This window comes from Xinfangfangia pollutisoli, from assembly GCF_020179405.1.
Classification (GTDB): Bacteria; Pseudomonadota; Alphaproteobacteria; order Rhodobacterales; family Rhodobacteraceae; genus Pseudogemmobacter; species Pseudogemmobacter pollutisoli.
Map to the genome: position 1 here is coordinate 1 of NZ_JAICBZ010000013.1, position 56,518 is coordinate 56,518.

General features: G+C 67.4%; 49 protein-coding genes, 1 tRNA gene and 1 pseudogene (1 of these 51 cut by a window edge). 28 read left to right on the plus strand and 23 right to left on the minus strand.

Going from position 1 to position 56,518, the window contains the following annotated elements:
* The 5 genes and pseudogenes from K1Y73_RS06450 to lptF form a co-directional block, all read right to left on the minus strand.
* Nucleotides 1-249 (minus strand): annotated as a pseudogene (locus K1Y73_RS06450) (4-hydroxythreonine-4-phosphate dehydrogenase PdxA); the annotation flags it as partial.
* Entirely contained in the window at nucleotides 246-1,478 is a 1,233-nt protein-coding gene (locus K1Y73_RS06455) for a peptidylprolyl isomerase (RefSeq protein ID WP_225027308.1), read from the minus strand. The gene K1Y73_RS06455 and the pseudogene K1Y73_RS06450, both read right to left, overlap by 4 nt.
* Nucleotides 1,479-1,608: 130 nt before the next feature.
* Nucleotides 1,609-3,774: an LPS-assembly protein LptD gene (locus K1Y73_RS06460; RefSeq protein WP_225027309.1), complete on the minus strand. Its 2,166-nt coding sequence runs from the start codon at nucleotides 3,772-3,774 to the stop codon at nucleotides 1,609-1,611.
* The gene (lptG, locus tag K1Y73_RS06465) at nucleotides 3,774-4,871 is read right to left on the minus strand and encodes an LPS export ABC transporter permease LptG (protein WP_225027310.1); all 1,098 of its coding nucleotides are present in this window, start codon (nucleotides 4,869-4,871) and stop codon (nucleotides 3,774-3,776) included. Before lptG ends, K1Y73_RS06460 begins: the two co-directional genes overlap by 1 nt.
* Entirely contained in the window at nucleotides 4,868-6,007 is a 1,140-nt protein-coding gene (lptF, locus tag K1Y73_RS06470; protein WP_225027311.1) for an LPS export ABC transporter permease LptF, read from the minus strand. The genes lptG and lptF overlap by 4 nt, the downstream gene beginning before the upstream one ends.
* 166 nt (nucleotides 6,008-6,173) lie before the next feature.
* Here lptF and K1Y73_RS06475 point away from each other — a divergent pair, with 166 nt between their 5' ends.
* The 3 genes from K1Y73_RS06475 (at nucleotide 6,174) to K1Y73_RS06485 (ending at nucleotide 9,047) form a co-directional block, all read left to right on the plus strand.
* Entirely contained in the window at nucleotides 6,174-7,646 is a 1,473-nt protein-coding gene (locus K1Y73_RS06475) for a leucyl aminopeptidase (RefSeq protein ID WP_225027312.1), read from the plus strand.
* A 67-nt stretch (nucleotides 7,647-7,713) separates the two neighbouring features.
* Nucleotides 7,714-8,175 carry a DNA polymerase III subunit chi gene (locus tag K1Y73_RS06480; RefSeq protein WP_225027313.1) on the plus strand — a complete coding sequence of 154 codons (462 nt, stop codon included), beginning with the start codon at nucleotides 7,714-7,716 and terminating at the stop codon, nucleotides 8,173-8,175.
* A gap of 119 nt (nucleotides 8,176-8,294) precedes the next feature.
* Nucleotides 8,295-9,047 carry an SDR family oxidoreductase gene (locus K1Y73_RS06485; RefSeq protein WP_225027314.1) on the plus strand — a complete coding sequence of 251 codons (753 nt, stop codon included), beginning with the start codon at nucleotides 8,295-8,297 and terminating at the stop codon, nucleotides 9,045-9,047.
* A gap of 21 nt (nucleotides 9,048-9,068) precedes the next feature.
* Here the strand turns inward: K1Y73_RS06485 and K1Y73_RS06490 are convergent, their stop codons facing one another.
* From K1Y73_RS06490 to K1Y73_RS06510, 5 genes are all read right to left on the minus strand, one after another.
* Complete coding sequence (locus tag K1Y73_RS06490; RefSeq protein WP_225027316.1) at nucleotides 9,069-9,641, minus strand: retropepsin-like aspartic protease family protein; 573 nt, start codon at nucleotides 9,639-9,641, stop codon at nucleotides 9,069-9,071.
* 55 nt (nucleotides 9,642-9,696) lie between these two features.
* The gene (locus K1Y73_RS06495) at nucleotides 9,697-10,317 is read right to left on the minus strand and encodes a MarC family protein (protein WP_225027318.1); all 621 of its coding nucleotides are present in this window, start codon (nucleotides 10,315-10,317) and stop codon (nucleotides 9,697-9,699) included.
* A 130-nt stretch (nucleotides 10,318-10,447) separates the two neighbouring features.
* Nucleotides 10,448-11,065 carry a nitroreductase family protein gene (locus K1Y73_RS06500; RefSeq protein WP_225027320.1) on the minus strand — a complete coding sequence of 206 codons (618 nt, stop codon included), beginning with the start codon at nucleotides 11,063-11,065 and terminating at the stop codon, nucleotides 10,448-10,450.
* A gap of 167 nt (nucleotides 11,066-11,232) precedes the next feature.
* Nucleotides 11,233-11,691, minus strand: a complete 459-nt coding sequence (locus K1Y73_RS06505; RefSeq protein WP_225027321.1) for a DUF2267 domain-containing protein — start codon at nucleotides 11,689-11,691, stop codon at nucleotides 11,233-11,235.
* The gene (locus tag K1Y73_RS06510) at nucleotides 11,691-13,538 is read right to left on the minus strand and encodes an ABC-F family ATP-binding cassette domain-containing protein (RefSeq protein ID WP_225027323.1); all 1,848 of its coding nucleotides are present in this window, start codon (nucleotides 13,536-13,538) and stop codon (nucleotides 11,691-11,693) included. The genes K1Y73_RS06505 and K1Y73_RS06510 overlap by 1 nt, the downstream gene beginning before the upstream one ends.
* 195 nt (nucleotides 13,539-13,733) lie before the next feature.
* Between K1Y73_RS06510 and ndk the strand changes: the two genes are divergently transcribed.
* A complete protein-coding gene (gene ndk, locus K1Y73_RS06515) occupies nucleotides 13,734-14,156 on the plus strand; it encodes a nucleoside-diphosphate kinase (RefSeq protein ID WP_225027325.1) in 423 nt (140 codons plus the stop codon).
* 80 nt (nucleotides 14,157-14,236) lie between these two features.
* Here the strand turns inward: ndk and K1Y73_RS06520 are convergent, their stop codons facing one another.
* From K1Y73_RS06520 to K1Y73_RS06525, 3 genes are all read right to left on the minus strand, one after another.
* The gene (locus tag K1Y73_RS06520; RefSeq protein WP_225027327.1) at nucleotides 14,237-14,575 is read right to left on the minus strand and encodes a TfoX/Sxy family protein; all 339 of its coding nucleotides are present in this window, start codon (nucleotides 14,573-14,575) and stop codon (nucleotides 14,237-14,239) included.
* Between the two features lie 100 nt (nucleotides 14,576-14,675).
* Nucleotides 14,676-14,810: a hypothetical protein gene (locus K1Y73_RS22000; protein WP_263626539.1), complete on the minus strand. Its 135-nt coding sequence runs from the start codon at nucleotides 14,808-14,810 to the stop codon at nucleotides 14,676-14,678.
* Nucleotides 14,811-14,964: 154 nt separating this feature from the next.
* The gene (locus K1Y73_RS06525; RefSeq protein WP_263626540.1) at nucleotides 14,965-15,156 is read right to left on the minus strand and encodes a heavy-metal-associated domain-containing protein; all 192 of its coding nucleotides are present in this window, start codon (nucleotides 15,154-15,156) and stop codon (nucleotides 14,965-14,967) included.
* Nucleotides 15,157-15,331: 175 nt separating this feature from the next.
* Here K1Y73_RS06525 and K1Y73_RS06530 point away from each other — a divergent pair, with 175 nt between their 5' ends.
* On the plus strand, nucleotides 15,332-17,713 hold the full coding sequence (locus tag K1Y73_RS06530) for a heavy metal translocating P-type ATPase (protein WP_225027328.1): 2,382 nt from the start codon (nucleotides 15,332-15,334) through the stop codon (nucleotides 17,711-17,713).
* A 37-nt stretch (nucleotides 17,714-17,750) separates the two neighbouring features.
* On the opposite strand, the gene K1Y73_RS06535 is transcribed toward K1Y73_RS06530, so the two are convergent.
* Nucleotides 17,751-18,185: an RrF2 family transcriptional regulator gene (locus tag K1Y73_RS06535; RefSeq protein WP_225027331.1), complete on the minus strand. Its 435-nt coding sequence runs from the start codon at nucleotides 18,183-18,185 to the stop codon at nucleotides 17,751-17,753.
* Between the two features lie 292 nt (nucleotides 18,186-18,477).
* On the opposite strand from K1Y73_RS06535, the gene K1Y73_RS06540 reads away from it, so the two are divergent.
* From K1Y73_RS06540 to K1Y73_RS06570, 7 genes are all read left to right on the plus strand, one after another.
* Entirely contained in the window at nucleotides 18,478-20,871 is a 2,394-nt protein-coding gene (locus K1Y73_RS06540) for a glycogen/starch/alpha-glucan phosphorylase (protein WP_225027332.1), read from the plus strand.
* 28 nt (nucleotides 20,872-20,899) lie between these two features.
* On the plus strand, nucleotides 20,900-23,110 hold the full coding sequence (glgB, locus tag K1Y73_RS06545) for a 1,4-alpha-glucan branching protein GlgB (RefSeq protein WP_225027334.1): 2,211 nt from the start codon (nucleotides 20,900-20,902) through the stop codon (nucleotides 23,108-23,110).
* Nucleotides 23,107-24,378, plus strand: coding sequence for a glucose-1-phosphate adenylyltransferase (gene glgC, locus K1Y73_RS06550; RefSeq protein ID WP_225027336.1), 1,272 nt, complete (start codon nucleotides 23,107-23,109; stop codon nucleotides 24,376-24,378). Before glgB ends, glgC begins: the two co-directional genes overlap by 4 nt.
* Before the next feature lie 67 nt (nucleotides 24,379-24,445).
* Complete coding sequence (gene glgA, locus K1Y73_RS06555; RefSeq protein WP_225027338.1) at nucleotides 24,446-25,873, plus strand: glycogen synthase GlgA; 1,428 nt, start codon at nucleotides 24,446-24,448, stop codon at nucleotides 25,871-25,873.
* Complete coding sequence (gene glgX / locus K1Y73_RS06560) at nucleotides 25,870-27,996, plus strand: glycogen debranching protein GlgX (protein WP_318248220.1); 2,127 nt, start codon at nucleotides 25,870-25,872, stop codon at nucleotides 27,994-27,996. The genes glgA and glgX overlap by 4 nt, the downstream gene beginning before the upstream one ends.
* On the plus strand, nucleotides 27,993-29,633 hold the full coding sequence (locus K1Y73_RS06565; RefSeq protein ID WP_225027339.1) for an alpha-D-glucose phosphate-specific phosphoglucomutase: 1,641 nt from the start codon (nucleotides 27,993-27,995) through the stop codon (nucleotides 29,631-29,633). The genes glgX and K1Y73_RS06565 overlap by 4 nt, the downstream gene beginning before the upstream one ends.
* 139 nt (nucleotides 29,634-29,772) lie before the next feature.
* Nucleotides 29,773-31,308 carry a trimethylamine methyltransferase family protein gene (locus K1Y73_RS06570; RefSeq protein WP_225027341.1) on the plus strand — a complete coding sequence of 512 codons (1,536 nt, stop codon included), beginning with the start codon at nucleotides 29,773-29,775 and terminating at the stop codon, nucleotides 31,306-31,308.
* A gap of 24 nt (nucleotides 31,309-31,332) precedes the next feature.
* Here the strand turns inward: K1Y73_RS06570 and K1Y73_RS06575 are convergent, their stop codons facing one another.
* Nucleotides 31,333-31,803, minus strand: a complete 471-nt coding sequence (locus tag K1Y73_RS06575; RefSeq protein ID WP_225027343.1) for a lytic transglycosylase domain-containing protein — start codon at nucleotides 31,801-31,803, stop codon at nucleotides 31,333-31,335.
* Between the two features lie 235 nt (nucleotides 31,804-32,038).
* On the opposite strand from K1Y73_RS06575, the gene K1Y73_RS06580 reads away from it, so the two are divergent.
* From K1Y73_RS06580 to pgi, 12 genes are all read left to right on the plus strand, one after another.
* The gene (locus tag K1Y73_RS06580; RefSeq protein WP_225027345.1) at nucleotides 32,039-32,725 is read left to right on the plus strand and encodes a response regulator; all 687 of its coding nucleotides are present in this window, start codon (nucleotides 32,039-32,041) and stop codon (nucleotides 32,723-32,725) included.
* 94 nt (nucleotides 32,726-32,819) lie between these two features.
* Nucleotides 32,820-33,992, plus strand: coding sequence for an FIST N-terminal domain-containing protein (locus K1Y73_RS06585; protein ID WP_404819065.1), 1,173 nt, complete (start codon nucleotides 32,820-32,822; stop codon nucleotides 33,990-33,992).
* Between the two features lie 5 nt (nucleotides 33,993-33,997).
* On the plus strand, nucleotides 33,998-36,196 hold the full coding sequence (locus K1Y73_RS06590; protein ID WP_225027347.1) for a PAS-domain containing protein: 2,199 nt from the start codon (nucleotides 33,998-34,000) through the stop codon (nucleotides 36,194-36,196).
* 110 nt (nucleotides 36,197-36,306) lie between these two features.
* Entirely contained in the window at nucleotides 36,307-36,831 is a 525-nt protein-coding gene (locus K1Y73_RS06595) for a CoxG family protein (RefSeq protein WP_225027349.1), read from the plus strand.
* 54 nt (nucleotides 36,832-36,885) lie between these two features.
* Nucleotides 36,886-37,368, plus strand: a complete 483-nt coding sequence (locus K1Y73_RS06600; protein WP_225027350.1) for a (2Fe-2S)-binding protein — start codon at nucleotides 36,886-36,888, stop codon at nucleotides 37,366-37,368.
* 60 nt (nucleotides 37,369-37,428) lie between these two features.
* Entirely contained in the window at nucleotides 37,429-39,801 is a 2,373-nt protein-coding gene (locus K1Y73_RS06605) for a xanthine dehydrogenase family protein molybdopterin-binding subunit (protein WP_225027352.1), read from the plus strand.
* A gap of 15 nt (nucleotides 39,802-39,816) precedes the next feature.
* Entirely contained in the window at nucleotides 39,817-40,602 is a 786-nt protein-coding gene (locus K1Y73_RS06610; RefSeq protein ID WP_225027354.1) for an FAD binding domain-containing protein, read from the plus strand.
* A gap of 255 nt (nucleotides 40,603-40,857) precedes the next feature.
* The gene (locus tag K1Y73_RS06615) at nucleotides 40,858-41,442 is read left to right on the plus strand and encodes an HNH endonuclease (protein WP_225027356.1); all 585 of its coding nucleotides are present in this window, start codon (nucleotides 40,858-40,860) and stop codon (nucleotides 41,440-41,442) included.
* A gap of 94 nt (nucleotides 41,443-41,536) precedes the next feature.
* Entirely contained in the window at nucleotides 41,537-42,235 is a 699-nt protein-coding gene (locus tag K1Y73_RS06620; RefSeq protein ID WP_225027358.1) for an MgtC/SapB family protein, read from the plus strand.
* A gap of 114 nt (nucleotides 42,236-42,349) precedes the next feature.
* Nucleotides 42,350-43,801, plus strand: a complete 1,452-nt coding sequence (zwf, locus tag K1Y73_RS06625) for a glucose-6-phosphate dehydrogenase (RefSeq protein WP_225027359.1) — start codon at nucleotides 42,350-42,352, stop codon at nucleotides 43,799-43,801.
* Nucleotides 43,801-44,475 carry a 6-phosphogluconolactonase gene (gene pgl / locus K1Y73_RS06630; RefSeq protein WP_225027360.1) on the plus strand — a complete coding sequence of 225 codons (675 nt, stop codon included), beginning with the start codon at nucleotides 43,801-43,803 and terminating at the stop codon, nucleotides 44,473-44,475. Before zwf ends, pgl begins: the two co-directional genes overlap by 1 nt.
* Nucleotides 44,476-44,494: 19 nt before the next feature.
* Nucleotides 44,495-46,096, plus strand: a complete 1,602-nt coding sequence (pgi, locus tag K1Y73_RS06635) for a glucose-6-phosphate isomerase (RefSeq protein ID WP_225027361.1) — start codon at nucleotides 44,495-44,497, stop codon at nucleotides 46,094-46,096.
* A gap of 111 nt (nucleotides 46,097-46,207) precedes the next feature.
* On the opposite strand, the gene K1Y73_RS06640 is transcribed toward pgi, so the two are convergent.
* The 6 genes from K1Y73_RS06640 to K1Y73_RS06665 all read right to left on the minus strand — a co-directional run bounded on the left by K1Y73_RS06640 (nucleotide 46,208) and on the right by K1Y73_RS06665 (nucleotide 49,013).
* The gene (locus K1Y73_RS06640; RefSeq protein WP_225027362.1) at nucleotides 46,208-46,561 is read right to left on the minus strand and encodes a RidA family protein; all 354 of its coding nucleotides are present in this window, start codon (nucleotides 46,559-46,561) and stop codon (nucleotides 46,208-46,210) included.
* 63 nt (nucleotides 46,562-46,624) lie between these two features.
* Nucleotides 46,625-46,942: a hypothetical protein gene (locus K1Y73_RS06645; RefSeq protein WP_225027363.1), complete on the minus strand. Its 318-nt coding sequence runs from the start codon at nucleotides 46,940-46,942 to the stop codon at nucleotides 46,625-46,627.
* 22 nt (nucleotides 46,943-46,964) lie between these two features.
* Nucleotides 46,965-47,038, minus strand: a tRNA-Gly gene (locus tag K1Y73_RS06650).
* Nucleotides 47,039-47,164: 126 nt separating this feature from the next.
* Complete coding sequence (locus tag K1Y73_RS06655) at nucleotides 47,165-47,707, minus strand: fasciclin domain-containing protein (RefSeq protein ID WP_225027364.1); 543 nt, start codon at nucleotides 47,705-47,707, stop codon at nucleotides 47,165-47,167.
* A 119-nt stretch (nucleotides 47,708-47,826) separates the two neighbouring features.
* Nucleotides 47,827-48,480 (minus strand): anti-sigma factor, encoded by a 654-nt coding sequence (locus K1Y73_RS06660; protein ID WP_225027366.1) that lies wholly within the window; start codon nucleotides 48,478-48,480, stop codon nucleotides 47,827-47,829.
* Entirely contained in the window at nucleotides 48,477-49,013 is a 537-nt protein-coding gene (locus K1Y73_RS06665) for a sigma-70 family RNA polymerase sigma factor (RefSeq protein ID WP_225027367.1), read from the minus strand. Before K1Y73_RS06665 ends, K1Y73_RS06660 begins: the two co-directional genes overlap by 4 nt.
* A gap of 153 nt (nucleotides 49,014-49,166) precedes the next feature.
* Here K1Y73_RS06665 and K1Y73_RS06670 point away from each other — a divergent pair, with 153 nt between their 5' ends.
* Nucleotides 49,167-49,688, plus strand: coding sequence for a ClbS/DfsB family four-helix bundle protein (locus K1Y73_RS06670; protein ID WP_225027368.1), 522 nt, complete (start codon nucleotides 49,167-49,169; stop codon nucleotides 49,686-49,688).
* Here the strand turns inward: K1Y73_RS06670 and K1Y73_RS06675 are convergent.
* Complete coding sequence (locus K1Y73_RS06675) at nucleotides 49,685-51,724, minus strand: ASKHA domain-containing protein (RefSeq protein WP_225027369.1); 2,040 nt, start codon at nucleotides 51,722-51,724, stop codon at nucleotides 49,685-49,687. The two genes, K1Y73_RS06670 and K1Y73_RS06675, sit on opposite strands and share 4 nt — an antisense overlap.
* A 73-nt stretch (nucleotides 51,725-51,797) precedes the next feature.
* On the minus strand, nucleotides 51,798-52,934 hold the full coding sequence (locus K1Y73_RS06680) for a low temperature requirement protein A (protein WP_225027370.1): 1,137 nt from the start codon (nucleotides 52,932-52,934) through the stop codon (nucleotides 51,798-51,800).
* Nucleotides 52,935-53,129: 195 nt separating this feature from the next.
* Here K1Y73_RS06680 and K1Y73_RS06685 point away from each other — a divergent pair, with 195 nt between their 5' ends.
* The 3 genes from K1Y73_RS06685 to cysS all read left to right on the plus strand — a co-directional run.
* Nucleotides 53,130-54,947 (plus strand): ABC-F family ATP-binding cassette domain-containing protein, encoded by a 1,818-nt coding sequence (locus tag K1Y73_RS06685; protein WP_225027371.1) that lies wholly within the window; start codon nucleotides 53,130-53,132, stop codon nucleotides 54,945-54,947.
* A 263-nt stretch (nucleotides 54,948-55,210) separates the two neighbouring features.
* A complete protein-coding gene (locus tag K1Y73_RS06690; RefSeq protein ID WP_225027372.1) occupies nucleotides 55,211-55,813 on the plus strand; it encodes an outer membrane protein in 603 nt (200 codons plus the stop codon).
* 267 nt (nucleotides 55,814-56,080) lie between these two features.
* Nucleotides 56,081-56,518: the start of a cysteine--tRNA ligase gene (cysS, locus tag K1Y73_RS06695; protein ID WP_225027374.1), read on the plus strand. The gene runs 1,026 nt beyond the window's last position; only the first 438 of its 1,464 coding nucleotides appear in the window; it begins with the start codon at nucleotides 56,081-56,083; its stop codon lies beyond the right edge, outside the window.

The window sequence follows — 56,518 nt, forward strand, 5'->3', positions numbered from 1 at the left end:
GGGCGGGGCGGGGGCGGCAAAGGCCTGCACCAGCACCGGCAGCCGGTCGGCCGGCACGGCCAGGGCCTGGGCCGGATCCGCGATTTCCGTCACCGCACTGCCGGCGGGCAGATGGCGCGGATCGCCGATCCAGAAGAAGGGCAGGTCCGCCCCCAGCGCCGCGCGCGCCTTGACCGCCAGTTCAGGGCCGATGCCGGAGGGATCGCCCGCGGTCAGGGCGATCGGCGCCGTCGGACCTGGCCGGGTCACGGTTCGCGAATGATCGCGGCGGCGCGCAATTCCTCAAGATAGCCATTGGCCAGCGATTCCAGCTTCTGGTTCAGCAGCTGCTCGCGGATATTGCTGCGCGAGGGCGGCGTTTCCAGCACCGGCTCGCGCTTGCACAGCATGATCAGCCGCTTGAAGCTGCCGCGGCTCAGCGCGGTCGAGATCTCGCCCGGATCCAGCTTGGCCAGTTCCAGCCCGACATCCTTCGGCACTTCGCCCATGGTGGCGGTGGTCATGGTCATGTAATCGGCGGGCAGACCCTTGGCCTGGCCATACAGGTCATTGCACTGGTCGACCGCCGCCTTCACCGAAGCCAGCCGCGCCGGATCGTCGGCCGGCACCAGCAACTCGGCCCAGGTCACATTCACCTTGATCGGCTCTGCGGTTTCGTCCGGCGCGACCGAGCGCAGCAGGAACAGCACGACCGCGCCGGGCACTGCAACCGGGGCCGACACGTCGCCCGGCCCCAGGGCCAGGATCTGGCCGGCAATCTGGCCGGGCAGGTTCGACAGCGGCAGCCAGTCCAGCCGGCCGCCATTCGGCGCGGTGGGCGAGGCGGAATATTGCCGCGCGGCTTCGGCGAAGGCCGCTTCGGAATGGATGCTGCGCGCCAGATCCTGCGCCTGGGCGAAGACCGCGTCTTCCTGCCCGGGCTCGGCCGGGATCACCAGTTCCGAGACCAGAACCTTCAGCGCCTTGGGCCGCGCCGCCGCGGCAAGCGCCTTGTCGATATCGGCCTCGGGCACCGGCACCTGGCCGACATAGCGCTGCCGCACCGCCTTGCGCCACAAAAGCCCGGCCGAGACGAAATCGCGGAAGGTTTCGGCGGCGATGCCGATCTTCTGCAATTCGACGATCAGCTGATCGGCGGTCAGGTTCGCGCGCGCGGCGAATTCGTTCATCCCCTCGGTCAGCTCTTTCTCGGACAGGGTGATCTTCAGCCGCTTCGCCTCGGTCAGGCGCAGCTTGTCCTCGATCAGGCCCTTCAGCGCCTGCTCTTCGGGGTTGCCCGGCGCACGCAGCAGCTTGAGGAACAGGATGCGCTGTTCAACCTCGTAGCGGGTGATCACCCGGTCGCCCACATACATGCGCGGCGCGAACATGTCTTGCGCCAGGGCCGGGGTCGGGGCCAACGCCAAGGGGGCAAAGGCCCCGGGCAAGGGGGCCAGCGCCAGTGCCGAAGCGAGGCCCAGCGTCGCAGCCCTGCGCATCCTAGGTTTCGCCTGCCGTGTCATCGAAGTCCTGCCGCCTGTCATTCGCTTCCGGTGTCCGTTTGTTTCCGGTATCCGCCTGTTTCCGGTCTTTTCCCCGGGTCTGCCCGGTTGGCCGGGGCGCGGGTTCCTAATTGTAGCAGCGCCGCGACGGGCCTGCCGTCTTGCCGCTGCCGAAGCCGATCAGATCGACCGAAAGGCCGAAACTGGTGGTCGGGGTCACACTAGTCGAGGACGTGAAGCGACGCGAGACCGAAAAATCGACCAACACGCAATCGTTGCGATATTCCACGCCCATTCCGGCCAGGGTGCCGCGGTCGGTCTGAAAGTCGTAGCGCCCCGACATTTTCGCCATCAGCGCCGGCGTCGCCTGCCAGCGCGCATCGAAGGCGAATTCGCGCGTCGGATCGGGCCGGTTTTCCTGCGGATCGGCCACCGCCCAGATTGCCGAGGTCGACAGCGCCACTTTCTCGCGGTTCAGCGCCAGGCGCAATTCGCCCTTGGTCAGCGCGAAGTCGTCGTCCAGGATCACCCGGCCGGTGGCGGCAAAGCCGTTCTGCCAGTCGACGGTCAGCGCCGCCAGCCAGTCGGATTGCCCGGTGTTCAGCCCCGAGGCCACGCCGAACTGGTCGCGATCGCGGTCGCGCACCACCCGGCCCACGGTCATGCCCAGGCTCCATCCCGCCGGATCGTAGCGGGTCCAGCTGACACCGATATTGGCGCGCTTGCCCTCTTCCACCGCATCGGCGCCGGGGAAGCGGTCAAGCGACCAGATATTGCCCTCGTCGAATTCCACCAGGGCGGAATCCTCGTTCGGGATCCGCGCGCCGTTCTGGCCGGCCCAGATCAGCTGCACCACCGGCTCGATCACATGGGTCGCGCCGGTTTCGGCGACGTGTTTCACCCAGGGCCAGCGCAGTTCCACCCCCGCCGCGGCATGGCTGCGGGCATGGTCGCCGCCATAGATCCCGTCCTGGCCGATCGTATAGGCATCGGCCGAAGCCTCGCCCAGGATCGTGGCCTCGATCCCGCCCGCCAGAATGAAGCTGCGCCGCCAGTCGATCCGCGCCGAGATCCGGCTGACATCGCGGCCATCGGCGATGTCGTCGGGATCGGGCCCGTCCAGCGGGTTGTTCGAGGTGCGCAGATGCGAATGGGTCTGCAGCCGGAACCCGCCTTCGCCGCCCAGCGTCCACAGTGAGAAGCGGCGGTGGAAGGTCACATCGGTGATCAGCGAAGGCAGGGTGTTGTTGTCTTCGTCATCGCGCAGCGACTGGAACGACACCACCCGCGCCGAGAAGAACCCGTTGCGGCGGGTGCGCGAGATCTCGACCCGGCTGTCGAGCATATCGGTATCGGAATAGCCGTAATCCAGCAGATAGGCATTGTCCGAGGCGGCCTGCAGCCGGAAGGTCAGCTTGAAATCGTCGGGCAGGTCGAATTCGCCATTGGCGAAGATGAAGCCGCGATCTTCGCCGGGCAGCAGCCGGTCGCGGGTCAGCGCGCCGGTGACCTCGATCTTTCCGGTGCGGAAGGCCTGGCGATAGCGCAACTCCAGGGTGCGGCTGTGGCGCGCGGTCAGATAGGGGGTGACCGTCAGGTCCTTGTCTTCGCCAAGCGCCACGAAATAGGGCAGTTTCAGCCCGAAGCCCAGATCCGAGGTGGTGCGCACGACCGGCATCAGGAAGCCGGTGGTGCGGTCCAGCGTCGGGTCGGGCATGCGCAGCCGCGGGATGTAGAAGATCGGCAGGCCGGCCACGCGGAACTGGGCCTGATCGAAATACAGCTGCCGCGCCTCCTGGTCATGCACCACCCGCGCGGCGCGGATTTCCCACAGCGGCACGGGGCTGTTTTCGCAGATCTTGCAGGACGAGGCGACGACCTGATCCAGCTCGGTATAGCGCCCGCCGATCCGCATCGCGCGGTTCGCTGCGATCTGCAGCTGCTGGTTCAGCACCAGCCGGGCCGAGGTCAGGATGCCTTCCGTCATGTCGGCCGACAAGTCGGCGGCGCTGGCAAACAGCGTCGTATTGCCGCCTGCATCGGTCAGGATGATCGGTCCCTCGATCTGCAGCCGGTCGCTGGCCTTGTCATAGACCAGCCGCGCCGCGCGCAGCCGGTTGCCCTGATAGAAGATCTCGACCGCGCCGCTGGCCACAAGCTGGTTGTCGCCGGTGATTTCCAGCCGGTCCGAGACCAGCGTGGCGCGATCCTGGGCCTGGGCCTGGGCGCGCGCCGGCAGGGCCAGCGTCAGGGCCAGGGTCAGAAGAAGGGCAAGGCGGCACAGCGCAGTCATCAGCCGTCCTCAAGATGCAACAACAGGCCAAGCGCCAGCATGATTGCCGCGACCGGCGGCGTCCAGGCGGCCAGAAGGACCGGGATCTGCCCGTTCTCGCCCAGGGCCTGGGCGAAATTCCGCAGGAAGAACAAGGCGAAGCCCGAAAGCATTGCGTAAAGCACCATCTGGCCGATCCGGCCGAAGCGGACATGCCGCATCGTGAAGCCGGCTGCAACCAGAACCATCGCGGTCAGGAACAGCGGCTGCGCCAGTTCCATCTGGAACCACAGCTCATAGCTGCGCGCCGAGAAGCCGGCGGTTTCCAGCTCGTCGATATACGAGGGCAATTTCCAGATCGGCACCGAAGCGGGCGTGCCGAAACTGTCGCGGATCCGCTCGGGCGTCAGGTCCGAGGGCAGGCGGGTGCCGTCGGGCCAGGTGGCGGCGCTCAGTTCCGGATTGGGCGCGGTCAGATCCCACATCTTTCCATCGTCAATCAGCCAGGCCCCCGCGGTCAGCCGGGCCGAGCTGGCCTCGACCCGCGTCGCGGGCGTGCCATCGGTGCCGAAGGTCAGGAAGGACACGCCGAACAGCTCGGTCCCATCGGGATTGGCGCGGCTGGCCTGGATCACGGTCTGGCCATATTCGCCGCCCTGGCGCAGCCACAGCCCGGAATCCGACACGGACAGCACCGATCCGTCGGGGCCCTGATAGCGCGCCTTCAGATCGTCATAGGCCTTGGTCGTCGCCGCAACCAGCGGGTTCAGCACCGCAACCGCCAGAAGCCCGATCGCCAGCGTGGCCAGTACCGGCGTGACCAGAAAGCGCAGCCCCGACCGACCGGCCGCCCGCACCACCACCAGTTCCGACGACCGTGCCAGGCCCAGGAAGACCGCGATCGAGCCCATGATCACGATCAGCGGCAGGATGCGGTACAGGGTCTCGGGCACGTTGACCAGCGACAGGCGGAAGGAATCCATGATCCCCGCGCCCTGGCCGGAAAACTGGCGCAGCTGCTCGATCATGTCGACCAGCATCAAGACGCCGAAGAACACCAGGAAGACCTGGAACACCGTCCAGAGAAAGCGGCGCGCGATGTAGAAGGACAGGGTCATGCCGCAGCCTCCGCCACCGCTGCGGGGGCAGGGCGCAGCCGGCGCGGGCGCTGCGCCAGCCACAGAAGCAGCACCGACAGCACGCAGCCCAGCAGCGGCGCGGCATAGGTCAGCGGCCAAAGCCCGTCTTCGCGCAAAAGCGCCCCGGTCGCGGCGGTGTTCACCAGTTGCAGCCCGATCAGCAGCACGATCGCCACCGCGATCTGCCGCCACAGGCCAAAGCGCGAATAGCCCCCCAGCATCAGCGCGGCAAAGCCCAGAAGGGGCGCGGCCAGCCCCAGGAAGGCGCCGGCGATCCGGCTGTGGATCTCGGCGCGGAAGCGTTCGGGCGTTTCGCCCGCGGCCTCGATCTGCGCCGGATCGGCCTGGATCAGATCCAGCGTGGTCAATTCGCGCATCCGCCGCGCCCGGCCTTCCGAGGGGGCGACGATGCCCGACAGATCCATCGCGAAGGTCGAAAACCGCGTCAGCGCGATGCGGCGGCTGTCATCGCGGCTTAGACTTTGGGCCGCCCCGTCCAGCATCACCAGCCGCGGCGCGGTGTCGCCGCGCACGATCAGCGCCTTGCGGGCGGTATAAACCACCCGCTCGGCCGGGTTGCGTTCGTCGGACAGGAACAGGTCGTTCAACTCTCCCAAGGGCGAGATCTCGCGGATATACAGGGTCACGCCCTTGGCCGGATGCATGAAACGCCCCTCGTTCAGGAAGCGGCCGGTGACGTTCTCCGACACCTCGGCGCTGCGATCGGCCAGCCGCGCCTGGCTGAGCGGCACCAGATGGTTCAGCAGCACCAGCTGCATGGCGACGACGATCAGCCCGAAATACAGCACCGGCCGCGCCAGGCGGAAGGCGGAAAAGCCGGTGGCCTGCATCACCACCAGTTCCGATTCCTGCATCAGCCGGTTCACCGCATAGACACAGGCCGCGAAGGCCGAGACCGGCAGCACCAGCCGGATGACATTGGGCAGCGACAGAAGCGAGAATTCCAGGAAGACGACCGCCGACTGCCCGTCGCCGATCAGCTGGTCAAACAGGCCCACCGCCCGGTTGACCCAGTAGACAGCCACCAGCACCAGCGAGAAGAAGCCGAACAGCCCGAGCAGTTGCGACAGAAGATATCGGTCGAATCTCGGCACGCCAGGCCCGGTCCCCTACAAGATGTTGCGGCGGACCCTAGCGGATTTCCTTGGGGGCGAAAACTCATATCTGGCCAAGCCGGCGGGGCGGCGCTAGCGTGGCGCCCGTTCCGGCAGGGCGGTCGCGCCCGGGCCGTCCCCGATCCCCAATCCGAAGGCCGAAGCCATGTCGCATCCCGTTCAGATCCAGTTCCAGGCCACGGCGCTTGACGCTTTGGCCGCGCAGCCCGGCCGCATCGCGCTGTTTGCCGAGCCGGACAGCCCGCTGTCGCCGGCCGGCCGCCGGCTGGACAGGGCGACGCGCGGGGCGCTGGCGCGGGCCGTGGGCTCGGCCGCTTTCGCGGCGCTGAAGCCGGGCGAGTCGCTGGATCTGGCCTTCCCGGCCGGTCTGGCCGCCTCGGCGCTGCAGATCGTCCGCCTGGCCAAGCGTTGCGACATCGCCCAGGCCCGCAAGGCGGGCGCCGCGATCGGCAAGGCGCATGGCGCCGAGCCGCTGGTGGTACTGGCCGAAAGCCATGCGCGGGCGGCGGAAATCGCCTTCGGCCTGGCGCTGCGGGTCTATGATTTCGCCGTCCACAAAAGCGCCGAGCCGAAGCTGCCTGGCTCGGTCGCGGTGATGGTGGCCAATCCCGAAGCGGTAGCGGCCGAGGCCGCGCCGATGGCCGCGGTGGCCGAAGGCGTGTTCTTCACCCGCGATCTGGTGAACGAGCCCGCGAATGTGCTGACCACCTATGATTTCGCGGCCCGGCTGGCGGCGATGCAGGAACTGGGCCTGGATGTCGAGATCCTTGAGGAAGAGGATCTGGAAAAGCTGGGCATGCGCGCGCTTCTGGGCGTGGGGCAAGGCTCGGAAAGCCCGTCAAAGGTCGTGGTCATGCAATGGCATGGCGGCAAGAAGGGCGAGGCGCCCTTCGCGCTGGTCGGCAAGGGCGTGTGTTTCGATACCGGCGGCATCTCGATCAAGCCGGCCGCGGGCATGGAAGACATGACCATGGATATGGGCGGCGCGGGCGTTGTGGCGGGGGTGATGCGCGCGCTGGCGCTGCGCAAGGCCAAGGCCAATGTCGTGGGTCTGGTCGGGCTGGTCGAGAACATGCCCGACGGGCGCGCGCAACGCCCGGGCGACGTGGTGCGCAGCATGAAGGGCGACACGATCGAGGTGATTAATACCGATGCCGAGGGGCGGCTGGTTCTGGCCGATGTGCTTTGGTACGCGCAGGAACGCTTCAAGCCCACCGGCATGGTCGATCTGGCCACGCTGACCGGCGCGATCATCGTGGCGCTGGGGCATGAGAATACCGGCGTCTTCTCGAATGACGACCGGCTGTGCAACGCCTTCCTCAAGGCCGCCGCGGCCGAGGGCGAGGGCGCCTGGCGCATGCCGATGGGCGATGCCTATGATGCCAAGCTGAAAAGCCGTGTGGCCGATATGGTCAATTCCTGCGGGCGCGATGGCGGCTCGGTCACCGCGGCGCAGTTCCTGGCGCGCTTCGTCAAGCCCGACGTGCCGTGGATTCATCTGGATATCGCCGGCACGGCGCTTCTGAAGACCGACAGCATGCTTGCGCCGAAAGGCGCCACGGGCTGGGGCGTCATGGCGCTGAACCGGCTGATCCGCGATCTGGTCGAGGCGGGTTAAGATGCGCGCGTCCATGTCCAGGCCTGGTCCTTCGGGCGGCCTTTCGGGGCGCCGCTAGGCGATGGGCATGGTCGTCTTCATGCAGCTCACCCGCTCGACGGTGGAAGAGACCGTTCTCTTGCAGGCGGGGCGGGCCCTGAAACAGGGCTGGCGGGTGATGCTGCGCGCCGCGCGGCCCGAACAGCTGGCGCGGCTGGACGACTGGCTGTGGCTGCATCCCGAAGACGGGTTCCTGCCGCATGGCCGCGAGGATGCGCCGCAGGCCGAGGCCCAGCCCTTGCTGCTGGGCCTGGGCGCGCCGGTGAACGGGGCGCAGGCGGTGCTGTTGCTGGGCGGGCTGGCGGTCGATCCCGACGAGGCGCGGCGGATGGAGCGGATCTGGCTGCTGTTCGAAGGCGAGGATCCGGCGCAATTGCAGGCGGCGCGGGCGCAGTGGAAGGCGGTGACCGCCGCCGGGCTGACCGCGCAATATCATTCCGAGGAAAGCGGCCGCTGGCAGTTGAAAGCCGAAAGCGCGGCCAAGGCCTGAGGCTTGGGGTCTGAGGCCGGGACCTGAGGCCGCGTCGGGCGGCGGAAGGCGCAGGAACCGGGTCGCTTGCAGCGGCTGTGCCCGTCTACCCAGAAGGGGCAACCTTCTGGAGACCTTCCATGCGACTGAAAGACAAGCGAATTCTGATCACCGGCGCCAGCAGCGGCATCGGCGCCGCCGCGGCTAGGCTGTGTGCGACCGAAGGGGCGCGGCTGATCCTGACCGCGCGGCGCGCGGACCGGCTGCAGGCGCTGGCGGCCGAGATTGCGGCGGCGGGCGGCAGGGCGCTGACGCTGGCCGGCGCGGTCGAGGACGAGGCGCATCAGGCTTATCTGGCCGATCTGGCCCTGCGGGAATTCGGCGGGCTGGACGGCGCCTTCAACAATGCCGGCATGACCGGGCCGGCGGGGCCGGTGACGGGGCTGGCGCTGGCCGATTGGCAGCGCGTGCTGGAGGTGAACCTGACCGCGGGCTTTCTGGCGGCCAAGCATCAGATCCCGCTTCTGCTGGCCGCGGGTGGCGGATCCCTGCTGTTCACCTCGTCCTTCGTGGGCCATGGCATCGGCCTGCCGGGCATGGCGGCCTATGCGGCGGCGAAATCCGGGTTGATCGGTCTGGTGCAGGTGCTGGCGGCCGAACATGGGGCGCAGGGGCTGCGGGTCAACGCCCTGCTGCCCGGCGGCACGCGGACCGAAATGGCGGGCGACGATCCAGGCTTTCACGCCTGGGTGGCGGGGATCCATGCGCTGAAGCGGATGGCCGAGCCCGAGGAAATCGCCCGCGTGGCGCTGTTCCTTCTGTCGGACGAGGCGTCCTTCGTGACCGGCGCCGCCATCGCGGCCGATGGCGGCAACACGATCTTCAAGGGCTGAGCCGCGCGCGCGCCCCGGGGCCTACCTGCGCAGCACCATCCGGTCGCCGTCGATCTCGATGCGGAAGCGGCGCAGGTAATCCATGCCCAGAAGCGAGCTGTCCATCTGGCCGTCGTTCACATAGGCGGGAAAGTCGCGGTCCTCGAACGGGCCCAGGGCCAGACTGTCCAGCGTGACGCGGGCGGTGCGGACGATGCCATTGGCGGTGGCCGCACTGCCCAGATAGATCAGCCCCGACGTGTCGATGCCGATCCGCCCGGCATCGGCCTGCGACAGGACCAGATTGGTGGCCCCGGTATCGACCAGGAAGAACACCTCGGTGCCGTCGATCACCAGTTCGGCATAGAAATGCCCGTCGGCGGCGCGGGGCAGGGTGATCTCGTTCTGGCCGGTCAGGCTTTGGCTGGGGGTGATGCGGTGGCGGATATCGCCCCACATGCCGTAGCCGGCAACGACGCCCAGGAAGATCAGCCCCCAGGCCAGGCCCACGCGCAGCGCCTGGCCCAGCCGCTGGCGATATTCCACCACGACCCAGCCGCCCACGGCCATCAACAGCAGCACCAGATAGAAAAGCCGCCCGTAATCGCCGTCCACGCCCGCCTCCGTTTCCCCCTATATGGGCGGTGGGGCGGGGCGGGGAAAGGGGGGCTCAGCCGATCAGGCCGGTCTGCCGCACCCCGTCGATCACGAATTGCACCGACAGCGCGGCCAGAAGCATGCCCAGAAGCCGGGTGATCACGATCACCCCGGTGCGCCCAAGCAGCCGTTCCAGAAGCGGCGCGGCCATCAGGAAGGCCCAGGTCACCAGCATCATCAACAGCATCAAGGCGATCACCGCCGCGGCGCCGCCCCAATCGCCGCCGGCCTGCCCGACCAGAAGGATCATCGAGGCGATGGCACCGGGCCCGGCGATCAGCGGCGTCGCCAGCGGGAAGACCGAAGGGTCGTGATCGGGATCGCCGGTCTGGCCCTCGCGCCGCTGGCTGCGGCGTTCGAACAGCATGTCCAGCGCGGTCAGGAACAGCAAAAGCCCGCCGGCGATGCGGAAGGCCGGCATGGAAATGCCGATGAAGCCCAGGATCGCCTCGCCGAACAGGCCAAACAGCGTCAGCAGCACGGCGGCGATCAGACAGGCGCGGCGCGCCATGGCGCGGCGGCGGTCAGGGTCCATGCCGCGGGTCAGGGCGATGAACAGCGGCACCAGACCCGGCGGGTCGATCACCACGAACAGCGTGGCAAAGGCGGTGATCAGGAAGGCGGTCTCGACCATGCCGGCCCCCGGTTGCGTGCGGGCGGATGGTGCGGGGCTTTGGCCCTTAAGGCAATGCCCAAGTCAGACGACCGGCCATGCAGGGCCGCCGCGCCGGCCGAAGCCACGCGGCGGCGATCATTTCAGCCGATCACTCGGCCGCGACCGGCAGGCCATAGGTCAGGAAGCGGCCCTCGTCGGGGATGAAGGCCTTCTCGCCCGGCGCGCCGGCCTTGCCGCCGAAGGGCATCTGCGCGCGCAGAAGCCAGGTTGCCGGAATGTCGAAGGCCTCGGCCACCGCGGCGTCGATCACCGGGTTGTAATGCTGCAGGCTGGCGCCGATATCGGCATCGCTGAGCGCATTCCAGACCGCGACCTGCGCCATGCCCGAGGAATGTTCCGAAAAGCCCGGGAAGGCGGCGGCATAAAGCGGGAACTGCTCTTGCAGGCCCTTCACGGTCGCCTGGTCTTCATAGAACAGCACCGTGCCCGCGCCGGCGGCAAAGGCCTTCATCTTCTCTTCGGTCGGGCCGAAGGCATCGGCCGGCACGATGGCGCGCAGGCAATCGGTGACGATCGACCAGAACTTGTCCGAGGTTTCGCCGAACAGGATCACCGCGCGCGAGGATTGCGAGTTGAAGGACGAGGGCGACAGGCGCACCGCCTCTTTGATCAGCGCCTCGACCTGGGCTTGCGGCTGGGGCAGGGTCTTGGTCAGGGCATAGACCGTGCGGCGGTTCTTCAGGGTGTTCAAAGCGGGGTTGGACATGACAGGCCTTCGCGGTTGCAGAATTCTGCCCCAGACCTGCGCTTTGCCCCCTTGCGCTTCAACCCGCATCTCTGTGCGCAGGCGCAGAGAACCCGTTGAATTTGGCTGATTGACAGACCCGGCGCGCAGCGACTCGGGCCACGGGCCTGCCGAAGCGTTTCGTTTCGTCAGACGATCGACGGGCCTAGGCTGGCCGGATCGACGCCTGGAACCGCCCAGAATTCTTCGGCGAAAGCGGGCAGCTGCGCCAGAACGCGATCAAGATCGCCGCGCAGCACCGATTTGCGCAGGGCGAGCGCCGTTGCCGCCACGCAATTCGGCGGCGTCAGGTTGTGATGCGGACGAAGCGCCAGGGCCTCTTGCGTCCAATCCGCCCGGGTGCCGGGCGGCAGGGGGCCTTCGTCCAGCCGCCAGTCGGCAATGAACAGCGCCCGCAAGACCGAGGGCAGGATCTGCGCGAAATCGATGGCCTGTTGCGGTGTCAGCCGGCGACGAAAGGCCTTTAGAACGCCCTCGACCGCCGTATAGGCAAGATTGTCGGTCGCAAGCCCCATCTCTTCGCGGGCGATTGCCAGGAAGGCCTGCCATTCGCGGGTGGCCTGCCGGTAGGTCCAGGGCATCGGCATCAGCCGGCGGCCTCCAGCGCTTCCTGCGCGGCCAGCCACAGCGCCTCGGCCCGGTCCAGGCCTTCCATCAGCTCGGCATATTTGCGGTTCCAGGTCTCCAGCTCGCCCTTGCGCGCGTCCTCGTACAGTTCGGGATCCGCCAGCTTCTTCGCCAGCCTGTCGCGCATCTCGTTCAGCTTGCCCAGCCGTTCCTCGCAGCGCCGCACTTCGGCCCGCAGCGCCAGCACCTCGTCGCGGCTGGCCTTCTTCGGCTTTTCCACCGGCTTGGGCGCGGGCTTGGCCTCGTCTTCCGAGGTCAGCAGCAGTTTGCGATAGGTTTCCAGATCCTCGGCGAAGGGCGTGACCTCGCCGCCCTTGACCAGCCACAGCCGGTCGGCGACCAGTGACAGAAGATGCATGTCATGGCTGACCAGGATCACCGCGCCGGAATAATCCATCAAGGCTTCGACCAGCGCCTCGCGGGATTCGATGTCCAGGTGGTTGGTGGGTTCGTCCAGGATCAGCAGATGCGGCGCGTCGATCGTGGCCAGAAGAAGCGACAGCCGCGCCTTCTGGCCGCCCGACAGCTTGCCCACCAGCGTTTCCGCCTGATCGGCCAAAAGCCCGAACCCCGCCAGCCGCGCCCGCAGCCGCGCGGGCGTCTCATCCGGGCGCAGGCGGCGGACATGCTGCAGGGGTGTTTCGTCGATATACAGCTCGTCCACCTGATGCTGGGCGAAATAGCCGATCCGCAGCTTGCCCGCGCGGTGCAGCTTGCCCGCTTCGGGCGCCAGCTTGCCGGCGAGCAGCTTCGACAGCGTCGACTTGCCCTCGCCATTGCGGCCCAGAAGCGCGATCCGGTCATCCTGATCGACGCGCAGCGACAGCCGGCGCAGCACCGGCGGGCCGCCATAGCCCACCGACACCCCGTCCAGCGTCAGGATCGGCGGCGACAGTTCCTCGGGTTCGGGGAAGGAAAACTTCGCCAGCGCCGCTTCCTGCGGGGTGGTCGCGAAGGAAAGCTTCTCGATCATCTTGATGCGCGACTGCGCCTGCCGGGCTTTCGAGGCCTTGGCGCGGAAGCGGTCGACGAAGCTTTGCAGATGCGCCCGCCGCGCCTCGGTCCGGCGGTTCTCGGCCTCGGCCACCGCCAGCCGCGCGGCGCGGGTTTCGGCGAAGGTGTCATAGGGGCCGGAATAGAGCGTCAGCTTGCGGTCTTCGAGATGCAGGATCGCATTGACGGCGCGGTTCAGCAACCCGCGGTCATGGCTGATGATCAGGACCGTATGCGGGTATTTCGCCAGATAGCTTTCCAGCCACAGCGCCCCTTCCAGATCCAGATAGTTGGTCGGTTCGTCCAGCAGCAGGTAATCGGGCTGCGCAAACAGCACGCCCGCCAGCGCGACCCGCATCCGCCAGCCGCCCGAAAAGGCCGAGCAGGGCATCAGCTGCTTTTCCGGCGGAAAGCCCAGGCCGCGCAGGATCGAGGCGGCGCGCGCCTCGCCCGACCAGGCGTCGATATCGGCCAGCCGCGCCTGAACCTCGGCGATGCGATGGGCATCGGTCGCGGTTTCCGCCTCGGCCATCAGGGCCGCGCGCTCCTTGTCGGCTGCCAGCACCGTGTCGATCAGCGACACCTCCGACGAGGGCACTTCCTGCGCCACCCCGCCGATGCGGGCGCGGGCGGGAATGGTGATCGACCCGCCCTCCAGCGCCAATTCGCCCCGGATCAGCCGGAAGAGCGTGGTCTTGCCGGTGCCATTGCGGCCGACAATGCCGACCTTGTGGCCGGTCGGAATGGTGGCCGAGGCGCCCTCCATCAGGGGGCGGCCTTCGACGGAATAGGTGATGTCTTCGATGCGCAGCATGGGCGGGGCATGCCGCAGCGCCGCGCGAAGGTCAATCGAGTGTAACGCCGATGGGCCCGGGCGCGGCCAAAAAGACGCCCCGCCCGCCGGGGCGGCATGCCGCGCGCGCACCTTTTCAACGCGCCTGCGCCATGCTAGCAGCCGCGCCAGGAGACATGGCCCCTGCCGGGGCCCCGAACGCAAATGGAGAGGCTCATGGCCACCGAACGCACCCTGTCGATCATCAAGCCCGATGCGACCAAGCGCAATCTGACCGGCAAGATCGTTGCCAAATTCGAAGAGGCCGGCCTGCGCGTCGTCGCTTCGAAGCGCATCCACCTGACCCCGGCCCAGGCTGGCGAGTTCTATGCCGAGCATAAAGAGCGCGGCTTCTATGGCGAACTGTGCGCATTCATGGCGTCGGAGCCGGTCGTGGTGCAGGTTCTGGAAGGCGAAGGCGCCATCGCGAAGAACCGCGAAGTGATGGGCGCGACCGATCCGGCGCAAGCCGCCGATGGCACGATCCGCAAGGAATTCGCGCTGTCGAAGGGCGAGAATTCGGTGCACGGCTCGGACAGCGAAGCCTCGGCCGCGCGCGAGATCGCCTTCTTCTTCTCGGGTCTCGAACTGGTCGGCTGAACGACGCGACCGGAGTTTTCGAAAACTCCGGTCCGGTTCCTTCGAAGGAACCGGGCCATTTTCTTCGAAGAAAATGGCGGCTAGCGCCGTTCCACCACGCCAAAGAACGAAAGGGCCGCCTCCAGATCGGAGCGGCCCTTTTCCTGTGATCCGGCATGTTCGGCCTTGATCGCATCGAAGCGGGCGCGCAGCGCCACCTTCTCGTCGCCCTTGCAATCGTTCCAGGGCCGGCCCTGCAGCCCCATCACCAGAACGTAATAGCCGATGAAATGCGGCGCCGTGCCGGCGCGCAGCAGCCTGCGATAGGCGTCATCGGCCCCAAGCGCCCGCAGATCCTCGGCCGAGGCGATCCCGGCCTTCAGAAAGGCGGCCTCGCTGGCGGGGCCGAGATTTGGAATTGTGGAAATCGGAGTGGACATGGTGCCGCGCGGTCAAGGGTTCAGTCACCCTGCGGGCAGGTCCTGGTGCCGTCAAGCCCGCCCCGGTTCGGAACGGGGCCAGATCGGCGGGGAGGGCGGCTTAGATCGAGGCCCAGTCCCGGAAGATCGTGCCGCTGCCCTGTTGCTGGGGCGTGGCGGTGCCCGATTGGCTGGGCTGTTGCGCGGGGGTCTGCGTGCCGCCCTGTTGCTGCTGCGAGGGAATGGCCTTGGCCATGATGAACTCCGTGACTGCGCCTGTGGCGTCGTTTGCCTGTCCGGTCATTTGACCCCTTTGCATGGCAGGGACAAGCCAGGGACATGGCAAGACCAAGGCACAGGTCTTCACATGTGCGGCATTCGCAACAGTTTAGCGCAATCTTGCGGCGCTCTCAGGCGTCTTTGCTGGCCGGAAAGCCGATGTCGGCCAGCGCTTCCAGCATGCGGTCCAGATCGGGGCCGTCGACATGCACCTTGCGCGCCGGCAGGTCGACCTCGATCTTCGAGGCATGCGGCGCTAGGGCGGCCTCGACGCTGGCCTTGCAATGGCCGCAGCTCATGTCGGGAACTGAGAGGGTGATCATCTGGGTCTCCTTTCCCCAACGGGGACAGAAACCGATATGGCGCCGGCCCGGGGGCCAGCGCAAGGGGCAGCGGCGCCGCCAGGCTGCGGCAGGCCGTCCGCTTGACCCTTGGGCCGGGCGCGCCGATACCGGACCGCGGCCCCGGACCGGGCCCCAAGCTGGATGCGAGACGCCGATGGATGCCCCGACCCGCCCCGAAACCGCGCGCCTGAAGATCGAGGGCATGAGCTGTGCCTCTTGTGTCGGCCGGGTGGAGCGGACGCTGAAGGCGCTGCCGGGCGTGGCCGAGGCCAGCGCGAATTTCGGCACGGGCGAGGCGGTGGTGCGCTTTGCCGCGCCCGCGAGCCGGGCGCAGATGGCCGAGGCCCTGGCGCGCGCGGGCTATCCGCTGCATCCCGAGGTGGTGGATCTGTCGGTCGAGGGGATGACCTGCGCCTCCTGCACCGGGCGGGTCGAGCGGGTGCTGCGCGCCGATCCCGCCGTGGCCAGTGCCACCGCCAATCTGGCGCTGCGCCGCGCCCAGGTGACGCTGTGGGAGCCGGTCGACCCGGCACGGCTGGCCGCCGCCGTCACCCGCGCGGGCTTTGCCGCCACACCGCTGGCCGAGGCCAGGCCTGCCGACCCGGCGGCCGAGGAGCGCGCGCTGTGGCGCAAGGCGGGGCTGGCCAGCCTTCTGGCCGCGCCGGTCTTTGTGGTCGAGATGGGCGGGCACGCGGTTCCGGCCTTCCACCACTTCCTGCATGGGCTGATCGGGCAGCGCCCGCTTTGGCTGGCCGAATTCGTGCTGGCCACGCTGGCGCTGGCCGGGCCGGGGCGGGTCTTCTTTGCCAAGGGCCTGCCGGCGCTGCGCCGGCTGGCGCCCGACATGAATTCGCTGGTGGCGCTTGGCACATTCGCGGCCTGGGCCTTTTCCACGCTGGTCCTGTTCGCGCCGGGCCTGATCCCCGAAGCCGCGCGCGCGGTCTATTTCGAAGCCGCGGCGGTGATCGTGGCGCTGATCCTGCTGGGCCGCGCGATGGAGGCGCGAGCGCGCGGCCAGGCGGGGGCGGCCATCGCCCGGCTGGCCGGGCTGCAGCCCCGATCCGCCCGGCTTGAGGGCGGCACCGAACTGCCCATCGCCAGCCTGATGCCCGGCATGCGCATCCTGCTGCGCCCGGGCGAGCGGGTGCCGGCCGATGGCCGCGTGGTGGCGGGCGGCTCGGCCGTCGATGAATCCATGCTGACCGGAGAGCCCCTGCCGGTGCAGAAGGCCGAGGGCGACGCGGTCACCGGCGGCACGGTCAATGGCACGGGGGCGCTGGTGGTCGAGGTGACGGCAGTGGGCGGGGCCACGGTTCTGGCGCGGATCACCGCTTTGGTGGCCGAGGCGCAGGGCTCGAAACTGCCGGTTCAGGCGCTGGTCGACCGGGTGACGCTGTGGTTCGTGCCTGTGGTGATGGCGGTGGCGGGCCTGTCGGTGCTGGCCTGGCTGATCGCGACCGGCGATGTCGCGCGGGCGCTGGTGGCCGGCGTGTCGGTGCTGATCATCGCCTGTCCCTGCGCGATGGGGCTGGCGACGCCGGTCTCGATCCTGGTCGGCACCGGCCGCGCCGCCGAATTGGGGGTGCTGTTCCGCCGGGGTGAGGCCTTGCAGCGGCTGGCCGGGATCAAGCGGATCGGTTTCGACAAGACCGGCACGCTGACCGAGGGTCACCCGGCGGTGACGGGCTGTTTTGGCCCCGATTGGGTGGGGCCGATGGCGGCGGCGGTGGAACGGGACAGCGAGCATCCTTTGGCGACGGCGGTGCGCGCGGCCTGGCCCGGGGCGCCCGCCTCCAGCGATTTCATCGCCCGGCCCGGTCTGGGCGCCAGCGCCCTGGTCAATGGCGCGCGGATCGAACTGGGGGCGGCGCGGATGTTCGACAGCCTGCCGGCCGATCTGGTGGAACAGGCCGATGCGGCCTCGGCCAAGGGCGAAAGCGTGCTGTTCGTGGCCCGCGACGGGGCGGTGCAGGGGCTGATCACCGTGGCCGACCGGCCGCGCCCCAGTGCGGCGCGGGCGGTGGCGGCGCTGCGCGAGATGGGGGTGACGGCGGCGATCCTGTCGGGCGACAATCCGCGCGCGGCGGCGGCGGTGGCCGCGGGCCTCGGGATTGACGAGGTGCATGCCGGGCTGATGTCCGAGGAAAAGCTGCGGCTGATCCGCGATCACGGCGGTGCCTTCGTGGGCGACGGGATCAACGATGCCCCGGCGCTGGCGGCGGCCGAGGTGGGAATTGCCATGGGCACCGGCACGGATGTGGCGATCGAGGCGGGCGATGTGGTGCTGATGCGCGGCGATCCGCTGGCCGTGGCCACCGCGCTGCGCCTGTCGCGGGCGGTGCTGCGCAACATCGGCCAGAATCTGACCTGGGCCTTCGGCTACAACACGCTGCTGATCCCGGTCGCGGCGGGCGCGCTGGTGCCCTTCGGCGGCCCGCAACTGTCGCCGATGCTGGCTGCGGGCGCGATGGCGCTGTCTTCGGTGATGGTGCTGACCAATGCGCTGCGGCTGCGCCTGCTGCGCCCGGCGCGGTAGACCCGCGGCGCGCGCGTCGCGGGCTCGGGCGACCGGCTCAGGCGGCTTTCAGGATCCGCTCGGCTTCCACATTGTCACGGATCAGCTCGGCCAGGGTCATGCGGTCAAGCCGGTCATAGAAGGCGTCCAGCGCCTCGGTCAGCAGGCAGGTCAGCCGGCAGCAACCGTTCAGCGGGCAGGTCTTTTCGCCCTCGGCGAAGCATTCGGCAAAGGGCAGGACACGTTCGAAGGCGCGGAACACCTGGCCCACGGTGATCAACTCGGCCGCACGGCCCAGCCGCAGCCCGCCGGCGCGACCGCGGATCGTGTGCAGGAACTTCTTCTGCGCCAGAAGATGGATCACCTGCGCCAGATGGTTTTCCGACGCCGCATAGGTTTCGGCAATCTCGCTGCGGCGGACGATGCGGTCGGAATTCACCGCGCAGAACATCAGCGTCTTCATCGCAAGGCTGGTGCGGGTCGTCATGCGCATGGTCTGTCCCCTCGGGCTGAGTTTATCCTTCCTGGCCCGCGCGCGCGCATCGCGACTTGATATAGATCAGATGTCCCAAAATTTTCGCGATCTGCGCAGGTTTTGCCGGCTTTTCACCCGCTTTCGCACGAAGATCGTCATGGACTTGTGCCAGCATCCCCGTATGACTGCCGATGAATTGAGCATTTGCCCGAAGGCCGGGCGTAAATCGCGCGGCACCCCTGCCTGTGCTTGACCGTAAGACGGACAGGCGTAGGCTTCTGTTAACAACGATCCTTTGGCAGGAAGTTCCGTGACCGACCAGAGCCTGACCCCGAACGTGCTGAAAGCCGATGTGCTGCGGCACCTGACCTTCACTCTGGGCAAGGACGCACCGAATGCCAGCCTGTACGACTGGCGGATGGCGCTGTCCTATGCGGTGCGCGACCGGATCGTCGGGCCCTGGTTCACCTCGACCCGGCGGACCTGGGACGAGGACCGCAAGCGGGTATATTACCTGTCGATGGAGTTTCTGATCGGGCGGCTTTTGGAAGACGCCATGGTCAATCTGGGCCTGTATGAGGTCTGCGAGGAAACCATGGCCAGCTTCGGCCAGGACCTGCGCGAGATCATCCGGGACGAGCCGGATGCGGCGCTGGGGAATGGCGGGTTGGGGCGGCTGGCGGCCTGCTTCATGGAATCGATGGCGACGCTGGGCTGCCCGGCCTATGGCTACGGGATCCGCTATGAGCATGGGCTGTTTCGCCAGCGCTTCGAAGGCGGCCGCCAGGTCGAGACGCCGGAAGACTGGCTGAGCCAGGATCACGCCTGGGAATTCCCGCGCCCCGAAAGCGCCTATACGGTTGGATTCAAGGGCGAGGTGGTGCTGCGCGAGGGCCGTGAGGTCTGGGTCCCGGGCGAGACGGTGCTGGCCGAGGCGCATGATACGCCGGTGATCGGCTGGCAGGGCAAATGGGGCAATACGCTGCGGCTTTGGGCGGCGAAACCCACGACGCAATTCGACCTGAACCGCTTCAACCATGGCGACTATACCGCCGCGGCCGAGCCGGAAACGCTGGCCCGCACACTGAGCCGGGTTCTGTATCCCGATGACACCACCTATCAGGGCAAGGAATTGCGGCTGAAGCAGGAGTTTCTGCTGACCTCGGCCGCGCTGCAGGACATTCTGCGCCGCTATCTGGCCGCCCATCGCGACCTGAAGGCGCTGCCGAAATACGTGGCGATCCAGATGAACGACACCCATCCGGCGATTGCCGGGCCGGAGCTGATCCGGCTTTTGTCGGATGTGCATGGCATGGATTTCGCCGATGCGCTGGCCACGGCGCGGGCGTGCCTTGGCTATACGAACCACACGCTTCTGCCCGAGGCGCTGGAGAAATGGGCGACCTTCACCTTCGGCAATGTCCTGCCGCGGCATATGCAGATCGTCGAACGCATCGACAGCTGGCACAAGGGCACCTATCCCTCGCGCCCGCATTACGTGGGCATCGTCAAGCATCACGAGGTGCGGATGGGCGAATTGGCCTTCGTGATGGCGCAGAAGGTCAATGGCGTGTCGGCGCTGCATTCCGACTTGGTGAAAAGCTCGCTTTTCCCCGAGCTGAACGCGCTGCATCCGGGCCGGATCATCAATGAAACCAATGGCGTGACCCCGCGGCGCTGGCTGAAGATGTGCAACCGGCCGCTTTCGGCGCTGATCACCGAGACGATCGGGCCGGGCTGGGAAGACGATCTTGACCGGCTGAACGCGCTGGTGCCGCATGTCGAGGATGCGGGCTTTGCCGAAAGGTTCATGGCCGCCAAGCGGTTGAACAAGGTGCGGGTGTCGAACTGGATCGCGCGGGATTTCGGGCTGCAGGTTTCGCCCGATGCGCTGTTCGACGTGCAGATCAAGCGCATTCACGAATACAAGCGCCAGCTTCTGAACATTCTGGAATGCATCGCGCATTGGCACGAGATCAAGACCGGCAAGATCCGGAACCCGGTGCCAAGGGTGCGGATCTTTGGCGGCAAGGCCGCGCCGGGCTATGCGGTGGCCAAGGAAATCATCCGTCTGATCAACGACGTGGCGGTGGTGGTGAACAATGATCCCGAAACCGCCGAGCATCTGAAGATCCTCTTCGCGCCGAATTACAACGTCTCGATGGCCGAACGGCTGATCCCGGCGGCCGATCTGTCGGAACAGATCTCGACCGCCGGCAAGGAAGCCTCGGGCACCGGCAACATGAAGTTCATGATGAACGGCGCGCCGACCATCGGCACGCTGGACGGGGCGAATGTGGAAATCCTGCAGGAAGTGGGCGAAGAGAATTTCTTCCTGTTCGGCCTGACCGCCGAAGAGGTGAAAAAGCGCCGCGAGGTTCCCGAACATGAACGGCTGGCGATCGAGGCCAGCCAGTCCTTGCAGGACGTGTTGCAGATGATCGCCGAGGGCCGCTTCTCGCCCGATGAACCCGGGCGCTATCACGGCATCGTCCATGGCATGTGGCACCATGATTATTTCCTCGTCTCGGCGGATTTCGACGCCTACCATGCGGCGCAGGGCCGGGTGGACGAGGCCTATGCCGATGTGAAGCGCTGGGAGAAGATGGCGGCGATGAACACGGCACGCAGCGGGTTCTTCTCGTCCGACCGGACGATCCGGGGCTATATGAAAGACGTCTGGGATGTGACCCCGGCGCTCTGACACGGCCCAGATCTGGGAGGGGATGCGGATGGGCGCAGCTGCGCTGGAACCGGAGGCGGCACGGGCGATTGCCGAGGGACGGCATGGCGATCCTTTCGCCATTCTGGGCCCGCAGAAAGTGCCGGGCGGCTGGCGGGTGGCGGCCTTCGTGCCCGGCGCCGAACGATTGTTCGTGATCACCGGCCGGAAAGAGGCCGAGGCCGAGGCCGATCCGGGCGTGCCGGGCCTGTTCACCCATCTGATGCCGCGCAAGGCCGCCTATGCCCTCCGCGCGCAGGGGCATGGGGCCGAATGGCGGTTCGACGATCCGTTCCGCTTCGGCCCGGTTCTGGGCGAGATGGACGAATATCTGCTGGGCGAGGGCACGCATCGGCGTCTGTGGCAGGTGCTGGGCGCGCATTGCATCACCCATGAGGGCGTGGACGGCGTGCATTTCGCGGTCTGGGCGCCCAATGCCCAGCGGGTCTCGGTCGTGGGGGATTTCAACCTTTGGGACGGCCGCCGCCATCCGATGCGCCGGCGCGGCCCGACCGGCGTGTGGGAGATCTTCCTGCCCGGATTGGCCGAGGGCACGGTCTACAAATACGAAATCCGCGGGCCGGGCGGCGCGCTTCTGCCGTTGAAGGCCGATCCGGTGGGCTTCGGGTCCGAGCATCCGCCCGCCACGGCCAGCGTCGTGCGGCAGATCGGCGGCACGTTCGGCGATCAGGACTGGATGGCCGGCCGCGCGCAGCGCAATTCCCGCGAGGCGCCGATCTCGATCTACGAGGTGCATCTTGGGTCCTGGCGGCGGGCGCCGGGCGGGCGGATGCTGTCTTACCCCGAGTTTGCCGAACAACTGGTCGATTATGTCGCCGATATGGGCTTTACCCATATCGAATGCCTGCCGGTTTCCGAATACCCGTTCGATGGCAGCTGGGGTTACCAGCCAGTGGGCCTGTTCGCGCCGACGATCCGCCATGGCACGCCCAGCGAATTCCGCGCCTTCGTCGATGCGGCGCACAGGCGGGGGCTGGGGGTGATCCTGGACTGGGTGCCCGGGCATTTCCCCAGCGATGCCCATGGTCTGGCGCAGTTCGACGGCACCGCGCTTTATGAACATGCCGACCCGCGCGAAGGCTTTCATCAGGACTGGAACACCCTGATCTACAATTACGGCCGCAGCGAGGTAAAAAACTACCTCGTCTCCAACGCCTTGTATTGGCTGGAGGAATACCATGTCGACGGGCTGCGCGTCGATGCCGTGGCCTCGATGCTCTATCGCGATTACAGCCGCAAACCGGGCGAATGGATCCCGAACCGCGACGGCGGGCGCGAGAATTACGAGGCCATCGCCATGCTGCAGGCGATGAATGTCACCGCCTATGGCGAATGCCCCGGGGTGATGACGGTGGCCGAGGAAAGCACCGCCTTTCCCGGCGTGTCGCGGCCGGTGGACTGGGGCGGGTTGGGCTTTGGGTTCAAATGGAACATGGGCTGGATGAACGATGTCCTGTCCTATATGGCGCACGACCCGATCCACCGGAAATATCACCACAGCCAGATGACCTTCGGCCTGGTCTATGCCTGGTCGGAAAACTTCATCCTGCCGATCAGCCATGACGAGGTCGTGCATGGCAAGGGCTCGATGCTGGGCAAGATGCCCGGCGATGGTGAACAGAAGTTCGCAAACCTGCGCGCCTTTTACGGTTTCATGTGGTCGCATCCCGGCAAGAAGCTGCTGTTCATGGGCCAGGACTTCGCCCAGGGCGCCGAATGGAACCACAATCAAAGCCTGGACTGGCATCAGCTGGACCTGCCGCAGCATCGCGGCGTGCAGGCCCTGGTGCGCGATCTGAACCATCTCTACCGCGCGACGCCGGCGCTGCATGTCAATGACTGCCGGCCCGAGGGGTTCGACTGGATCGAGGCCGATGATGCCGAGGCCGGGGTCTTCGCCTATCTGCGCAAGGGCGGCGCGGCCGATCCGATGGTGGCGGTGGCGCTGAACATGACCCCGGTCGAGCGGCGCTATCGGCTGGGCCTGCCGGCGGAGGGGCGCTGGACCGAGATGCTGAACACCGATGCGGCATGTTACGGCGGCGGAAACCGTGGCAATCTGGGGGGGATATCCACCGAACCTGTTTCACATCAAGGACATGCGCAATCGGCCATTGTAACGCTGCCGCCGCTGTCGGCAGTCTGGTTCATGCAGGAGGAGGCGCCCGGCGCCGGTTCTGCAACGGGGAGGGGAAGATGAAGGCACGCGCGAATACCAGGTTGTCGTCCCAGGCCATGGCCTTCGTCCTGGCCGGCGGCCGCGGCAGCCGGTTGAAAGAGCTGACCGACCGGCGGGCGAAACCGGCGGTCTATTTCGGCGGCAAGACACGGATCATCGACTTCGCCCTGTCGAATGCGCTGAATTCCGGCATCCGCAAGATGGCGATCGCCACGCAATACAAGGCGCACAGCCTGATCCGCCATGTCCAGCGCGGCTGGAACTTCTTCCGCGCCGAGCGCAACGAATATCTGGACGTGCTGCCCGCCAGCCAGCGGATGGACGAGGTGAACTGGTATCGCGGAACGGCGGATGCAGTGGCGCAGAACATCGACATCATCGACAGTTACAACATCCTCTATGTGGTGATCCTGGCCGGGGATCACATCTACAAGATGGATTACGAGGTGATGCTGAAGCAGCATGTCGAGACCGGCGCCGATGTGACGATCGGCTGCCTGACCGTGCCGCGGGCCGAGGCCTCGGCCTTTGGGGTCATGGCGGTCGACAAGGATCTGCGCGTCACCGAGTTTCTGGAAAAGCCGAAGGATCCGCCGGGCATTCCGGGCGATCCGGGCAATGCGCTGGCCTCGATGGGGATCTATGTCTTCGACTGGGCCTTCCTGCGCGATCTATTGTTGCGCGACATGGTGGATGGCAATTCCAGCCATGATTTCGGCAATGACCTGATCCCGATGATCGTGAAGCAGGGCAAGGCCATGGCGCATCGCTTTGCCGACAGTTGCGTGACCTCGGGGCTGGAGGACGAGCCCTATTGGCGCGATGTGGGCACGATCGACGCCTTCTGGCAGGCCAATATCGACCTGACCGATTTCGTGCCGAAGCTGGATCTTTACGACAATTCCTGGCCGATCTGGACCTATTCCGAACTGGTCCCGCCGGCGAAGTTCATCCATGACGAAGATGGCCGGCGCGGCTCGGCGATTTCCTCGCTTGTGGCGGGCGATTGCATCGTCTCGGGCACGGAAGTGCGCAATTCGCTGCTGTTCACCGGGGTGCGGACCCACAGTTTCTCTAGCCTCGAACATGTGGTGGTGCTGCCGCGGGTGGTGGTCAATCGCAAGGCGGAATTAAGGAATTGCGTGATCGACTCGGGCGTGACGATTCCCGAAGGGCTGGTCGTCGGCGAAGACCCGGAGGAAGATGCGAAATGGTTCCGGCGGACCGAAAGCGGCATCGTGCTGATCACCCAGGCGATGCTGGATTCACGGGCGAAGGCGCGGGCGTGACGATGGCCGGGCGCGGGCCGCGCCCCCGGAGTGTTTTGGGACGGATGAAGATCGGAAAGGGGCGGGGATGAGCGGACGGGTCTTGTCTGTGGCCTCGGAATGCGTGCCGCTGGTGAAAACGGGCGGGCTGGCCGATGTGGTGGGCGCGCTGCCGGCGGCGCTGGCGCCTTTGGGCTGGGACATGCGCGTGCTGATCCCGGCCTATCGGGCGCTGCGCCCGCTGATCGAGGGCTGGTCCGAGGTCTGGTGGGAAGAGGATCTTTGGGGCGGCGAGGGGCGGGTTTACCTGGGCGAGATCGCCGGGCTGCAGATCCTGGCCCTGGATGCGCCGCATCTTTATGACCGGGCAGGCGGGCCCTATGCCGGGGCGGGCGGCGACTGGCCCGACAATCCGCAGCGCTTTGCAGCACTCAGCTGGATCGCGGCACGCTTCGCGCGCGAGGGGGTCGAAGGCTGGCTGCCCGATATCGTGCATGCGCATGACTGGCAGGCGGGTCTGGCGCCGGCCTATATGGCCTATCATGGCGGCGGCACGGCGGGCTCGGTCATGACGGTGCATAACATCGCCTTCCAGGGCTGGGCGCCCGCGACGCTTCTGACCGACCTGCGCCTGCCGGGCAGCGCCTTCAACTCGCATGCTTTGGAGTATTACGGCGGGATTTCGGCGCTGAAGGCGGGGCTCGTCACCGCCGACCGGATCACCACCGTCTCGCCCACCTATGCGGCCGAACTGATGCGGCCGGAATTCGGCATGGGGCTGCAAGGCGTGATCGTCGAGCGGGCCTCGGTGGTGGAAGGCATCCTGAACGGCGTCGATACCGCGGTCTGGTCGCCCGAGGCCGAGCCCGCGCATGCCTATTCGGCCAAGGCGCCTGCGGGCAAACTGGCGGCGCGGGCCGCCCTTTGCGCCGAATTCGGCGTCGATGTGCCGGGCCCGCTGGCGATCGTGGTCAGCCGGTTGACCGATCAGAAGGGCATCGATCTTCTGCCCGAGGCGCTGCCCGAATTCATTGCGGCCGGCGGCGGGGTGATCGTGCTGGGCACCGGCCATGCCGAGCTGGAAGGCGCGATGCAAAGCCTGGCGCATCGCTTCCCCGGCCGGGTCGCGGTGAAGATCGGCTATGACGAGGGGCTGAGCCATCGGCTGTTTCAGGGCGGCGATGCGGTTCTGGTGCCCTCGCGCTTTGAACCCTGCGGGCTGACGCAGATGTATGGGCTGCGCTATGGCACGATCCCGGTCGTGGCCGCGGTGGGGGGGCTGGCCGATACGGTGATCAACGCCTCACCCGCGGCGCTGGCGCGCGGGGCGGCGACGGGGGTGACCTTCGCGCCCACCGATGCGCTGGCTTTGTCGCAAGCCCTGCGCCGGCTGGTCGCGCTGCATGCCGACCGCAAGACCTGGGCGAAGCTGGTGAAGAACGCCATGACCCAGCCGGTCGGCTGGGAGACCTCGGCCCAGGCCTATGCGGCGCTGTACGAAGGCCTGACCGCGTGAGCCGCCCGCCCGAGCTTGCCTTGGGCTCGCACAGCCTTAGCCCGGGGCGGCCCTGGCCGATGGGGGCCAGCCTGACCGGCCATGGGGTGAATTTCGCCGTCTTCTCGGCCCATGCCGAGAAGATCGAACTGTGCCTGTTCAGCTCGGACGGCCGGCGCGAGCGGTTTCGCGTGCCGCTGCGCGACCGGGACGGCGATATCTGGCATGTCCATGTCGGCGGTCTGTCGGCGGGCGCGGTCTATGGCTACCGCGTCCATGGCCCCTATGCGCCCGAGCGCGGCCACAGGTTCAACCCCAACAAGCTGCTTCTCGATCCCTATGCCCGCGCGCTGGAGGGGCGGCTGAAATGGTCGGATGCGCTGATGGGCTATCGGATCGGCGCCACCAAGGGCGATCTGTCCTTCGACAGCCGCGACAGCGCCTTCGCGGTGCCGAAGGCGGTGGTCGTCGATCCGGCCTTTTCCTGGGGCAATGACCAGCCGCCGCAGCGGCTGCGCGCCGATACGGTGATCTATGAGGCGCATGTGCGCGGCCTGACGATCAGCCATCCGGGCGTGCCCCGCGCCCAGCGCGGCACCGTGCAGGGCCTGGCCTCGGACGCGATGATCGACCATTTCCTGCGCCTGGGCGTGACGGCGGTGGAACTGCTGCCGATCCATGCCTTCGTCGACGAACGTTTCGTGGTGCAGAAGGGCCTGACGAATTACTGGGGCTACAACACGCTTGGCTTTTTCGCGCCCGAGCCGCGCTATCTGGGCCGCGGCGGATTGCGCGATCTGCAGACCATGGTGCGGCGGCTGCATTCGGCCGGGATCGAGGTGATCCTGGATGTGGTCTACAACCATTCGGCCGAGGGCGATCAATGGGGCCCGACCCTGTCGTTTCGCGGCCTCGACAATGCCAGCTACTACCGGCTGTCCGAGGGCGGGCGGGCCTATGTGAACGACACCGGCACCGGCAACACGCTGAACCTGGCCCATCCGATGGTGTTGCGGATGGTGATGGATTCGCTGCGCTACTGGGTGGAGTGCTGCCATATCGACGGGTTCCGTTTCGATCTGGGCACGGTTCTGGGGCGCGAGGCGCAGGGCTTTGACCGCGATGGCGGGTTCTTCGATGCGATCCGGCAGGATCCGGTGCTGGCCCAGGTGAAGCTGATCGCCGAGCCCTGGGATATCGGGCCGGGCGGCTATCAGCTGGGCGGCTTTCCGCATCCGTTCGTCGAATGGAATGACAGGTTCCGCGACGGGGTGCGGCGGTTCTGGCGCGGCGATGCCGGGCTGACCGCCGATCTGGCGGCGCGGCTGACCGGCAGTGCCGAACGGTTCGACCATTCGGGCCGGGCGGCGACCTCGTCGGTGAATTTCATCACCGCGCATGACGGGTTCACGCTGGAGGATCTGGTCAGCTATACGGTCAAGCGGAACTGGGCCAATGGCGAAGACAATCGCGACGGGCATTCGGAAAACCATTCCGACAATCTGGGGGTCGAGGGCCCCTCGACCGACCCTGCGATCCTGGCCGCACGGGCGCTGCGCAAGCGCAACCTCTTGGCGACGCTGTTCCTGTCGCAGGGCGTGCCGATGATTCTGGCCGGGGATGAGCTGGGCCACAGCCAGGGCGGCAACAACAACGCCTATTGCCAGGACAATGCGATCAGCTGGCTGAACTGGGATCCGGCCGGGCCCGCGGGCGATCCGGCGCTGGCGGGCTTCATCGGCCGGCTGGCGCGGCTGCGCCGGCAGAACCCGATCCTGCGCCAGCGCCGCTTCCTGCATGCCGGGTTGCGCGCCGCCGACGGGCTGCGCGATGTGATCTGGCATCGGCCCGACGGGGCGGAACCGTCGCCGCAGGATTGGCACGATCCGGCCTTCCGCTGCCTGTGCGTGGAATTGCGCCTGGCGGCCGAGGCCGGGCAATCGGGGCGCGAGGCGCTGTTTGCAGTGTTCAACCGGGGGCCTGCCGTGGCATTGACCCTGCCAGACACGGCGCCCGACTGGCAGCTGATCCTGGATACGACCCGCCCGGACTTGACCGAGGGCGCGGCGCTGCAACAGGCTCCGGCGCAATCGGTCCTGCTGTTCAGGGCGGTGGACGAAGCGGAAAAGGAAGACAGAAGATGATCACCACGGTCGCAACCAGCCCGATCGCCGGGCAGAAGCCCGGCACCAGCGGGCTGCGCAAGAAGACCCCGGTCTTCATGGGCCGGCATTACCTGGAGAATTTCGTCCAGTCGGTCTTCGATGTGGTGGGCTGCACCGATGCGCAGGGCCGCGGCAAGACCTTCGTTCTGGGCGGCGACGGGCGCTATTTCAACGACCGCGCGGCGCAGGTGATTCTGCGCATGGCGGCGGGCAACGGGGTGGCGCGGGTGATCGTGGGGCAGGGCGCGATCCTGTCGACCCCGGCGGCCAGCCATCTGATCCGGCTGAACAAAACTGATGGCGGCATCATCATGTCGGCCAGCCACAATCCCGGCGGGCCCGATGAGGATTTCGGGGTCAAGTTCAACATGCCGAATGGCGGCCCCGCGCCCGAGGCGGTGACCGAGGCGATCTACCGGCGCACGACCGAGATCACCGAATATCGTCTGGTCGAGGCGCAGGATGTCGATCTGGCGCGGGTCGGGCGGCAGATGCTGGGGCAGATGATCGTCGATGTGGTCGATCCGGTCGCCGATTATGCCGCGCTGATGGAAAGCCTTTTCGATTTCCCGGCGCTGCGGGCGCTGTTTGCCGGCGGCTTCCGCATGCGGATGGATTCGATGTGCGCGGTGACCGGCCCCTATGCGGTCGAGATCCTGGAAAGGCGGCTGGGGGCGGCGCCGGGCACGGTGGTGAACGGCACGCCCCTGCCGGATTTCGGCGGCCTGCATCCCGACCCGAACCCGACCTGGGCCAAGGCGCTGATGGACGAGATGTTCGGGCCCGATGCGCCCGATTTCGGCGCCGCCTCGGATGGCGATGGCGACCGCAACATGGTGGTGGGGCGCGGCATCTATGTCTCGCCGTCGGATTCGCTGGCGGTTCTGGCCGCCAATGCCCATCTGGCGCCGGGCTATGCGGCGGGGCTGAAGGGGGTGGCACGGTCGATGCCCACCTCGGCCGCGGCCGACCGGGTGGCGGCGGCGCTGGGGATTGAGGCGTTCGAAACGCCGACCGGCTGGAAGTTCTTCGGCAATCTTCTGGATGCGGGCAAGGCCACGCTCTGCGGCGAGGAATCCTTCGGCACCGGCTCGGACCATGTGCGCGAGAAGGACGGGCTTTGGGCGGTGCTGCTGTGGCTGAACATCCTGGCGGTGCGGCGCGAAAGCGTGGCGCAGATCCTGGAAGGGCATTGGGCCCGGTTCGGCCGCAACTATTACAGCCGCCACGATTTCGAGGCGATCCCGACCGACAAGGCCGATGCGATGATGGCCGCCCTGCGCGGCAAGCTGGCGGGCCTGCCGGGCAGCACGCTGGGCGGGCTGACGGTCGAGGCGGCCGATGATTTCGCCTATACCGATCCGGTCGACGGCTCGGTCTCGGCGAAACAGGGGGTGCGGGTGATCTTCGCGGGCGGCGCGCGCGCGGTGTTCCGCCTGTCGGGCACCGGCACCGAAGGCGCGACGCTGCGGCTGTATCTGGAACGCTATGTGCCTGGCCCCGAGGGGCTGGCCGAGGATCCGCAGCAGGCCCTGCAGCCGATCATTGCCGCAGCGCATGCCGTGGCGGGGATCGAGGCCTTCACCGGCCGCAGCGCCCCCGACGTGATCACCTGATCGCCCGGCGCGCGGGGGGCAGGCCCCTCTGCGCGCCCTTCGGCCGCGAGGGCGGAGATTTCAGGCCTTCAGGAGTCGAATCCGGCGGGTCACCCCGGCGCGGGATATGGTTTTCTTGCGCAAAACCAGGGGGGTGGGCATGGATCAGCAGCGGCGCAGCGGGCGGCAGGCACGGACGGCGGAACGCAGCCGGAAAGGCGCGGGCGCGGGGCTGGGCCGGCCCTATATCATCCGCAACGTGCCGACCTATGACGTTCTTTCCGAAGAGAATCTGCTGAAGATCGAAGCGGCGGCCGACCGGATCCTGGCCGAGACCGGGATCGAGTTTCGCGACGATCCGGTGGCGCTGGATCTGTGGAAGCGGGCCGGGGCGCAGGTCGATGGGCTGCGGGTGCGCTTTGCGCCGGGCATGCTGCGCGAGATCCTGCGCGATGCGCCCCCGGAATTCACCCAGCACGCCCGCAACCCGGCGAAATCGGTGCGGATCGGCGGGCGGAATGTGGTGTTCGCTCCGGCCTATGGCAGCCCCTTCGTCATGGATCTGGACCGCGGCCGCCGCTTTGGCACGCTGGAGGATTTCCGCAATTTCATCCGCCTGGCCCAGTCCAGCCCCAGCCTGCACCATTCCGGCGGCACGATCTGCGAGCCGACCGATGTGCCGGTGAACAAGCGCCATCTCGACATGGTGATGTCGCATATCGAATTGTCGGACCGGCCCTTCATGGGCTCGGTCACCGCCGAAGAGCGCAGCGAAGACAGTATCGAGATGTGCCGGATCCTGTTCGGCCGCGATTTCGTCGATGCGAATTGCGTGATCCTGGGCAATGTGAACGTGAATTCGCCTTTGGTCTGGGACGGCACGATGACGCGCAGCTTGCGCGCCTATGCGCGGGCGGGTCAGGCCGCGGTCGTGGTGCCCTTCATCCTGGGCGGCGCGATGGGGCCGGTGACCAATGCCGGCGGCATCGCGCAAAGCCTGGCCGAGACCATGGCGGGCTGCGCGCTGACCCAGCTGGAGCGCAAGGGCGCGCCGGTGATCTTCGGCAATTTCCTGTCCTCGATGAGCTTGCGTTCGGGCAGCCCCACCTTCGGCACGCCCGAACCGGCGATCGGCAGCATGGTGGTCGGGCAACTGGCACGGCGGCTGAACCTGCCCCTGCGCTGTTCGGGCAATTTCACCACCTCGAAACTGCCCGATGCCCAGGCGATGACCGAGGGCACGATGTCGATGCTGGCGGCGGTGCAATGCGGGGCGAATTTCATCCTGCATGCGGCGGGGTTCCTGGATGGGCTTCTGTCGATGTCCTATGAGAAATTCATGCTGGACGACGATCTGTGCGGGGCGCTGCATTCCTATCTGGACGGGGTGAAGATCGACGACGACCAGCTGGCGGTCGAGGCTTTCGCCGAAGTGGGCCCGGGCAATCACTTTTTCGGCTGCAGCCACACGATGGCGCATTACGAAAGCGCCTTCTGGGATTCCGGCCTGGCCGACAATGAGCCGTTCGAGAAATGGGAGGCAGCCGGGTCGCAGGATGCGGCGACGCGCGCGAATGCAGCCTGGAAAGCCCGGTTGCGCGATTATGAGCCGCCGGCGCTGGACGCAGGCATTGCCGACGGCCTGGCCGAGTTTGTCGGGCGCCGCAAGGCCGAGATGGCGGATGCCTGGTATTAGGCGGCGCCGGCCGGCCGCGGGGTGTCAGGTCCTGAGGCCGGTCTCTTCCAGCAGGCCCAGCCGCTTGGCCTCGTAATAATAGCCCTTGGCATACCACATCTCGGCCCTGTCCTGGTTGCCGCGCGACACAAGCCAGGCGCCGCGCAGATATTTGCCGGCGTAAAGCAGGTTGGTTTCGGCATCCAGCAGCCCCTCGGGCGCGCCCCGGTAGCCCATGGTCTGGGCAGTGCGCGGGTGGATCTGCAACAGCCCGTAATAGGGCCCGTTCCGCGCCGCCGGATTATAGCCGCTTTCGCGCCGGATCATCCGGTGCAGCAGGCTTTCGGGAATGTCATGGACGCCGGCATATTTGCGGATCAGCGCCCGCATCTCGGGCGTCTCGCCGGCATGCAGCCCCGAAGGCGACGAGGCGTCCGATCGCGAGGCGCGCGCCCCGCAGGCCGCAAGACACAAGGGCAGGGCGGCAAGAACAAGTCCACGGCGGGTCAGGGTCATGGGCAGGGCTCGGCGAAAAGGGGCGGTGTCGCAGCCATAGGCTGCGCCGCGCGCGCGGGCAAGCGGTCTGCGCGGGGCCGGGCGGAAGCCGGCCGATCCGACCTGCCACTTTCGTCCACTTCTCAGCCGGGCGGGGCCGCGCTACTGTGGCGGCGCGTTTCCCGCCCGCATCCTTGCCAGCCTTCCCTTGCCAGCCTTCCCTTGCCAGCCTTCCCTTGCCAGCCTCAGGCCCGCCATGCCGACCGACCCGATCCCGCATCCTCCGTTCCGCTCGGCTTTGATCGTCGACGATCATCCGCTGTATTGCGATGCGCTGGCGATGACGCTGCGCGCCATCGCCGGGATCGAGGCGGTGGAAACAGCCGACCGGCTGGATGCGGCGCTGGCGCGGCTGGATGCGGCGGCGGCGCCCGATCTGATCGTGCTGGATCTGAACCTGCCCGATGTCGACGGGCTGGACGGGCTTTTGCGGCTGCGCCAGGCGGCGGGTGCGGTGCCGGTGCTGGTCGTGTCGTCTCTGGCCGAGAACCGGGTGATCCGCGGCTGCCTGTCGGCGGGGGCGGCGGGCTTCGTGCCGAAACATGCCAAGCGCGAGGTGTTTCGTGCCGCGATCGACCGGATCGCCGCGGGCGAGCGCTATCTGCCCGAAGGCTATGACGGCGGGGCCGAGGCGCGGCCGGGCGCGCGGGACGAGGCGATCGGGCGTCTGGCCTTGCTGACCCGGCAGCAGGCGCGGATCCTGGAACTGATCTGCGAGGGGATGCTGAACAAGCAGATCGCCTGGGAATTGTCGATTGCCGAGACCACGGTGAAGGCGCATGTCACGGCAATCATGCGCAAACTTGGGGTGCAAAGCCGCACGCAGGCGGTTCTTCTTGCGCGCGAGACGCATTTCGCCAGTCTGATGCCCGAGGGCGGCTGAGGCCTCGGCCGCCGCAGGGGCGGGGCTGCGGGGATCGACGCGAGGGGAGGCGCGGGCGATGAAGATGACAAGCGAGGCGGCGATACCCGGGGCGATGGCGCTGCCGCCGGTGCCCGAGGCGATCATGCCGCGGGCGCAGTGTTCCGCGCAGGCGCCCGATGCGGCGCGGCAGCTGGCGCAGGCGCTGGGGCCGGGGCCTTTTGCCGCGGTGATCCTGTTCGTCTCGCCCCTGGCCGATCTTCCGGCCCTGGCGCGCAGCCTGCCGGCGGCGTTCGGTGCCACGCGGGTTCTGGGCTGCACCACCGCGGGCGAGATCGGTGCCGAAGGCTATGCCGAGGGCGAAATTGTCGCGATCGGCCTGCCCGCGCCGTGGTTCGCCGTCGAAAGCCTGCCGGTCGATCTGGCGCGGATCGAGGCCGAGGCGCTGATCGGACGGATGATCCGCGCCCGGGCCGCACTGGCCGATGCCCATCCGGGCTGGGACAGCGAGTTCGCCTTCCTGATGGTCGACGGCCTGTCGGTGCGCGAGGATGAACTGACCGCGGCGCTTGGCCCCGGGCTGGGGCCGATGCCGCTGTTCGGCGGCTCGGCCGGGGATGGCACGCGGTTCGGCGAAACGTTCGTCCTGTCCGACGGCGCGTTCCGCCGCGGCCATGCGGTGCTGACGCTGGTGCGCAGCCTCTGCCGGGTGCGGGTGTTCAGCTTCGACCATCTGATCCCCAGCGAAAGGCGCATGGTGGTGACCGAGGCCGACCCGGCCCGGCGCATCGTGCGGCAGATCAATGCCGAACCCGCGGCGCGCGAATATGCGCGGCTGCTGGGCAAGGATCCGGGTCAGCTGACCAGCTTCACCTTCGCGGCCCATCCGGTCGTGGTGCGGGTGGGCGGCAAGCATCATGTCCGCGCCATCCAGCAGGTGGCGCCGAATGGCGATCTGGTGTTCTTCTCGGCCATCGACGAGGGGCTGGTGCTGACGCTGGCCGAGCCGCAGGACATGGCGCTGCATCTGGACGCGGCGCTGAAATCCCTGTCGGATGCCGGCCCGCCCGCCGCCATTCTGGCCTGCGACTGCATCCTGCGGCGGATGGAGGCGCAGGAAAAGCAGCGCTATGGTGCGGTCTCGGCCCTGCTGCGGCACTATGGCGTGGCGGGGTTTTCGACCTATGGCGAGCAGGTGAATTCGATGCATGTCAACCAGACCATGACCGGCGTCGCGATCTATCCGCCCGAGGTCTCGGCCCAGCCGCCGGGCGCCGAGCAGGGCTGAGCGCGATGATCGAGGCGCTGATCGACCCCTCCGACAGCCCCGAGCGGCAGCGCGAGAAGCTTCTGACCATCGCGCAGGTGCTGATGCGCCGGGTCGAGCAGATTACCGACGATTCCGGTGCCGCCTATGCGCAGTTCCAGCGTGCCGTCCTGCTGGAGGATCAGGTCCGCGCCCGCACGCGCGAGTTGGGCCATGCGCTGGACCTGCTGAACAACTCGAACAGCCGCCTGGCCGAGGCGATGCGCGAGGCCGAAAGCGCGCGCCAGAACCTGGCAAACGCGATCGAGACGATCCAGGAAGGCTTTGCGCTGTTCGACGTGGGCGAAAAGCTGGTGATGTGCAATTCGCGCTTCGGCATGCACATGCCCGATATCCGCGCCAGCCTGCGGCCGGGAATCTCGTTTGCCGATTACGTGGGCCTGGTCAGCTGCTCGCGCTTTCTGTCGCTGCCCGACGGCACCACGCCCGATGACTGGGCGGTGGCGCGGATGCGCCGGCATCAGGACCGGCATGTGATCTTCAACGTCCGGATGGATGCCGATCACTGGGTGCAGGTCAGCGAACATCGCACCGCCGATGGCGGGACGGTGATCCTGCAGACCGATGTGACCGAGATCATCCGCACCGAACGGCACGAACGCGGCCGGCTCTTGGACGATCAGGCCCGGATGATCCGCGCGACGCTGGACCATATCAACCAGGGCGTGGCGATCTTTGATGCGGGCGGGCATCTGGGCGGCTGGAACCGGCGGCTTGCCACGCTTCTGGCGCTGCCGGCCAGCGTGACGCGGGTCGGCGTGTCGTTCCAGACGCTGTTCGCCCGGCTGAGCGAACAGCTGAGTTTCGGCGGCCCGGTGCCGGTTGCGCGCGACCGGCTGCTGGCCTGGGTGGCGGCCGGGCCCGGCCGGGCGCCGATCTCGTTCGAGCTGCGCCGCGGCAGCGAGCTGATCCTGGATGTCTTCGCGCAGGAAATGCCCGATTCCGGCTTTGTGATGAGCTTCACCGATGTCACCGCCGAGCGCGCGGCGCTGGCGGCGCTGAGCCGGGCGAATGAGACGCTTGAGGCGCGGGTGGCCGAACGCACGCTGGAATTGCAGGATGCGCTGGCCGATGCGGAACGCGCGAATGCCAGCCGCTCGCGCTTTGTGGCGGCGGCCAGCCATGACCTGCTGCAACCGCTGTCGGCCGCGAAACTGTATATCTCGTCGATTGACGACGAGGCTTTGGCGCCGGCCGCGCGGGTGGCGCTGGACAAGGCGCAGAACGCGCTTCTGTCGGTTGAAGGCTTGCTGGCGGCGCTGCTGGATATCTCGCGGCTGGAATCGGGCAAGGCCGCGCTCAGCGTCGGGCCGGTGGCGCTGGACCCGCTTCTGCGCCGTCTGGCCGAGGATTTCGCCCCGATGGCCGCGGCCAAGGGACTGCGGCTGATCACCGTGCCCTGTCAGGCGGTGGTGGAAAGCGATCCGGCCTATCTGCGGCGGATCCTGCAGAACCTGATTTCCAACGCGATCCGCTATACGGATCGCGGCCGGGTGCTGGTGGGGGCGCGGCATCGGGGCGCGCTGATCCGGCTGGAGGTGCGCGATACCGGCCCCGGCATCCCCGCCGAGGCGCAGCGCGACATCTTCAAGGAATTCCACCGGCTGAACGCCCGCGCCTCGGCCTCGGAAGGGATGGGGCTGGGCCTGGCCATTGTCGAGCGGGCCTGTGCGCTTCTGGGCCATGGGCTAAGCCTGGACTCGACCCCGGGCCGCGGCACTTGTTTTGCGCTGGAGCTGCCCCTGGTGGCCGAGACCCCGCCCGAGGCGGTGGCCGATGCAAGCCCGCCGCCGCGCCCCACCGCGCAGGACAAGATCGCGCTTCTGGTGGAAAACGACGTGGAACTGCGGGCGGCGTTGGTCTTGACGCTGGAAAGATACGGGCTGACGGTGATCGAGGCCGGATCAGGGGAAGAGGCGCTGCGGCTGATTGACGAGATCGGCATCCTGCCCGATCTGATCCTGGCCGACCATCAATTGGGCGAGGGGCGCACCGGCCTGTCCTTCCTGCTGGATTTCCGCGCGCTGCACGGCCCGCTGCCGGTCTGGCTGATCACGGCGGATCGCAGCCGGGATCTGGCCGGTTCGGCCCGGGCGGCGGGGATGGGGTTGATCCTGAAGCCGATCGAGCCGCGCGAGCTGGAGCAGGTTCTCGCGCATCTGTGACGCGGCCTGGTCTTACGACCAAGGCAGCATGGCAGCGCGCGGCCGGGACCGCTAGGCTGCGATCAGCATTGGGGGAGGCGCGCATTGGCCGACCCGACGGGGAGGATTGCATGAAACTGACCGACAGCCGCGAGATTGCCGCTGCGCCTGCCATCGTCTGGCAGGCGATCCTTGACCCGGAGGTGCTGAAGGAATGCATCCCCGGCTGCCAAAGCCTGACCGGCTCGGTCGCGGAAGGCTATGAGGCGGTGGTGAAGCAGAAGGTCGGCCCGGTCTCGGCCACTTTCACCGGCATCGTCAGCCTGTCCGACATCGTCGAAGGCCAGTCGGTCAAGATCTCGGGTGAAGGCAAGGGCGGCGTCGCGGGCTTTGCCAAGGGCGGCGCGGTGGTGACGCTGGCGCCCTCGGGCGAGGGCACGCTGCTGACCTATGATGTCGATGCCAGCGTCGGCGGCAAGATCGCGCAGCTGGGCAGCCGGATCATCGACAGTTTCGCCAAGAAGATGGCCGACGATTTCTTCTCGCGCTTCCAGGCCGCCGTCGAAGGCCCGGCCGAAGAGCCGGCGGCCGAGGAAGGCGTTGCCGATTCGGGGGAAAAGAAGAAAGGCTGGTTCAAGCGGCTGACCGGCGGCTGAGTGTCGCCGTTCCGCAAGACCGCAAACTACCCAGGGATTCCAAGGGAGGACGACATGACGAAAGTCACCATGACCGTGAACGGCAAGACCGTCTCGGGCGAGGTTGAAGGCCGGACGCTGCTGTCCGGCTTTCTGCGCGAGGGGCTGGGCCTGACCGGCACCCATATCGGATGCGACACCAGCCAATGCGGCGCCTGCACCGTGCATGTGAACGGGCGGGCGGTGAAATCCTGCACCGTCTTCGCGCTGGATGTGGCCGGGGCCGAAGTGAAGACGATCGAGGGCATGGCCAATGCCGACGGCTCGCTTTCGGTGCTGCAGCAGGCCTTCCAGGATTGCCACGGGCTGCAATGCGGCTTCTGCACCCCGGGCATGGTGATGGCCTCGGCGGCGCTGCTGGCCGACAATCCGACGCCCAGCGAGGCCGAAGTTCGCCACGGGCTGGAAGGCAATCTCTGCCGCTGCACCGGCTATCACAACATCGTCAAGGCTGTGCTGCAGGCCTCGGGCCAGGACATCACGGCCATTCCGGCCTGATCACGCGCCAATCGCAATCCGCCCGCCGCTGCCATGCGGTCGGGCCAGAGGGAGGATTTCATGCCGAAGGACACGGGCATTGGCGCTCCGATGAAGCGCCGCGAGGACATCCGGTTTCTGACCGGGAAGGGCCGCTACACGGCCGATATCAATCTGCGCGGGCAGGCCTATGCCGCCTTCGCGCGCAGCGAAGTGGCGCATGGCAAGATCAATGCGATCGACACCAGGGCCGCTTCCGAAATGCCGGGCGTCTTGTGCGTCATGACGGGCGAGGATTTCGCCGCCATGGGGGGCAACCCCGCCGGCTGGCTGATCAACAGCCGCGACGGCACCCCGATGCGCGAGCCGAAGCGGCCGGTTCTGGCCCATGGCAAGGTGCGCCATGTGGGCGACGCCTATGCGGTCGTGGTGGCCGAGACGGTGGAACAGGCGCGCGACGCGGTGGCGGCGATCGAGGCCGACATCACCGAACTGCCCGCCATCGTCGACATGAAGGCCGCGCTGGCCGACAGCGGCAATCGCGTGCATGACGAGATCCCCGACAATCTGTGCTTCGACTGGGGCTGGATCGAGGACAACCGCGCCGCGGTGGAAGAGGCTTTCGCCAAGGCCCCGCATGTGACCACGCTGGAACTGGTGAACAACCGCCTGGTCCCGAATGCGATGGAGCCGCGCGCTTCGCTGGCCGATTACAACCCGGGGACCGAGGATTACACGCTTTACACCACCTCGCAGAACCCGCACCTGCACCGCCTGCTGATCGCGGCCTTCGTGATGGGCATTCCCGAGCATAAGCTGACCGTGATCGCCCCCGATGTGGGCGGCGGCTTCGGCTCGAAGATCTACCATTACGGCGAAGAGGCCGCGGTGCTGGCCGCCGCCAAGGCCTTGAAACGGCCGGTGAAATGGGTGGCCGACCGGACCGAAAGCTTCCTGTCGGATGCGCATGGCCGCGACCATGTGACGAAGATCCAGCTGGCTTGCGAAAAGGATGGCACCTTCCTCGCGCTGCGCACCGAGACCCTGGCCAATGTCGGCGCCTATCTGTCGAACTTCGCCACCGCGACGCCGACCTTCCTGCATGGCACGCTGATGGCGGGGCCCTACAAAACGCCGCTGGTCTACGTGAACGTGAAAGCCGTTTTCACCAACACCGCCCCGGTCGATGCCTATCGCGGCGCGGGCCGGCCGGAAGCGACGTTCTCGATCGAGCGGATCGTCGACAAGGCCGCGGACGAGCTGGGGATCGACAAGCTGGAGATCCGCCGCAAGAACCTGATCGGCGCCGATCAGTACCCTTACACCACGCCCGTGGGCCTGGTTTACGACACCGGCAATTATGCCGCGACGCTGGACAAGATGGTCGAGCTGGCCGACGTGGCGGGCTTTGAAAAACGCGCGGCCGAGTCGAAGGCGCGCGGCAAGCTGCGCGGCATCGGCTATTCGACCTGGATCGAGGCTTGCGGCATTGCGCCCTCGAACCTGGTGGGCGTGTTGGGCAGCCGGGTCGGGCTGTTCGATGCGGCCACGGTGCGGGTGAACGCGACCGGCAATCTTTCGGTGATGACCGGCGCCCACAGCCACGGCCAGGGCCATGAGACGGTCTTCGCGCAGGTCGTGGCCGAAAAACTGGGCATCCCGGAATCCTCGATCGAGATCGTCCATGGCGACACGTCGAAAATTCCTTTCGGCATGGGCTCTTACGGCTCGCGCAGCCTGGCGGTTGCCGGATCGGCCATGGTGAAGGCGGTCGACAAGATCATCGCCAAGGGCAAGAAGATCGCCGCCCATATGCTGGAAGCGGCCGAGGACGACATCACCTTCGAGAACGGCAAGTTCCAGGTGGCCGGCACCGACAAGGCGAAGACTTTCGGCGAGATCGCCTTCTCGGCCTATGTGCCGCACAACTACCCGCTCGAGACGCTGGAGCCGGGGCTTGAGGAATCGGCCTTCTACGATCCGGGCAACTTCACCTATCCCGCCGGCGCCTATGCCTGCGAGGTCGAGGTCGATCCGGATACCGGCCGGGTCGAGATCCTGTCCTTCACCGCGGCCGATGATTTCGGCAATGTCATGAACCCCTTGATCGTTCAGGGTCAGGTGCATGGCGGCGTGGGGCAGGGGATCGGTCAGGCGCTGCTGGAAAACACCACCTATGACGAAAACGGCCAGCTTCTGTCGGGCAGCTTCATGGATTACGCCATGCCGCGGGCCGATGACGTGCCGTTCTACACTGTCGATCACAGCTGCAACACGCCCTGCACCCATAACCCGCTTGGGGTGAAGGGCTGCGGCGAGGCCGGCGCCATCGGCTCGCCGCCGGCGGTGGTCAATGCGGTGGTCGATGCGCTGCGGCGCGGCGGCCATACGGGGATCAGCCATATCGACATGCCGGTCTCGCCGTCGCGGGTCTGGCAGGCGATGCAGGCGTAAAGGGGAGGGATCATCATGTATGACTTCGAATTCGTGAAACCCGCCTCGATTGCCGATGCGGTGAAGGCCCTGAAGGAAGACGGCGCGCAGGCGCTGTCGGGCGGGCAGACGCTGATCGCCACGATGAAGCAGCGGCTGGCCGCACCGGGCACGCTGGTCAGCCTGACCGGGATCGCCGAGATGAAGGGCGTCTCGGCGGCGGGCGGGCAATTGACGGTCGGCGGGGCGACGCCCCATGCCGTGGTCGCGGCCGAGGCGAAGGCCGCCTATCCCGGCCTTGCCGCCCTGGCCGGCGGGATCGGCGATCCGATGGTGCGCAACCGCGGCACGATCGGCGGCTCGATCGCCAACAATGACCCGGCGGCCTGCTATCCTTCGGCCGTGCTGGCCTCGGGGGCGACGGTGGTGACCGACCGGCGCAAGATCGCGGCCGATGACTATTTCCAGGGCCTGTTCACCACGGCGCTGGAAGAGGGCGAGATCGTCACCCAGGTGATCTTCCCGATCCCGGAAAAGGCGGCCTATGTGAAGTTCAACCAGCCGGCCAGCCGCTTTGCGCTGACCGGGGTCTTCGTGGCGAAATTCGCCTCGGGCGTGCGGGTCGCCGTCACCGGCGCCGGCGCCGATGGCGTTTTCCGCTGGACCGAGGCGGAAGAAGCGCTGTCGAAAGACTTCAGCCCCGCGGCGGTCGACGGCCTTTCGGTCGATCCCTCGGGCCTGATGGGCGATCTTCACGGAACGCCGGAATATCGGGCAAACCTGATCAAGGTGCTGACGAAACGCGCCGTCGCCGCCGCCTGAGCCGCATCTGACGGCAAGGCAACGGCCCGGGCCCCAAAGCCCGGGCCGTTTGCACTTTTCCAACCCGCCCGGGCTGGAGTGTCATCTGGGCGTTGCCGAATCCCGGCAGGGATATCGGCAGGGCCCCGCGTCGGGCCCACAGGTGCTGGGGGGTTGCACCGATCGAACTCCCAGATATAGTCAGGCTGTCGGGGCGGGGCTCCCCGCCCTCGGGCCAGGTCTGGCAGACGGGGCAGGAACGGAGTCTCGGACGGAATGGACGGCGATTTCAGAACTCAATTCGTGCGCGAACCCGCGGGGTTGAAGCATTTCCCCGCGCTGGTGCTGAACGCCGATTACCGACCGCTCAGCTATTACCCGCTGTCGCTTTGGCCCTGGCAGGAAGCGATCAAGGCCGCCTTCCTGGACCGGGTGCAGATCGTCGCCGAATACGATCATGTGGTGCGCAGCCAAAGGCAGGAATTCAGGATCCCCTCGGTCGTCGTCTTGAAAGAATTCGTAAAACCCCAGAAGCGCGTGGCCTTCACGCGCTTCAATCTTTTTCTAAGGGACGAATTCTGCTGCCAGTATTGCGGCGCCAAGGGCGATCTGACCTTCGACCATGTCATCCCGCGATCGCGCGGGGGGATCACGTCTTGGGAAAACGTCGTTGCCGCCTGCAGCCCCTGCAATCTGCACAAGGCCAACAAGACGCTGCGGCAATCGGGCCTGCAGCTGCGCAAGCCGCCGCGCGCGCCCACGGCGGCCGAGATGCAGGGCCATGGCCGCCGCTTCCCGCCGAATTTCCTGCACGACAGCTGGATGGACTACCTGTACTGGGATGCCGAGCTGGAGGCCTGAGGCAAGGTCGCTTTCCTGTGTCATCTGGTCGTTACAAAAGCTTCACAAATCCCGGCCCGCATGATCAGGTGGCGGCTTCCTGTCGGAGACGCCCATGGTCATTCCCCTGCATATCGCCGCGTTCAACCTGTTTGTTGCCCTATCCTGCGGGGCGCTGATCGGGTCTGAACGACAGGTGCGTCAGCGCATGGCGGGCCTGCGCACCAATGCGCTGGTGGCGCTGGGGGCGGCCTGTTTCGTGGTCTTCTCGCAGTTGTTCCCGGACGAGGTGTCGCCCACGCGGGTGGCGGCGCAGGTCGTGTCGGGGATCGGCTTTCTGGGCGCCGGGATCATCTTTCGCGACGGGTTCAACGTGCATGGGCTGAACACGGCCGCGACGCTGTGGTGTTCGGCGGGCGTGGGCATTCTGGCCGGGGCCGGGCATTGGGACCATGCGCTGGTGATGACGGGCTGCGTGGTCTTCGTGAATCTGGGGCTGCGGCCCCTGGTGAAATGGCTGAAGCGCAAGACCCGGGCCGGCGTTCCGATCCTGCGCAGCTTCCGGGTCGAGGTGACGGTGGCCGAGGCGCAGGAAGCCATGGCGCGCGGGCTGATCCTGCGCACCCTGTCGCTGGCCGGCATGCATCTGAGCGAGATCGACGTGCGGCCCTCGGACCGGGGGTCGGGGCTGGACCTCTCGGCCACGGTCAGCGCCGAGGGGCCCGGAGAGCTGGCGCTGGAACAGGCGGTTCAGCGCCTTGCCGCCGAGCCGGGCCTTATTCGTGTGCGCTGGCAGTCGCTGGACGAGGCCTAGCGCAGGCCGCGGCCGCCTTCTCGCTTTCCGGCACCCGCGCTGCGATGCTAGACAGGGCGCGGGCTTCGCGCTAGAACGCCCCCGTTAGCGCTAACAGTCAAGCGAGGAACCGCCATGGTCGTGCGCGTCATTCCGGTGGATCCCTTCGATCTGGTGATCTTTGGCGGCACGGGCGATCTGGCCCGGCGCAAGATCTTTCCGGGTCTCTACCGCCGCTTTCAGGCCGGGCAGATCCCGGCCGAGGCGCGGATCATCGGCGCCGCGCGCGGCGAGCATGACGATGACGAATTCCGCGGCATGATCGCCGAGTCGATCGCCGAGTTCGTGCCCGAGGCGCGGCGCGATGCCGACAGTCTGGGCGCCTTCCTGCAGCGGCTGTTCTACATCGCCATCGACGCCCGGGGCGAGCAGGGCTGGGCGCAGCTGAAGCAGACCATGCGCATCGACGTGGTGCAGGCCTATTACTTCTCAGTGGCGCCGGCGCTGTTCGGTGACATTGCCGAGCGGCTGACCAGCCATGGCATCGCCGGGCCCGAAGCGCGGATCGTGGTGGAAAAGCCGTTCGGCCGCGATCTGGCCTCGGCCCGGGCGCTGAACGCCACGCTGGCGCTGCATTTCGCCGAAGGCCAGATCTACCGGATCGACCATTATCTGGGCAAGGAAACCGTCCAGAACCTGATGGCGGTGCGCTTTGCCAATATCCTGTTCGAGCCCTTGTGGAAGTCGGAATATATCGACCATGTCCAGATCACCGTGGCCGAGACGGTGGGGGTCGATGGCCGCGGCGCCTATTACGACAAGTCGGGCGCGATGCGGGACATGGTGCAGAACCACCTGATGCAGCTTCTGTGCCTGATCGCGATGGAGCCGCCCTATCACTTCGATCCGGATGCGGTGCGCGACGAGAAGCTGAAGGTGATCCGCGCGCTGGATCCGGTGCCGTCGCATGACATCGTGCGCGGCCAGTATCTGGCCGGGTCGGGCGAGGGCGGGTATCTTGAGCATTCCGAGAACCCGCAAAGCCGGACCGAAAGCTATATCGCGCTGAAAGTGGCGATTTCCAACTGGCGCTGGAAGGGCACGCCCTTCTATCTGCGCACCGGCAAAAGGCTGCGCGCGCGGGCCAGCGAGATTGCCGTGACCTTCCGCGAGCCGCCGCATTCGATCTTCGACGATGCCGAAGGCTGGCGCGAGAATGTGCTTGTCATCCGCCTGCAACCCGATGAGGGCATGCATCTGATGGTGATGATCAAGGAACCGGGACCGGGCGGAATGCGGCTGACGCAGGTGCCATTGGACATGTCCTTCGCCGAGGCTCTGGGCCCCGAGGCCGAAGATGTGCCCGATGCCTATGAGCGGCTGATCATGGATGTGATCCGTGGCAATCAGACCCTGTTCATGCGCGGCGACGAGGTCGAGGCCGCCTGGGCCTGGACCGACCCGATCATCGAGGGCTGGGAAGAGCGCAGCGACCGGCCTCAGCCCTATGACGCCGGAACCTCGGGGCCCGAAGATGCATTGATGCTGATGCACCGCGATGGGCGGCGCTGGCGGGAGATCAGGTAATGGAATTTGTCGACTATCCGGACCGCGAGCTGATGTATCTGTCGCTGGCCGACAAGATCGCCGGCGAATTGGCCGATTTTCTGCGCCGCGAGGGCCGCGCCTCGCTTTGCGTGCCGGGCGGCACGACGCCGGGGCCGGTCTTCGACACGCTGTCGGGCGTCGATCTGGACTGGCCGAATGTCGCGGTTTTCCTGAACGATGAGCGCTGGGTGCCCGAGGACGATCCGCGCTCGAACACGCGGCTCTTGCGCGAACATCTGTTGCGCGGGCGCGCGGCCCGGGCGCGGCTGGTGCCGCTGTGGCTGCCCGGCGCGGCCGAGCCGGAACAGGCGCTTGAGGTCCTGGAAGACGGGCTGCGCCCGCATCTGCCGATTTCGGTCCTTCTGTTGGGCATGGGGACCGACATGCACACCGCCTCGCTTTTCCCCGGCGCCGACCGGCTGGCCGAGGCGCTGGCCGCTTCGGCGCCGTTGCTGATGCCGATGCGGGCCGAGGCGGCGGGCGAGCCGCGGGTGACGCTGACCGCGCCGGTGCTGCAGGGGGCGCTGAAGATCCATGTTCTGATCACCGGGGCGGAAAAGCGCGCGGCGCTGGAACGCGCCCAGGGCTTGACGCCGGCCGAGGCACCGATCAAGGCGCTGCTGGCCAATGCAACCGTCCACTGGGCCGAATAGGCCGATCCGGGGAAGACATATGACGCAATGGGATGCGCTGAAGGCCCATCACGCCGCCACGGCGGACCGCCCGATCCTGGCCCTGTTCGATGATCCGGCCCGGGCGGCCGGGTTCTCGGTCGCGGCCGATGGCATGCTGTTCGACTATTCCAAGACCGGGATCGACGCCCGGGCGCGCGAGCTGCTGCTGGACCTGGCCGAAGGGGCGGGGGTGGCGGCGCGGCGTGCGGCGATGTTCGCGGGCGAGAAGATCAACGAAACCGAGGGTCGCGCCGTCCTGCATGTGGCGCTGCGCGCCGGCGATCAGGCGGTGATCGGGGTCGATGGCGCCGATGTGCTGCCCGAGATCCGCGCGACCCGCGCCCGCACCTATGCTTTCGCCGAGGACGTGCGCTCGGGCGCGTTTGCGGGGCAGGGCGGGCGGATCACCGATGTGGTGAATATCGGCATCGGCGGGTCTGACCTGGGCCCGGCCATGGCGACGCTGGCGCTGGCGCCCTTTCACGACGGGCCGCGGCTGCATTACGTCTCGAATGTGGACGGCGCGCATATCCATGACACGCTGGCCGGGCTGAACCCGGAAACCACGCTGGTGATCGTGGCCTCAAAGACCTTCACCACGATCGAGACGATGACCAATGCCGAAACCGCGCGGGCCTGGATGGCGGGCAAGGTCGCCAACCCCGCCGCGCAATTCGCCGCGGTCAGCACTGCCGCCGACAAGACCGCCGCCTTCGGCATCGACGCCGCCCGCGTCTTCGGCTTCGAGGATTGGGTCGGCGGGCGCTATTCGATGTGGGGTCCGATCGGCCTTGGCCTGATGATCGCCGTGGGCCCGCAGGATTTCGACGCTTTCCTGGCCGGTGGCCGGGCGATGGACACGCATTTCACCACCGCACCCTTGGCGCAGAACATGCCGGTGCTGCTGGCGCTGGTGGGCGTCTGGCACAATCAGATCTGCGGCCATGCGACCCGCGCCGTCCTGCCCTATGACCAGCGCCTGTCGCGCCTGCCGGCCTATCTGCAGCAGCTTGAGATGGAATCGAACGGCAAGCGGGTGGCGCTGGACGGGTCGGACCTGACGGTGAATTCCGGCCCCGTGGTCTGGGGCGAGCCGGGGACGAATGGCCAGCATGCCTTCTACCAGCTGATCCATCAGGGCACCCGGGTTGTGCCCTGCGAATTCCTGATCGCCCGGCACGGGCACGAGCCGGACCTGGCGCATCAGCACCTGCTTCTGGTGGCCAATTGCCTGGCGCAATCCGAAGCGCTGCTGCGCGGCCGCAGCCTGGACCAGGCCCGCGCGATCATGGCCAAGAAGGGGCTGACGGGGGCCGAGCTGGACCGTCAGGCGCGCCATCGCGTCTTCCCGGGCAACCGGCCCTCGACGACGCTGGCCTATGACCGGCTGACGCCCTTCGTGCTGGGCCAGATCATCGCGCTTTACGAACACCGGGTCTTTGTCGAAGGGGTGATCCTGAGGATCAACTCTTATGACCAATGGGGGGTGGAACTGGGCAAGGAACTGGCGCTGGCGCTGCAGCCGGTGCTGGAGGGCAAGGCCGGAACCCAGGGCAAGGACGGCTCGACCGCCGCGCTGGTCGCGTTCCTGAAGGGCTGAGCGGCGCGCGATCCTTCGACGAAGGATCGCATCCCGCCCAAGACCCTTCCCGTCATGACAAAGGGGGCCGCCGGCCCCCTTTTGATCCTTCGGCGAAGGATCGCGTGCCGCTTACAGAAGCGCCGCGGTGACGATCACCTCGACCTTGTATTCGGGGGCGGCCAGCTTGGCCTCGCCGGTGGCGCGGGCGGGCGTATGGCCCTGCGGCACCCATTGGTCCCAGACCGCATTCATCTCGGCGAAGCTCGCCATATCGGCCAGCCAGATCTGCGCCGACAGGATGCGGGTCTTGTCGATCCCGGCACCGGCCAGGATGCGGTCCACTTCGGCCAGGCATTGCTTGGTCTGATCCGCCACCGAATCGCCGGGATTGCCGACCTGGCCGGCAAGCCAGAGGATGCCGTTATAGGCCACCGCCTCGGACATCCGGGCACCCACGCCATAGCGCTTGATTTCGCCGCTCATGAGGAACTCCTTTCCACTCTGCCCTGTCGGGATAGCCGCCGGGCGGATGAAAGGAAAGTGCGATCAGGGCAGGGGCTGGCACAGGAAACTGTCGCCCGAGACCGGCGAGAACCAGGACATCGTGCCGTCCGGGTTCATCGCCAGCGACAGCTGGTAGTCATCGGCGAAGGTCAGCGTATAGGTGTCGCCATCGCCGGAGATATCAAGGATCTCCATCTCCTCATCGCCCGGCGCGTAGATCTGTCCGGTGAAGGTGAAGATGCCCACTTCGCAATCCCAGCGGCCTTCAAAGGGCCAGGGCGCGGCCGCGCTCTGGGCCGCAGCCGGCAGCGCGGCCGACAGCAACAGGACCAGCGACAGGGCCAAGGGGGCGCTACGCATCGACGAACCCGTGATCATGAGATGGAGCGGGTGAAGGGAATCGAACCCTCGTCGTAAGCTTGGGAAGCTTCTGCTCTACCATTGAGCTACACCCGCCGATGCCCGTGACCTAAGCGAAGCCGAAGCGCCCGTCAAGCGCGTCGCGGGGCCGGTCGGCGGCAAAGCGAAGGCGGCCGCGCGGGGATCCGGCGGCCGCCTCCTTCGGCACGGCGAGGTGAGGGGTTACTTCGCCGGCAGAAGCACCGTGTCGATCACATGGATGACGCCATTCGACTGCTTCACATCGGCGATGGTGACATGGGCGGTGTTGCCCTGGCCGTCTTCGATCATCAGCATGCCGTCCTTGGCGCTGGCGGTGAATTCACAGCCGCCCACGGTCTTGACCACATGCTTGCCGCCGTCATCGGCCACCATCTTCTGGATATCCGCCGCCATCGCATCGGCCGCGACGACATGGCAGGTCAGGATCTTGACCAGCATGTCCTTGTTTTCGGGCTTCAGCAGGGTTTCCACCGTGCCGGCGGGCAGTTTGGCGAAGGCCTCGTTCGTCGGGGCGAAAACGGTGAACGGGCCCGGGCCCGACAGGGTTTCCACCAGACCGGCGGCCTGCACCGCGGCCACAAGCGTGGTGTGATCGGCCGAATTCGCGGCATTTTCCACAATCGTCTTGGTGTCATACATCGGCGCGCCGCCGACTTCGGGATTGCCAGCCAGAGCGGCGGTCGCGGTCAGCGCCAGAACGGCGGCAAGGCGAAGGGTTTTCATGCAGGTCTCTCCCAGGGTCGGGCGACAGGACCATCCCGCCGCCTCATGCCCGGAGATACGAGCCGGTTTGCGCGAAGTTGCAGTGCCCGCTTGCGATCACGCAGCCGTGATCGCAAATGTCAGGCGCCGATCTCGGCCGACATGACCAGAGGCCCGGTCGGGCCGTCGATCGGGCTGCCGCCCGCGGGCTCCAGCGTGATCGCCAGCGTCCAGCCGGCCTGCGGGCGCGGGCCCGGCAGGGTCAGCGGCGCGGCCTCCAGAAGGCCCAGCGACACGGGCTTGCCCCCCGGCGGGATCAGCCACAGTTCATGCACCTGGCCCGGCGGCGCGGCACTGCCGGCGCTGCGGCTGACGATCAGATCGCCCTCGGCCCAGGTCGCGTCATAGGCGATGGCGCCATCGGCGCTGGCCAGATGCGCCAGATGCTCGGGCCCGGGCTGCAAGAGCGGCAGCGCCACGAAGGCCAGAACCGCGACCGCGCCCGCAAGCCCGCCCAGCGCCCAGCCGAACCAGCCGCCGGCGCGGCGCGGCGGCGACGGGAACAGCCGCGCCTCGACCTTCGCCAGCAGATCGGCCGGCGCCGGCGCTTCGGCATAATCGGCGTTCAGCGGCGACAGCCGCTCTTCCCAGGCGGCGATCCGGGCCGCGAAACCGGCATCGCTGCGCGCCCGCGCCTCGGCCGCCAGACGGTCGGACAAGGGCAGGCTGCCCAGCACATATTCGCCGGCCAGGCCATCATCTTCGTCATGCGGGGGCAGGGGCGTGTCGGTCATTGCTCCAGACACTCCTTCAGCCGCAACAGCCCGCGGCGCAGCCAGCTGCGCATCGTGTTCAGCGGAATACCTGCGCGCGCCGACAAGGCCTCATAGGACAGGCCCTGCAGATAGGCGCCGCGCAGCGCATCGGCGCGCGCGGGCTCGAGCGTGGCGAAACAGTCCGAGATCCGCCGCACCTCGCCCCGGGCGATCAGCTGCGTCTCGGCGCGCGGGGCGGGATCTGCGGCCAGATCCAGCGCTTCGGTGCCGGAACTGTCCTCGGGCCGGGCGCGCAGCCGGTCAATCGCGTGGTTGCGCGCGACCGCGATCAGCCATGTCATGCCACGCCCGCGCGCCGGATCGAAGCGCGCGGCCCGCAGCCAGACACGGGTATAGACCTCTTGCAACGCATCCTCCGCTTCGGCCCTTTGCCCCAGCATACGGAGAAGCACGCCCATGAGTTTCGCCGAGGTCTGGGAATAAAGCGCACGGAAGGCGGCGCGGTCTTGCGCAGCACAGCGGGAAATCAGCGCGGCGACCGGGTCATCCATGCCGAAACCCTAGCGGCTTGCCGCGGGTTTGCAAGGGGGCGACGCCGGGTGCCCCCGCGCCGGGCGCGGCGATCTTGCACAGGGGGCAGGGGTTTGCGATCCGGTGGCGCGGGTTTACCTGTTGCAGGCCGCCCCCCGAACAGGACGATTCCCATGGCCGTTCCCGCCTCGCGTCAGGATCTGCTGGCCGCAATCGCGACCAGCTACGACAAGCTGGCCGCCGATCTGGCGCTCGTGCCGCCGGCCCGCGCGCGTGAGGCGTCGCTGCCCGGCCACAGCGCCGGCACGGTGATGAGCCCGGCCGATCTGGTCGCCTATCTGATCGGCTGGAACGAGCTGGTGTTGAAATGGCTGGACCGCGACGACAGGGGCGAGACGGTGGATTTCCCCGAAACCGGCTACAAATGGAACCAGCTGGGCCAGCTGGCGCAGCGCTTCTACGCCGATCATCGCGATCTGCCCTGGCCCGATCTGCTGGCGCGCCTGGCCCGCGCCAAGGCAGGGCTGGTGGACACCATCGCCGCGCGCACGGACGAAGACCTGTATGGCCGCCCCTGGTATGGCAAATGGACCAAGGGGCGGATGATCCAGTTCAACAGCGCCGCACCCTATGCCAATGCAAGGGCGCGGATCCGGGCCTGGCGGAAGCCGCAGCCCGGCGCCCGTCAGGCCTAACGCCGCCGCCGCCGCCCGCCTTCGCCGCCCCCCGAGGCGGTGTTGAACGAGACCGCGGGCAGGGTGACGATCCGGGCCAGTTCCGGGAACGGGTCCACCGCATGGGGGATCGCATTCGCATTCACGAAATGCTCCTGGAAGCGCGGCTCGATCGCGGTTTCCACCTTGTGGATCTGGCCGACCACCGTTTCGATCTCGTCCCGCGCGGCGCGGTTCAACAGCGCGATCCGCGCGCCGGTGCCGGCAGCGTTGCCGGCGCTTTGCACGTGATCCAGCGGCACATCGGGGATCATCCCCAGGACCATCGCATGTTTGGCGCTGATATGCGCCCCGAAGGCCCCGGCCAGCACCACCCGGTCAACCTTGTCGACCCCGATCTCGTCCATCAGCAGCCGGGCGCCCGCGTAAAGCGCCGATTTCGCCAGCTGGATGGCGCGGATATCGCCCTGCGTGACCATGATCTTCGGCCCACCAGACTCGCGCCCGTCATAAAGCAGATAGCTGTGGGTGCGGCCGAAGGGCAGGCAGCGTTCGGTCCCGGTCTGCTCGGGGCTGCCGATCAGCCCGCCCGCATCGACCAGCCCTGCCATCCGCATCTCGGCCACCGCCTCGATGATGCCGCTGCCGCAGATGCCGGTGATCCCCGTCACCGCGGTTGCCGCGGCAAAGCCCGGATCGTCGGACCACAGATCGCAGCCGATCACCCGGAAGCGCGGCTCTTTCGTCACCGGGTCGATTTCAACCCGCTCGATCGCGCCCGGCGCCGCGCGCTGCCCGCTGGAGATTTGCGCGCCTTCGAAGGCCGGACCCGTGGGCGAGGAACAGGCCAGAACCCGATGTTCATTGCCCAGAAGGATCTCGGCATTGGTGCCGACATCGACGATCAGCACCATGTCCTTGGATTTCTGCGGCTGTTCCGACAGCGCCACCGCAGCGCAATCGGCGCCGACATGGCCGGCGATGCAGGGCAGCACATACATCCGCGCATTGCGGTTCAGCGCCGCAAGCCCGACATCGCGCGCATCCAGCGCCAGGCTGGAGGACAGCGCCAGCGCAAACGGCGACTGGCCCAATTCCACCGGGTCGATGCCCAGGAACAGATGGTGCATCACCGGATTGCAGACCAGCACGATCTCGTAGATCACCTCTGCCGCGACGCCGGCCTGCTGGGCGATCTCGGCCGCCAGCGTGTTCAAGGCCTCGCGCACCGCGCGGGTCATTTCCACATCGCCGCCGGGGTTCATCATCGCGTAGGAGACGCGGCTCATCAGATCCTCGCCGAAGCGGATCTGCGGGTTCATCAATCCCGACGAGGCCAGGACCCGCCCGTCGCGCAGGTCGCACAGATGCGCGGCGATGGTGGTCGAGCCCAGATCGACCGCCAGGCCCAGCAGCGGGCTTTCGTCAAAGCCCGGAAAGATGTCCAGCACCCGATGCGCCGCGTCGTGATTGCCTCGGTTCAACACGACGGTGACCTTCCAGTCGCCCTTGCGCAGGACCGGCTGCAGGCGGCGCAGCACAGACAGATCCGCCTCGACCCGCTCGACGCCCCATTGCGCCTTCAAGGCGCGGGCAAGCCGTTCGAAATCGCCCGAGGGCTCCTCCATGTCGGGCTCTTCCACCTCGACGTAAAGCGCGCGGGTGGCGGGATCCATCTCGATATGCCGCTCGGTCGCGGATTTGCGGATCACCTGCTTGTGGACCTGGCTTTCCGGCGGCACGTCGATGACCACATCGCCCATGATCTTCGCCTGACAGCCCAGCCGGCGGCCGTCGATCAACCCGCGGATCCGCTTGTAGCGGTCCTCGACCGCGTTCCAGTCGCTCAGCGCATCGGCCGAGACGGTGACGCCGTGCTTCGGAAACTCGCCATAGCCCGGGGTGATCTGGCATTTCGAGCAGATGCCGCGGCCGCCGCAGACCGAATCGAGATCGACGCCCAGCTGCCGCGCCGCCGTCAGCACCGGCGTGCCGGGCGCAAAACGCCCGCGCTTGCCCGAGGGGGTGAAGATCACAAGGGGATTCTGGTCGGTCATGGCTGTCTCCGTTCGCCCCCCTGTTCTAGGCCGCCGGCGCGCAGCTGCAACGCCCGCCAGCGGCAGGCGATGGTCAGTCCGCGCCCTTTTCGGCCAAAGGCACGGCCCGCCACAGCACCATCACCACCGCCAGAACCGCAAAGGCCCAGACCGGCAGGCCCAGGAAACCGGCCAGGGCGAACAGCATGCCAAGGACGGGCAAAGCCCATTTCAGCCGCGGCGGCAAAGGGTGCCGCAAGTCGCGGATGACCCAGATCGTCAGGCACAAAAGCGCCAGACTGCCGCCCAGCCAATACGAGACCTGAGCTTGCGTGGCGTGGGCGTGATGGGTCGCAACGTCAACCGAGGCCGCGACCGCCGCCCCCAGGACCGCCGTGGCGCCGAAGACCAGCACATGGCCATAGCCCCACAAAAGCGCCACCGGCAGGCGGGCACTGGCCAGATGCTCTTCCTCGGCGAAATACACCCACCAGATGGCGAAGACGATCACCAGCGCCGCGGTCGCGACCAGCGCCGCCGTGGCCGAGGGATGCTCGGCGAACAGGGCACCATAGCCATGCGCGACCGACAGCACGATCTCGCCCAACGAGATGATCATCAGCAGGCCGTAACGCTCGATGATGTGATGGCGGTGGAAGGGGGTGACCTTGGCGCTTTCGGCAAAGGGCGGCACCGCCAGTTCCAGAACCCAGACCAGCGCGCCGCCGATCAGGAACAGGGGCGTGCCCGGCGCGATGCCGAAATACAGCACGCACCAGCCAAGCTGCGCGATGAAGATCCCCAGGGCATAGCGCAAACAGGTCGTGCGATAGGCCGGATCGCCGGTCGAGGCGCGCAGCCACAGTCCGATCATCCCCAGCCGCATCACCACCCAACCCAGAAGGCCGTAGCTGAAGTCGAGCGTGGCGAAGATATGCTCGGCGCCCCCGGCAAAGATTGCCGCGCCGGCCATGATCACCATGGTCAGCAGGCGATAGACCGCATCGTCATTGTCGAAGGCCGAAGCGAACCAGGTATAGTTCATCCAGGCCCACCAGATCGCGATGAACAGGAAGATGAAGCGGGGCAGGGCCTGAAGCCCGTGGCCCTCCGAGATGGCGTGGTGCAGCCCGGCTGTGACGGCGGCGATGGCCAGAACGGTGATCAGGTCGAAGAACAGCTCCAGCGTGGTCGAGACGCGGTGATGTTCGTCGGGGTTGCGGGGCGGCATGGGGCGCAAAACTTGAAACATTGAATATCCCACTGGTCGTTTTTCGCAGCTGAACCACTTCGCCCCGGCCGCGCAAGCGTTGTTGGCGGCGGGCAGGCGGGTTTTGCGGCCGGCAGACCTTGCGAACGGTATTTTTGCGAAGATGACGGGGGCGGCAGTTGACCTTGGCCCCCGGCCGGCCTAGCTGCCGGGACCATGGCGCGCGCACCCCTTCTTCAGCTTTCCGACATTTCCCTGACCTTCGGCGGCAATCCCGTCTTTGACGGTCTGTCCCTGACCGTGCAGCCGGGCGACCGGCTGGCCTTGGTGGGGCGCAATGGCTCGGGCAAGTCGACCTTGATGAAGGTGATGGCTGGCCTGGTCGAGCCGGACCGCGGCGCCCGCGTCGTGCCGCAGGGCGTGACCGTCGGCTATATGGAGCAGGACCCGGATCTGTCGGGCTATGCGACGCTGGGCGATTACGCGGCCTCGGGCCTGCCCGAGGATCACGCCTGGCGGCTTTCCGTGGTGGCCGAGGGGCTGAAATTCCGCCCCGAGGCGCCGGTTGCGACCGCTTCGGGCGGCGAAAGGCGACGGGCGGCCCTGGCCAAGCTGCTGGCCGAGGCGCCGGAACTGATGCTCTTGGACGAGCCGACCAACCATCTGGACATCCAGGCCATCGAATGGCTTGAGGCCGAGCTGCGCGACACCCGCGCCGCCTTCGTGCTGATCAGCCATGACCGCGCCTTCCTGAAGGCCCTGTCGCGTGCCACGCTCTGGATCGACCGGGGCGAGGTGCGCCGGCGCGAGGCGGGCTTTGACGGGTTCGAAGACTGGCGTGAAGAGGTTTGGGCGGCCGAGGACGAGGCGCGCCACAAGCTGGATCGCAAGATCAAGGCCGAGGCGCGTTGGGCGGTCGAGGGGATCTCGGCCCGGCGCAAGCGCAATATGGGCCGGGTGCGGGCCTTGCAGGCGCTGCGCGAGGAACGCCGCAGCCAGATCCGCCGCCAGGGCACGGCGGCGCTGGAGCTGGAGGCCGGCGCCACGTCGGGGCGCAAGGTGATCGAGGCCGAGCATCTGGCCAAGGCCTTTGGCGACAAGGTGATCGTGCGCGATCTGTCCTTGCGGGTGCTGCGCGGCGACCGGGTGGCCTTCGTGGGCCCGAACGGGGTTGGAAAGACCACGCTTCTCAAGATGCTGACCGGCGAAGTTGAACCTAATTCCGGCAAGGTCACCCTGGGCACCAAGCTGGAGATCGCGGTCTTCGACCAGACCCGTGCCGCGCTGGATGCCGATGCCAGCCTGTGGGAGAACCTGACCGGCGATCCGCTGCTGAAGGTCTCGGGCGCGACGGATCAGGTGCTGGTGCGCGGGCAGAACCGCCATGTCGTGGCCTATCTGAAGGATTTCCTGTTCGACGAGGCGCAGGCGCGCGCGCCGGTGCGCAGCCTGTCGGGCGGCGAAAAGGCGCGGCTTCTTCTGGCCAAGCTGATGGCCAAGCCCGCCAATCTGCTGATCCTGGACGAGCCGACCAACGATCTGGACGTGGAAACCCTGGACCTGTTGCAGGACATTCTGGATGGGTTCGACGGCACGGTGCTGCTGGTCAGCCATGACCGCGATTTCATCGACCGCGTCGCCACCATGACCGTCGCGCTTGAGGGCGAGGGTCGGGCCACGGTCTATCCCGGTGGCTGGTCGGACTATGCGGCGCAGAGGCCTGTTCAGGAAAGTGTCGCGAAGACAGCGCCTTCCGAGCCGAAGCTGAAGCCGGATGTGAAGAGTGTCGCGCCTGCGCCGCGCCCTGCGGCCAGCGGGCTGACCTTCACCGAACGCAAGCGGTTCGACGATCTGCCGGCGCTGATCGCCCGGCTGGAAGCCGAGATCGCCAAACTGACCGAATTCCTGGCCCAACCCGACCTGTTCACCGCCGAGCCGGTGAAATTTCGCAAGGCCTCGGAAGGGCTGGCCGAACGTCAGGCCGCGCTGGCCGCCGCCGAAGAGGAATGGCTGGCCCTGGCCGAACGGGCCTGAGCCGGCGATCCGCGCCGGCCGGCGCCGCCGCACGCCCGCAATGATCCTTCCGCCGCGTCATCGGCCGGGAACGGCCCGTTTCGCGCGCCGCATCGGCCGGTTCTTGCTGCAGCTGCACACGGGCGATCGCGGCCGGCTCACGACCGCTTGAGCCCGCCTTGCCGGAACCGCCGCAAATGCCCAGCGTTAACTCTCGAAGCCGCGCCTCGCCCCGAAGGCAGAATTCGGGACGTGAAGGCCGGCTCGAAACGAAGGAGACAGACATGAAACGTTTTGCGATGGTTCTTGCGGCTTCGGCGGCACTGCCGATGGCCACGGCGGCCTTTGCGGGCGGGATGAGCGAGCCCGTGGTCGAGCCGGTCATCACCCCGGCGCCGGTGCCGGTGGCGGCGCCGACGGGCGATTGGGGCGGCTTCTACGGCGGTGCGCAGCTGGGCTATGGCGATGTCGACACCAACGGGGCCGGCGCCGATGGCAATGGCATGATCGGCGGTATCCATGCCGGCTATCGCTGGGATCTGGGCAAGACCGTTCTGGGTGTTGAAGGCGAATATGACACCGCCAATATCGACCTGGACGGCGGCGGCTCGATCGATTCCGTGGCGCGGCTGAAGCTGATGGCCGGGGCCGATCTGGGCTCGAACCTGATCTATGCCACCGCGGGCGGCGCCTGGGCGGATGCCAAGCTGGGCGGCAGCAGCGCCTCGGACAATGGCTATTTCTACGGCGTGGGTCTGGAACACCAGATGAACAGCCAGTGGAGCGTCGCGGGCGAAGTGCTGCAGCACAAGTTCGACGATTTCGACGGTAGCGGCGTGGATGTGGATGCGACCAGCGTCACCGCCCGGGTGAACTATCGCTTCTGACGGCGCGGCCTTTCAGGCAGCCGGGGGGCCCGCGGTCGAAAGATCGCGGGCCTTCGGCCGTTTCGGGGGGCGCGGGCGCGCGGAAATCCCTTTGCCTTGGGCCGGAAAGCGTGTATCCCGCGCGCCATGACGACATTGCGCGCCATTCGCATCTGCTGCATTCCCCGCTGACCTTTCGGCGCGGGTGCTTCGTCATGACCTTCTGACAAGCCCTCGCGCGGGGACTGCCTGCTGTGCGACCGCCGCTTTCTGAGGGCCTGCGACAAGATGGTGACCATCCGGCTGACGAATTCGATGACCCGGCGGAAGGAAGACTTCCAGCCGATCAACCGCGACCGGGTGGGCATGTATGTCTGCGGTCCCACGGTCTATGACCGGGCGCATCTGGGCAACGCCCGTCCGGTGGTGGTGTTTGACACGCTGTACCGGCTGCTGCGCAATGAATATCAGCCGGATCATGTGAAATATGTCCGCAATTTCACCGATGTCGATGACAAGATCAACGCCGAGGCGCAGCGGCGCAAGGCGGCGGGCCGGCCCGAAAGCCTTGAGGCGCTGATCCGCGAGCGGACCGAGGAAACCATCGCCTGGTATCATGCCGACATGGACGCGCTGGGGGCGCTGCGCCCGGATGTGGAACCGCGGGCGACCGAATTCATCGGCGCGATGATCGCGATGATCGAGGGGCTGATCGCGGCGGGCCAT

Bases quoted from the DNA above. Each gene is read 5' to 3' on its own strand.
- K1Y73_RS06455 (WP_225027308.1), bottom strand. From the start codon at position 1,478: ATGCGCAGGGCTGCGACGCTGGGCCTCGCTTCGGCACTGGCGCTGGCC.
- K1Y73_RS06460 (WP_225027309.1), bottom strand. From the start codon at position 3,774: ATGACTGCGCTGTGCCGCCTTGCCCTTCTTCTGACCCTGGCCCTGACG.
- lptG (WP_225027310.1), bottom strand. From the start codon at position 4,871: ATGACCCTGTCCTTCTACATCGCGCGCCGCTTTCTCTGGACGGTGTTC.
- K1Y73_RS06475 (WP_225027312.1), top strand. From the start codon at position 6,174: ATGTCGCATCCCGTTCAGATCCAGTTCCAGGCCACGGCGCTTGACGCT.
- K1Y73_RS06480 (WP_225027313.1), top strand. From the start codon at position 7,714: ATGGTCGTCTTCATGCAGCTCACCCGCTCGACGGTGGAAGAGACCGTT.
- K1Y73_RS06485 (WP_225027314.1), top strand. From the start codon at position 8,295: ATGCGACTGAAAGACAAGCGAATTCTGATCACCGGCGCCAGCAGCGGC.
- K1Y73_RS06495 (WP_225027318.1), bottom strand. From the start codon at position 10,317: ATGGTCGAGACCGCCTTCCTGATCACCGCCTTTGCCACGCTGTTCGTG.
- K1Y73_RS06500 (WP_225027320.1), bottom strand. From the start codon at position 11,065: ATGTCCAACCCCGCTTTGAACACCCTGAAGAACCGCCGCACGGTCTAT.
- K1Y73_RS06505 (WP_225027321.1), bottom strand. From the start codon at position 11,691: ATGCCGATGCCCTGGACCTACCGGCAGGCCACCCGCGAATGGCAGGCC.
- K1Y73_RS06510 (WP_225027323.1), bottom strand. From the start codon at position 13,538: ATGCTGCGCATCGAAGACATCACCTATTCCGTCGAAGGCCGCCCCCTG.
- ndk (WP_225027325.1), top strand. From the start codon at position 13,734: ATGGCCACCGAACGCACCCTGTCGATCATCAAGCCCGATGCGACCAAG.
- K1Y73_RS06520 (WP_225027327.1), bottom strand. From the start codon at position 14,575: ATGTCCACTCCGATTTCCACAATTCCAAATCTCGGCCCCGCCAGCGAG.
- K1Y73_RS22000 (WP_263626539.1), bottom strand. From the start codon at position 14,810: ATGGCCAAGGCCATTCCCTCGCAGCAGCAACAGGGCGGCACGCAGACC.
- K1Y73_RS06525 (WP_263626540.1), bottom strand. From the start codon at position 15,156: ATGATCACCCTCTCAGTTCCCGACATGAGCTGCGGCCATTGCAAGGCC.
- K1Y73_RS06530 (WP_225027328.1), top strand. From the start codon at position 15,332: ATGGATGCCCCGACCCGCCCCGAAACCGCGCGCCTGAAGATCGAGGGC.
- K1Y73_RS06535 (WP_225027331.1), bottom strand. From the start codon at position 18,185: ATGCGCATGACGACCCGCACCAGCCTTGCGATGAAGACGCTGATGTTC.
- glgB (WP_225027334.1), top strand. From the start codon at position 20,900: ATGGGCGCAGCTGCGCTGGAACCGGAGGCGGCACGGGCGATTGCCGAG.
- glgC (WP_225027336.1), top strand. From the start codon at position 23,107: ATGAAGGCACGCGCGAATACCAGGTTGTCGTCCCAGGCCATGGCCTTC.
- glgA (WP_225027338.1), top strand. From the start codon at position 24,446: ATGAGCGGACGGGTCTTGTCTGTGGCCTCGGAATGCGTGCCGCTGGTG.
- K1Y73_RS06565 (WP_225027339.1), top strand. From the start codon at position 27,993: ATGATCACCACGGTCGCAACCAGCCCGATCGCCGGGCAGAAGCCCGGC.
- K1Y73_RS06570 (WP_225027341.1), top strand. From the start codon at position 29,773: ATGGATCAGCAGCGGCGCAGCGGGCGGCAGGCACGGACGGCGGAACGC.
- K1Y73_RS06575 (WP_225027343.1), bottom strand. From the start codon at position 31,803: ATGACCCTGACCCGCCGTGGACTTGTTCTTGCCGCCCTGCCCTTGTGT.
- K1Y73_RS06580 (WP_225027345.1), top strand. From the start codon at position 32,039: ATGCCGACCGACCCGATCCCGCATCCTCCGTTCCGCTCGGCTTTGATC.
- K1Y73_RS06585 (WP_404819065.1), top strand. From the start codon at position 32,820: ATGGCGCTGCCGCCGGTGCCCGAGGCGATCATGCCGCGGGCGCAGTGT.
- K1Y73_RS06590 (WP_225027347.1), top strand. From the start codon at position 33,998: ATGATCGAGGCGCTGATCGACCCCTCCGACAGCCCCGAGCGGCAGCGC.
- K1Y73_RS06595 (WP_225027349.1), top strand. From the start codon at position 36,307: ATGAAACTGACCGACAGCCGCGAGATTGCCGCTGCGCCTGCCATCGTC.
- K1Y73_RS06600 (WP_225027350.1), top strand. From the start codon at position 36,886: ATGACGAAAGTCACCATGACCGTGAACGGCAAGACCGTCTCGGGCGAG.
- K1Y73_RS06605 (WP_225027352.1), top strand. From the start codon at position 37,429: ATGCCGAAGGACACGGGCATTGGCGCTCCGATGAAGCGCCGCGAGGAC.
- K1Y73_RS06610 (WP_225027354.1), top strand. From the start codon at position 39,817: ATGTATGACTTCGAATTCGTGAAACCCGCCTCGATTGCCGATGCGGTG.
- K1Y73_RS06615 (WP_225027356.1), top strand. From the start codon at position 40,858: ATGGACGGCGATTTCAGAACTCAATTCGTGCGCGAACCCGCGGGGTTG.
- K1Y73_RS06620 (WP_225027358.1), top strand. From the start codon at position 41,537: ATGGTCATTCCCCTGCATATCGCCGCGTTCAACCTGTTTGTTGCCCTA.
- zwf (WP_225027359.1), top strand. From the start codon at position 42,350: ATGGTCGTGCGCGTCATTCCGGTGGATCCCTTCGATCTGGTGATCTTT.
- pgl (WP_225027360.1), top strand. From the start codon at position 43,801: ATGGAATTTGTCGACTATCCGGACCGCGAGCTGATGTATCTGTCGCTG.
- pgi (WP_225027361.1), top strand. From the start codon at position 44,495: ATGACGCAATGGGATGCGCTGAAGGCCCATCACGCCGCCACGGCGGAC.
- K1Y73_RS06640 (WP_225027362.1), bottom strand. From the start codon at position 46,561: ATGAGCGGCGAAATCAAGCGCTATGGCGTGGGTGCCCGGATGTCCGAG.
- K1Y73_RS06645 (WP_225027363.1), bottom strand. From the start codon at position 46,942: ATGCGTAGCGCCCCCTTGGCCCTGTCGCTGGTCCTGTTGCTGTCGGCC.
- K1Y73_RS06655 (WP_225027364.1), bottom strand. From the start codon at position 47,707: ATGAAAACCCTTCGCCTTGCCGCCGTTCTGGCGCTGACCGCGACCGCC.
- K1Y73_RS06660 (WP_225027366.1), bottom strand. From the start codon at position 48,480: ATGACCGACACGCCCCTGCCCCCGCATGACGAAGATGATGGCCTGGCC.
- K1Y73_RS06665 (WP_225027367.1), bottom strand. From the start codon at position 49,013: ATGGATGACCCGGTCGCCGCGCTGATTTCCCGCTGTGCTGCGCAAGAC.
- K1Y73_RS06670 (WP_225027368.1), top strand. From the start codon at position 49,167: ATGGCCGTTCCCGCCTCGCGTCAGGATCTGCTGGCCGCAATCGCGACC.
- K1Y73_RS06675 (WP_225027369.1), bottom strand. From the start codon at position 51,724: ATGACCGACCAGAATCCCCTTGTGATCTTCACCCCCTCGGGCAAGCGC.
- K1Y73_RS06680 (WP_225027370.1), bottom strand. From the start codon at position 52,934: ATGCCGCCCCGCAACCCCGACGAACATCACCGCGTCTCGACCACGCTG.
- K1Y73_RS06685 (WP_225027371.1), top strand. From the start codon at position 53,130: ATGGCGCGCGCACCCCTTCTTCAGCTTTCCGACATTTCCCTGACCTTC.
- K1Y73_RS06690 (WP_225027372.1), top strand. From the start codon at position 55,211: ATGAAACGTTTTGCGATGGTTCTTGCGGCTTCGGCGGCACTGCCGATG.